The sequence below is a fragment of the Streptomyces sp. NPDC050674 genome (assembly GCF_040654575.1).
Classification (GTDB): domain Bacteria; phylum Actinomycetota; class Actinomycetes; order Streptomycetales; family Streptomycetaceae; genus Streptomyces.
Window position 1 is genome coordinate 346,030 of sequence record NZ_JBFAIG010000003.1, and the last position, 57,534, is coordinate 403,563.

Annotated in this window: 46 protein-coding genes and 3 pseudogenes (2 of these 49 cut by a window edge); 21 read left to right on the top strand and 28 right to left on the bottom strand. The window is 69.3% G+C overall.

What is annotated here, in order from left to right; translation table 11 throughout:
* A protein-coding gene (locus tag AB0I06_RS08485; protein ID WP_363117986.1) for a Tat pathway signal protein crosses the window boundary here: on the top strand, window positions 1-2,525 show its 3' portion. 706 nt of this gene lie to the left of the window's left edge; only the last 2,525 of its 3,231 coding nucleotides appear in the window; its start codon lies off the left edge, out of view; its stop codon occupies window positions 2,523-2,525.
* Window positions 2,526-3,038: 513 nt separating this feature from the next.
* On the opposite strand, the pseudogene AB0I06_RS08490 reads toward AB0I06_RS08485, so the two are convergent.
* Both AB0I06_RS08490 and AB0I06_RS08495 read right to left on the bottom strand, forming a co-directional pair.
* A pseudogene (locus AB0I06_RS08490) lies at window positions 3,039-3,304 on the bottom strand (VOC family protein); the annotation flags it as partial.
* A gap of 73 nt (window positions 3,305-3,377) precedes the next feature.
* Entirely contained in the window at window positions 3,378-5,975 is a 2,598-nt protein-coding gene (locus AB0I06_RS08495) for a phosphatidylinositol-specific phospholipase C domain-containing protein (protein ID WP_363117987.1), read from the bottom strand.
* A gap of 288 nt (window positions 5,976-6,263) precedes the next feature.
* Here AB0I06_RS08495 and AB0I06_RS08500 point away from each other — a divergent pair, with 288 nt between their 5' ends.
* Window positions 6,264-7,229: a helix-turn-helix transcriptional regulator gene (locus AB0I06_RS08500; RefSeq protein ID WP_363117988.1), complete on the top strand. Its 966-nt coding sequence runs from the start codon at window positions 6,264-6,266 to the stop codon at window positions 7,227-7,229.
* Between the two features lie 648 nt (window positions 7,230-7,877).
* On the opposite strand, the gene AB0I06_RS08505 is transcribed toward AB0I06_RS08500, so the two are convergent.
* Complete coding sequence (locus tag AB0I06_RS08505) at window positions 7,878-8,477, bottom strand: TetR/AcrR family transcriptional regulator (RefSeq protein WP_363118043.1); 600 nt, start codon at window positions 8,475-8,477, stop codon at window positions 7,878-7,880.
* Between the two features lie 55 nt (window positions 8,478-8,532).
* Here AB0I06_RS08505 and AB0I06_RS08510 point away from each other — a divergent pair, with 55 nt between their 5' ends.
* Window positions 8,533-8,997, top strand: a complete 465-nt coding sequence (locus AB0I06_RS08510; RefSeq protein WP_363117989.1) for an SRPBCC family protein — start codon at window positions 8,533-8,535, stop codon at window positions 8,995-8,997.
* A gap of 945 nt (window positions 8,998-9,942) precedes the next feature.
* Here AB0I06_RS08510 and AB0I06_RS08515 read toward each other — a convergent pair.
* Both AB0I06_RS08515 and AB0I06_RS08520 read right to left on the bottom strand, forming a co-directional pair.
* The gene (locus AB0I06_RS08515) at window positions 9,943-10,242 is read right to left on the bottom strand and encodes a hypothetical protein (RefSeq protein WP_363118048.1); all 300 of its coding nucleotides are present in this window, start codon (window positions 10,240-10,242) and stop codon (window positions 9,943-9,945) included.
* Window positions 10,215-10,931, bottom strand: coding sequence for a DUF6083 domain-containing protein (locus AB0I06_RS08520; RefSeq protein WP_363117990.1), 717 nt, complete (start codon window positions 10,929-10,931; stop codon window positions 10,215-10,217). Before AB0I06_RS08520 ends, AB0I06_RS08515 begins: the two co-directional genes overlap by 28 nt.
* A gap of 1,138 nt (window positions 10,932-12,069) precedes the next feature.
* Here AB0I06_RS08520 and AB0I06_RS08525 point away from each other — a divergent pair.
* The 3 genes from AB0I06_RS08525 (at window position 12,070) to AB0I06_RS08535 (ending at window position 16,394) form a co-directional block, all read left to right on the top strand.
* On the top strand, window positions 12,070-14,325 hold the full coding sequence (locus AB0I06_RS08525) for a hypothetical protein (RefSeq protein ID WP_363117991.1): 2,256 nt from the start codon (window positions 12,070-12,072) through the stop codon (window positions 14,323-14,325).
* A 1,233-nt stretch (window positions 14,326-15,558) separates the two neighbouring features.
* Complete coding sequence (locus AB0I06_RS08530; RefSeq protein ID WP_363117992.1) at window positions 15,559-15,813, top strand: HNH endonuclease signature motif containing protein; 255 nt, start codon at window positions 15,559-15,561, stop codon at window positions 15,811-15,813.
* Between the two features lie 56 nt (window positions 15,814-15,869).
* Window positions 15,870-16,394: a hypothetical protein gene (locus AB0I06_RS08535; protein WP_363117993.1), complete on the top strand. Its 525-nt coding sequence runs from the start codon at window positions 15,870-15,872 to the stop codon at window positions 16,392-16,394.
* Here the strand turns inward: AB0I06_RS08535 and AB0I06_RS08540 are convergent.
* The 5 genes and pseudogenes from AB0I06_RS08540 to AB0I06_RS08560 form a co-directional block, all read right to left on the bottom strand.
* Window positions 16,351-17,106, bottom strand: coding sequence for a DUF6585 family protein (locus AB0I06_RS08540; RefSeq protein WP_363117994.1), 756 nt, complete (start codon window positions 17,104-17,106; stop codon window positions 16,351-16,353). The genes AB0I06_RS08535 and AB0I06_RS08540 overlap by 44 nt on opposite strands.
* A gap of 194 nt (window positions 17,107-17,300) precedes the next feature.
* Window positions 17,301-18,710: a hypothetical protein gene (locus AB0I06_RS08545; RefSeq protein ID WP_363117995.1), complete on the bottom strand. Its 1,410-nt coding sequence runs from the start codon at window positions 18,708-18,710 to the stop codon at window positions 17,301-17,303.
* 488 nt (window positions 18,711-19,198) lie between these two features.
* Window positions 19,199-19,381 (bottom strand): annotated as a pseudogene (locus AB0I06_RS08550) (alpha/beta hydrolase); the annotation flags it as partial.
* Between the two features lie 296 nt (window positions 19,382-19,677).
* Window positions 19,678-20,538 carry an SGNH/GDSL hydrolase family protein gene (locus AB0I06_RS08555; RefSeq protein ID WP_363117996.1) on the bottom strand — a complete coding sequence of 287 codons (861 nt, stop codon included), beginning with the start codon at window positions 20,536-20,538 and terminating at the stop codon, window positions 19,678-19,680.
* 46 nt (window positions 20,539-20,584) lie between these two features.
* Window positions 20,585-21,163 carry a PadR family transcriptional regulator gene (locus tag AB0I06_RS08560; RefSeq protein ID WP_363117997.1) on the bottom strand — a complete coding sequence of 193 codons (579 nt, stop codon included), beginning with the start codon at window positions 21,161-21,163 and terminating at the stop codon, window positions 20,585-20,587.
* A 126-nt stretch (window positions 21,164-21,289) separates the two neighbouring features.
* Between AB0I06_RS08560 and AB0I06_RS08565 the strand changes: the two genes are divergently transcribed.
* Window positions 21,290-21,682 carry a nuclear transport factor 2 family protein gene (locus AB0I06_RS08565; protein WP_363117998.1) on the top strand — a complete coding sequence of 131 codons (393 nt, stop codon included), beginning with the start codon at window positions 21,290-21,292 and terminating at the stop codon, window positions 21,680-21,682.
* Window positions 21,683-22,031: 349 nt separating this feature from the next.
* On the opposite strand, the gene AB0I06_RS08570 is transcribed toward AB0I06_RS08565, so the two are convergent.
* Complete coding sequence (locus tag AB0I06_RS08570) at window positions 22,032-23,192, bottom strand: DUF418 domain-containing protein (protein WP_363117999.1); 1,161 nt, start codon at window positions 23,190-23,192, stop codon at window positions 22,032-22,034.
* Between the two features lie 631 nt (window positions 23,193-23,823).
* Here AB0I06_RS08570 and AB0I06_RS08575 point away from each other — a divergent pair.
* Window positions 23,824-25,737 (top strand): annotated as a pseudogene (locus AB0I06_RS08575) (ABC transporter transmembrane domain-containing protein).
* A gap of 436 nt (window positions 25,738-26,173) precedes the next feature.
* On the opposite strand, the gene AB0I06_RS08580 reads toward AB0I06_RS08575, so the two are convergent.
* The 3 genes from AB0I06_RS08580 to AB0I06_RS08590 form a co-directional block, all read right to left on the bottom strand.
* On the bottom strand, window positions 26,174-27,283 hold the full coding sequence (locus AB0I06_RS08580; RefSeq protein ID WP_363118000.1) for a histidine kinase: 1,110 nt from the start codon (window positions 27,281-27,283) through the stop codon (window positions 26,174-26,176).
* Entirely contained in the window at window positions 27,280-27,972 is a 693-nt protein-coding gene (locus tag AB0I06_RS08585; protein ID WP_363118001.1) for a response regulator transcription factor, read from the bottom strand. Before AB0I06_RS08585 ends, AB0I06_RS08580 begins: the two co-directional genes overlap by 4 nt.
* Before the next feature lie 946 nt (window positions 27,973-28,918).
* The gene (locus tag AB0I06_RS08590; RefSeq protein WP_363118002.1) at window positions 28,919-29,680 is read right to left on the bottom strand and encodes a DeoR/GlpR family DNA-binding transcription regulator; all 762 of its coding nucleotides are present in this window, start codon (window positions 29,678-29,680) and stop codon (window positions 28,919-28,921) included.
* Window positions 29,681-29,770: 90 nt separating this feature from the next.
* Between AB0I06_RS08590 and AB0I06_RS08595 the strand changes: the two genes are divergently transcribed.
* On the top strand, window positions 29,771-30,991 hold the full coding sequence (locus AB0I06_RS08595; RefSeq protein ID WP_363118003.1) for an MFS transporter: 1,221 nt from the start codon (window positions 29,771-29,773) through the stop codon (window positions 30,989-30,991).
* A gap of 530 nt (window positions 30,992-31,521) precedes the next feature.
* Here AB0I06_RS08595 and AB0I06_RS08600 read toward each other — a convergent pair.
* From AB0I06_RS08600 to AB0I06_RS08610, 3 genes are read right to left on the bottom strand one after another with little or no spacing between them, the layout of a single operon-like run.
* Window positions 31,522-32,727, bottom strand: a complete 1,206-nt coding sequence (locus AB0I06_RS08600; protein WP_363118004.1) for a cytochrome P450 — start codon at window positions 32,725-32,727, stop codon at window positions 31,522-31,524.
* Window positions 32,727-33,293 (bottom strand): cupin domain-containing protein, encoded by a 567-nt coding sequence (locus AB0I06_RS08605; RefSeq protein WP_363118005.1) that lies wholly within the window; start codon window positions 33,291-33,293, stop codon window positions 32,727-32,729. Before AB0I06_RS08605 ends, AB0I06_RS08600 begins: the two co-directional genes overlap by 1 nt.
* A complete protein-coding gene (locus AB0I06_RS08610) occupies window positions 33,290-34,366 on the bottom strand; it encodes a type III polyketide synthase (protein ID WP_363118006.1) in 1,077 nt (358 codons plus the stop codon). Before AB0I06_RS08610 ends, AB0I06_RS08605 begins: the two co-directional genes overlap by 4 nt.
* 663 nt (window positions 34,367-35,029) lie before the next feature.
* On the opposite strand from AB0I06_RS08610, the gene AB0I06_RS08615 reads away from it, so the two are divergent.
* Complete coding sequence (locus tag AB0I06_RS08615) at window positions 35,030-35,335, top strand: hypothetical protein (RefSeq protein ID WP_363118007.1); 306 nt, start codon at window positions 35,030-35,032, stop codon at window positions 35,333-35,335.
* A 146-nt stretch (window positions 35,336-35,481) separates the two neighbouring features.
* Window positions 35,482-35,817 (top strand): hypothetical protein, encoded by a 336-nt coding sequence (locus tag AB0I06_RS08620; protein WP_363118008.1) that lies wholly within the window; start codon window positions 35,482-35,484, stop codon window positions 35,815-35,817.
* A 212-nt stretch (window positions 35,818-36,029) separates the two neighbouring features.
* Here the strand turns inward: AB0I06_RS08620 and AB0I06_RS08625 are convergent, their stop codons facing one another.
* Window positions 36,030-36,440 (bottom strand): hypothetical protein, encoded by a 411-nt coding sequence (locus tag AB0I06_RS08625; RefSeq protein WP_363118009.1) that lies wholly within the window; start codon window positions 36,438-36,440, stop codon window positions 36,030-36,032.
* A gap of 59 nt (window positions 36,441-36,499) precedes the next feature.
* Window positions 36,500-38,074, bottom strand: coding sequence for a carboxylesterase family protein (locus tag AB0I06_RS08630; RefSeq protein WP_363118010.1), 1,575 nt, complete (start codon window positions 38,072-38,074; stop codon window positions 36,500-36,502).
* Between the two features lie 136 nt (window positions 38,075-38,210).
* Between AB0I06_RS08630 and AB0I06_RS08635 the strand changes: the two genes are divergently transcribed.
* Both AB0I06_RS08635 and AB0I06_RS08640 read left to right on the top strand, forming a co-directional pair.
* The gene (locus AB0I06_RS08635; protein WP_363118011.1) at window positions 38,211-38,804 is read left to right on the top strand and encodes a TetR/AcrR family transcriptional regulator; all 594 of its coding nucleotides are present in this window, start codon (window positions 38,211-38,213) and stop codon (window positions 38,802-38,804) included.
* A 206-nt stretch (window positions 38,805-39,010) separates the two neighbouring features.
* Entirely contained in the window at window positions 39,011-39,775 is a 765-nt protein-coding gene (locus AB0I06_RS08640; RefSeq protein ID WP_363118012.1) for a dienelactone hydrolase family protein, read from the top strand.
* Between the two features lie 129 nt (window positions 39,776-39,904).
* Here the strand turns inward: AB0I06_RS08640 and AB0I06_RS08645 are convergent, their stop codons facing one another.
* Entirely contained in the window at window positions 39,905-40,474 is a 570-nt protein-coding gene (locus tag AB0I06_RS08645) for a hypothetical protein (RefSeq protein ID WP_363118013.1), read from the bottom strand.
* 267 nt (window positions 40,475-40,741) lie between these two features.
* Window positions 40,742-40,942, bottom strand: a complete 201-nt coding sequence (locus tag AB0I06_RS08650) for a hypothetical protein (protein WP_363118014.1) — start codon at window positions 40,940-40,942, stop codon at window positions 40,742-40,744.
* 1,913 nt (window positions 40,943-42,855) lie between these two features.
* Here AB0I06_RS08650 and cdgB point away from each other — a divergent pair.
* Both cdgB and AB0I06_RS08660 read left to right on the top strand, forming a co-directional pair.
* Entirely contained in the window at window positions 42,856-44,397 is a 1,542-nt protein-coding gene (gene cdgB / locus AB0I06_RS08655; protein ID WP_363118044.1) for a diguanylate cyclase CdgB, read from the top strand.
* A 90-nt stretch (window positions 44,398-44,487) separates the two neighbouring features.
* On the top strand, window positions 44,488-44,742 hold the full coding sequence (locus AB0I06_RS08660) for a hypothetical protein (RefSeq protein WP_363118015.1): 255 nt from the start codon (window positions 44,488-44,490) through the stop codon (window positions 44,740-44,742).
* A 7-nt stretch (window positions 44,743-44,749) separates the two neighbouring features.
* Here AB0I06_RS08660 and AB0I06_RS08665 read toward each other — a convergent pair whose 3' ends face one another.
* Both AB0I06_RS08665 and AB0I06_RS08670 read right to left on the bottom strand, forming a co-directional pair.
* Complete coding sequence (locus AB0I06_RS08665) at window positions 44,750-45,592, bottom strand: NAD(P)H-binding protein (protein ID WP_363118016.1); 843 nt, start codon at window positions 45,590-45,592, stop codon at window positions 44,750-44,752.
* Complete coding sequence (locus AB0I06_RS08670) at window positions 45,589-46,128, bottom strand: nuclear transport factor 2 family protein (RefSeq protein WP_363118017.1); 540 nt, start codon at window positions 46,126-46,128, stop codon at window positions 45,589-45,591. The genes AB0I06_RS08665 and AB0I06_RS08670 overlap by 4 nt, the downstream gene beginning before the upstream one ends.
* A gap of 133 nt (window positions 46,129-46,261) precedes the next feature.
* Between AB0I06_RS08670 and AB0I06_RS08675 the strand changes: the two genes are divergently transcribed.
* Window positions 46,262-47,146 (top strand): LysR family transcriptional regulator, encoded by an 885-nt coding sequence (locus tag AB0I06_RS08675; RefSeq protein ID WP_363118018.1) that lies wholly within the window; start codon window positions 46,262-46,264, stop codon window positions 47,144-47,146.
* Between the two features lie 102 nt (window positions 47,147-47,248).
* Here AB0I06_RS08675 and AB0I06_RS08680 read toward each other — a convergent pair whose 3' ends face one another.
* Window positions 47,249-48,388: a helix-turn-helix domain-containing protein gene (locus AB0I06_RS08680; RefSeq protein WP_363118019.1), complete on the bottom strand. Its 1,140-nt coding sequence runs from the start codon at window positions 48,386-48,388 to the stop codon at window positions 47,249-47,251.
* An 86-nt stretch (window positions 48,389-48,474) separates the two neighbouring features.
* Here AB0I06_RS08680 and AB0I06_RS08685 point away from each other — a divergent pair, with 86 nt between their 5' ends.
* The 3 genes from AB0I06_RS08685 to AB0I06_RS08695 all read left to right on the top strand — a co-directional run bounded on the left by AB0I06_RS08685 (window position 48,475) and on the right by AB0I06_RS08695 (window position 51,787).
* Complete coding sequence (locus AB0I06_RS08685) at window positions 48,475-49,530, top strand: ferredoxin reductase (RefSeq protein WP_363118020.1); 1,056 nt, start codon at window positions 48,475-48,477, stop codon at window positions 49,528-49,530.
* Between the two features lie 7 nt (window positions 49,531-49,537).
* Window positions 49,538-50,659, top strand: a complete 1,122-nt coding sequence (locus AB0I06_RS08690; RefSeq protein WP_363118021.1) for an acyl-CoA desaturase — start codon at window positions 49,538-49,540, stop codon at window positions 50,657-50,659.
* A gap of 618 nt (window positions 50,660-51,277) precedes the next feature.
* Entirely contained in the window at window positions 51,278-51,787 is a 510-nt protein-coding gene (locus AB0I06_RS08695) for a DinB family protein (protein WP_363118022.1), read from the top strand.
* A 230-nt stretch (window positions 51,788-52,017) separates the two neighbouring features.
* On the opposite strand, the gene AB0I06_RS08700 is transcribed toward AB0I06_RS08695, so the two are convergent.
* The 4 genes from AB0I06_RS08700 to AB0I06_RS08715 all read right to left on the bottom strand — a co-directional run bounded on the left by AB0I06_RS08700 (window position 52,018) and on the right by AB0I06_RS08715 (window position 55,427).
* Entirely contained in the window at window positions 52,018-52,668 is a 651-nt protein-coding gene (locus AB0I06_RS08700) for an SMI1/KNR4 family protein (RefSeq protein WP_363118023.1), read from the bottom strand.
* Between the two features lie 710 nt (window positions 52,669-53,378).
* Window positions 53,379-54,560: an AAA family ATPase gene (locus AB0I06_RS08705; protein WP_363118024.1), complete on the bottom strand. Its 1,182-nt coding sequence runs from the start codon at window positions 54,558-54,560 to the stop codon at window positions 53,379-53,381.
* Window positions 54,561-54,720: 160 nt separating this feature from the next.
* Window positions 54,721-55,125 carry a hypothetical protein gene (locus AB0I06_RS08710; protein ID WP_363118025.1) on the bottom strand — a complete coding sequence of 135 codons (405 nt, stop codon included), beginning with the start codon at window positions 55,123-55,125 and terminating at the stop codon, window positions 54,721-54,723.
* Between the two features lie 116 nt (window positions 55,126-55,241).
* A complete protein-coding gene (locus AB0I06_RS08715) occupies window positions 55,242-55,427 on the bottom strand; it encodes a zinc ribbon domain-containing protein (RefSeq protein ID WP_363118026.1) in 186 nt (61 codons plus the stop codon).
* A gap of 765 nt (window positions 55,428-56,192) precedes the next feature.
* Here AB0I06_RS08715 and AB0I06_RS08720 point away from each other — a divergent pair.
* Together AB0I06_RS08720 and AB0I06_RS08725 are read left to right on the top strand one after the other, a co-directional pair.
* Window positions 56,193-56,678: a RidA family protein gene (locus tag AB0I06_RS08720; RefSeq protein ID WP_363118027.1), complete on the top strand. Its 486-nt coding sequence runs from the start codon at window positions 56,193-56,195 to the stop codon at window positions 56,676-56,678.
* A gap of 126 nt (window positions 56,679-56,804) precedes the next feature.
* Window positions 56,805-57,534, top strand: the 5' portion of a protein-coding gene (locus AB0I06_RS08725; protein WP_363118028.1) for an alanine racemase. The gene runs 377 nt beyond the window's last position; the window shows 730 of its 1,107 coding nt (coding positions 1-730); it begins with the start codon at window positions 56,805-56,807; its stop codon lies off the right edge, out of view.

Consider the following 57,534-nt stretch of genomic DNA (forward strand, 5'->3'; position numbering starts at 1 on the left):
CGCAGGTGACGTACGCGGAGAGGGGCTTCCCCGCCGAGTATGCGGTCAAGGTGCGGTCGCTGTCCGACCCGCAGGGCTGCCGTAGCGCGGTCGTGCGTCCGTTCGGCCTTCCCGAGGGGCTGGATTACGGCACCAACCCCTGCTTCACCTTCACCGTCGACAAGGCCGGCCGGTACCTGGTGCACTCCGTGGACACCTACTCCGCAAGCGCGCTCCGGGTGTTCGACACGGACGGGAAGATCGTCTGCCGGGAGAGCGACCCGTGCCGTCTGCCGGCCGCGGGCACTTACACCGCGGCGCTCGACGGCGCGTACCCCTTCCCCTACACGGAGAGCGACCCGGACGACCTGCTCCTGCTGGACCGTTCCTCCGACGCCGGGTGTGTGGCCACCGAGACCGGTTCACACAAGGGCGAGTTGAGCACGATCGGGCAGTACGACTGCCTGACGCTGGACGCCCCGCAGGGCTCCAGCATCGCCGCGCTCACCCCGATCGCCGCCACCGGTGTGGACACCGAGCTCGCGGTCTACGATCGGGACGGCGTCGCGCAGTGCACCGCAACGGAACTGTCGGACGGCGACTGCGCGCTGACCGGTCCGGCCCCCTACCGGGCACTGGTGCACACCGATGACGTCGGCGACGACGCGACAGGCCCCTACGCGATCGCTTTCCACCGAACCGACGCAGCGAACGACTGCCCGGTCCTGCCGGCCGGCAGCTTCACCGCCGACGGTCCCACGGCCACACTGGCCACCGGTGACGGCGTCTTCTCGCGATGTCTGAACATACCGGCCGACAGGCACACGAACGCAGAGGTCCTCCAACTGGTCAACACCTCCGGCGGCGTACCGGCGAAGTTCTCCGTGGTCGACGCCGCCGGCAAGAAGGTGTGCGATCGCACCGCCACGACCAACGGCTGGACGCTGTGCCCGCTGACCCCGGGCCAAGCCCACACCGTGCTGGTCACCGGCCGGGATCTGGCCGCCACGTATACCCTGGCCCGGCGTGACGTGACCGCGAGCGCCTCCTCGGCGGGCTGTCTGAAGGACGCCGCGACGAAGGTCGGCGGCCCCTCCCTGGCTGGCACGTACGGCCAACCCGGCACCCTGACCTGCCACCAGGTCACCGTCGACGCCGCGGCTGACGTCCTGCACCTGGACGTCCGGGACGCGCTGGGCACCGCCAACATCATCGCCTTCGGCGGTGACGGCACCACCGAGTGCTCCTTCCGCAACCGTTCCTGCGCGGTCACCGGGTCCACCACCCACCAGGTCCTCGTGCAGACTCCGGCCAACCTCAAGGCCGCGCCCGAGTACCGTCTGGACGCCCTGCGCATCGCGACCGCGGACGGGCCGGCACCGGAGTGCACCAAGGTGCCGTCGGTGTCGTACGGCTACGGGCCCATCACCGGCAGGCTCGACGAGCAGCGCACCGCGGTGTGCGCGGTCCTGCCCACGGCCGGGTACGACCGCTTCAACGCCGACATCACCGACACCAGCGGTGCCGCCACCACCCCCGTGCCCGCGCTGTACAACAGCGCCTGGAACAACGGCTGCACGCTGTCGACCTCCGGGTCCCAGTGCTCGGCCGGCGGTTCGTCCTCGGCCGCCAGCGCGAGCCTGTTCCTGCTCGCGCTGCCCGAGAAGGCGTCCAGCACGTCCTACAACGCCAAACTGACCTGCTTCTCGACGCTGTGCGGCACGGACAAAGTCGGCGTCACCGCCGTGAGCCCCGACACCGGGGCCGCCGGCGGCAAAGTCACGCTCACGGTCACCGGCACCGCACTGCCCGCGAACGCCACGGTACGGCTGGCCCAGAACGGCAAGACGCTGACCGCCACGACGAACTCGGTCTCCGCGGACAACAAGACGCTGACCGCGACCCTCGACCTGACGGGCGCGGCGCCGGGCACCTGGAATATCAGCGTGGTCACCAACTGCTGCGCGTACCCGCGCGGCACCTTCACCGTGACCCAGCCCCAATTGAAGAACACGACCGCCCCCAAGGTGACCGGCACGGCCAAGGTCGGCGCCAAGGTCACCGCCACGCCCGGCAGTTGGTCGTCGGCCCCCACCTCCTACACCTACCAGTGGAAGGCCGACGGCAAGACGATTCCAGGGGCCACCTCCGCCTCGTACACCGTCCCCGCATCGGTCGTCGGCAAGAAGCTCACTGCGACCGTCACCGCCCTCAAGAGCGGGTGGCAGAGCGAAACGGCCACCTCGGCGGCAGTCACCGTCGCCAAGGGGGACGCACCCAAGGCGACCAAGCTGCCGGTGATCAGCGGCACGGCCAAGGTCGGCAGGACGCTGAAGACGACCAATGGGACCTGGAGCCCGACGGCGACGTCGTACAAGTACCAGTGGTACGCGGGCGGCACGGCCATCACCGGCGCGACCACGTCGTCGCTGACGCTGAAGTCGGCACACAAAGGCAAGAAGATCACAGTGAAGGTGACGGCACTCCGCACCGGCCACAAGGACGGCTCGGCGCCGAGCAACCCGACCGTCACCGTCAGGAGCTGACAGCCGCGATCGACCGCGGAGTGAGCCAACGGGGGGCGGCCGGATGGCCGCCCCCCTCATCCGTTCGCGGTCCTGCAAGAGGGCCGCTGGCCACCTGTTCCGGCATGACTGTTGCCTCCTGGCAAACGGATGACCTATGCGCGTGGCGAGCTGTTCGAGGTCGCGCCTTCCGGGCCGCTCTGCGCGAGGGCCGGCCTCCTTCAGGGGGGCGGCTGGTCGATGTCCTCGATAAAACGTCGCTGTACCGCGTGCTGTGCAGTGACCGCGACCGGACCCCCTTGCCCGCCGCCGACGGACAGCAGCCCCGGGAGCCGCGGGCAGCGCGCAACGAGACAGCCAGAGCAGTCAGCCCGGCCAGACCCCCCAGAACGCTCGCCACGGGTCCGCGCTGCCCCACTCCCGCATGGTCGCACGGAGCTGCCCTTCCACGGGCGCCTGACCGCTCTCCAGGAGGTAGCCCCTACGGTCGAGCGGTGGTCCTGGCGGAGGCCAGTGGCCTTGTCATGGACGGCACATGACACGGTGGATGCCCAGGACGTCGTGCGGCCGGTCGCACGGCCCGCCGTAAATGACATCGAGGCTGCGGTACTTCGCCAGCCCCGGTCGGCTGTGCCCATCCGCAGTCCGGAGCATCGCGATGTCGCAGTGGACGCCGTCGAGCCCGGTGCACTGGTCGGCGAAGCCGCCCCGCGCGCTCTCCCCGGCCTCTGCTCCATGCCGAGCTCCTCGAAGAACGCGGCGGCGTCCATGTCCTCGACGACGATGCCGACATTGTCCATGCTTGTGGCCGAGCGCGCCACCCGGAACGTATCCCCCGAACGGAGCGCTCGGCACAGACAGCGCAACCGGTCGCTAGCCCGGGACCACCGTGTCGCTCATGCTGGGCTTCCCCTCACCCGACGCGTTCCAGGCGCAGACCATGATCACGTACTCGTGACCCGCCGTGACCCCCGTGACCCTTGCGGAGCGGGCGGAGGCCGGGTAGCCGATGATCCGGGAGTGATTCGTCGGGGTGCTCTTGTCGTACACCCACACCGCGTACCGGACGATCGACCCGCTGTGCGAGTCGGTCGGCGCCGACCAGCGCACGTCGATCGAGCCCGCGCCGGCCGTCGCGGCCAGCCCCGGCGGCCGCCCCGCCGTCGTCGGCGCCGCCTCGCCCCGGACCGCCGCGGACCACGAGGAACGGTTGGCCGCGCCGTCACCGGCGACCGCACGGACCCGCACCTCGTAGGTGTGGCCGTCGTAGGGCTGGTCGGTGAACTGCCGGTCTGTGGTGACGTCACGCCACTGAACGTCGTAGGTGTGCGCGCCGAAGACCTTGTCCCAGGTGGCGGTGACGCCCTGCTGGGTGCCGTCGAACTTCATGCCGGACGGCGTGGCGAGCGACCGGCCGGGTGCGCTGCCCGGTACGTCGGGTGCGGCGGCGCCGATGCCGAACTCCTTGTGCAGCACGGTACCGAACGCCTGGGCGATGCGGTACTCGCCGAGGGCGTTGGGGTGCAGCCCGTCGTAGGTGGTGGCGCAGGTCGTCGCCTTCGGGTCGCGGCCCATCGCCTTGTCCAGGTCGGCCAGCTCCACCGGCGAGGCGCTGGTGCTCCAGCCGGGGGCCGCCTTGGCGAGGGCGGTGTTGTAGTCGGTGATGCGCTGGGGGAGGTTGGGGTTGGCGTCGCCCAGGGTGGTCCGCTGGGGGACGTTTGCCAGCACGATCCGCACGTCCGGGTTGACCGCACGCGCGTTGTCCACGAACTTCTTCATGGTGCCGACCAGATCGGCGCCCGCCCCGTACCAGCCGATGTCGTTGAAGCCCAGCTCGACCAGGAGCAGGTCGGGCGTCCGGCCCTTGGCCTTCAGCTCCTGCATGACCGGCTTGATGGTCGGCACGGTCCGGGCCAGTGAACGGCCCCAGAGGGCGTAGTGAGCCGAGCCGCCGACGGAGAATCCGGCGTTCACGTCCCCGGCGTACTCGCCCTGGACGCGCGGGTCGCCCGGACCTGGTTCCGTGGGCTCGCCGTTGCCGCTCTCGCCCAGCACCGGCGGCCGCGGCGGCTGCGCGTCGGCTTGCTGCACGGTGCCCCGGTACGGTCCGACGAAGGTGACCGGCCACTTCTTGCTCCTGGCCCAGTCCCACAGCCGGTAGCGCCAGGTGTGGTCGCCCTCGTAGCCGTGGCTGATGGAATCGCCCACCACCATGACGTCGCGGATGTCGGTGTGCGTCACGGAGTTGCGGGCGATGATCTCGTCGATGAGCTTGCCGCCGGGGAAGTCCATCATCATGACGCCCATACGGTCCAGGTCGGACCGTCCGCCGAACCGGTCGTCGCGTCCGGCGTAGAACTCCGGGCACCGGTCCTTCTCGGCGCGCAGACACTGGATGAGGAAGTTGTTCACACCGGTCGCCGTCGGGGTGCCGCCCGCCACCGTGTAGGGGTGGACGCCGACTCCGAAGCCGCTGGTGTGGTTCAGATACAGCGCGTCCTGCTTGTACTCGTGGTCCTTCTCACCGGGGCGGCTGCCGTCCCAGGTGCCGTTGGTCCGGCGCAGGTGCGCGCGGACCTTCTCCCACTTGTCGTCGATGTCGCTGATGGTGGACAGTTCGAAGTCGTCCTGCACGTACTCCTCGTTGGAGCCGCCGGACGGGTAGGGCTGCTTGAGCCCGTAGCCGCCGAAGATGCCGCCGCCGGTGTTCCCGTAGCCGAGGAGCACGGCCTTGCCGCGTACCTCGCCGAGCGTCGGGACGCGGCTCGACTGGCTTTCGCCGGTGACCGAGGGGCGCCAGAACAGGTCACGCCAGGCGGTCGACGGGGTGCTCTCGTTACCGTCCCCGGTGTATGAGCGGCCGTTCAGGTAGGAGTCGAAGATCTTCTTGCGCCACTCGTCGGTCCCGAATCCGTCGGCGTCCTTGCAGGAGAAGGTGGAGCCGGTGCACTCCGCCTTCAGGTTCATCAGGACGGTTTCGCCGGGGTGGTCGCTCAGGAAGTCGCGGGTGGCCTTCAGTACGTCGGTGAAGTTGGCGTACTGATAGGTGGCGCCGTGGTGGATGGTGAACTTCAGCCCCTCGTCCCCCTTGTCGACCCGGACCCGGATGTCGAGCGCCCGGATGCCGGCGTCGAACTGGGTGGTCAGGGTCTTCGCGCTGAAGCCGTGGTTCTCCTGCGTCTGGGTGATGCTGGTGACGATGCCCGAGCACTGGCCGGTGTCCGGGTCCGGTGCGTCCCCGCAGAGCGCGAGGCTGTCATGGGTGCCGGGCACCGAGAGCCAGGCGAGGTTGGTCCCGTCCGGGACGCGTGACATCCAGTCGACGTTGGCCGCGGAGGCTTCGGTGATGCTGCTGTAGTAGTCGTTCGCCCGGGCGGGGGTGGCGGAGAGGAAGACGCCGGAGACGGACAGCAGCAGGGCGAGGAGCACACCGAGCACGGTGCTTCTCGCCACCATCGCCGGCCGGCGCATCAGGGATCTTCGGGGCGAACGGGTCTGGCGTATGACGGTGATCATTTCCATCCTGGGGCGGATCGGTCGGTCGACTGGAGGGCCGCGCTTGCGCGCGCGAGCCGTCCGGCGAGATGTGTGATGATCCCTTTGTCGGGCTCGCCGGTTGGTGATCGCAGCCTGCCCGGGCCAGCCGTCCCGGGCCAGCCCGGACGGCCGTCCCGGGACGCTGGGACGTTCCGCATCCCCTGACCAGGCGGGATGCGGCCGCAGGGGACACGGGGTGGGAGTGTGGGTGGGGTGGGGACGGTGAGGGACGCCGATACGGTGGCCGGGCTGGGCGAGATGCTGCGCTCGCTGAAGGAGCGCGCGGGCCTCAGCTACGGTGCTCTCGCGGGCCGGCTGCACCTGAGTACCTCGACGTTGCACCGCTATTGCACCGGTGACTCGGTGCCGGCCGAGTTCGCCCCGGTCGAACGCTTCGGCCGGATCTGCCGGGCGGACCCCGAGGAGCTGCTGGAGCTGCACCGGCGATGGGCGGTGGCGGACGAGGCGCGTCGCGGGAGGGGGGCGAGCCCGTCGGAGGGTGCAAAGGTGCCGCTGCCCGCGCCGGTACCGGTCGTCCAGAGTCAGCCGCCTACCGCGGAGCCGACGCCGCGAGCCCGCCAACTCGTCTCGCGGTACGTCCTGCTGGGGGCCGCAGTGGTCGCCCTCAGCACCTCCGGAGCGCTGGCCATCGACCGGTTCCGCGCCGAGTCGGTACCGGACCTGACGGTCCCGGCCATCACGGTGCCCGACCCGTCGACCGAGGTGGTCGAAGCGGCCGGAGGGAACGTCCCCCTCTCGGCGGCCGTCGTCCCGTCGGACAACGACGACTGCCCCCGGACGGACGGCACTCGGACCCGTCCCACGGCGTTCCGCCTGAAGGTGCGAAGCACGGCAGAGGGCCCCGTGATCATGACCGCCATGGACGTCCGGGTGCTGTCCACCGAAGCCCCGCCCGCCGAAGTCACCTACGCGGACTGCCAAGGCACGGACGCACAGCACACGTTCGCCGTGGACCTGGACGCCCCCGAGCCCCGGGCCTTGAGCCCGAGGGGCGGCTTCCCGTACCAGGCGTCCGCCGGGACCCCCCTGGTCCTGGACGTCACCGCGCACACGTCGAAGAGCGAGGTGCGCTGGTACCTGGAACTGAGATGGACCCAGGGCCCCCGCTCGGGCACGCTGCGGATCGACGACGGCGGTCACCCGTTCCGCACCGGAGCGGTGAAGTAGCGCCGCCCCCTCTCAGGTCCGCACCTCCAGGTACTGCCAGCCACCCCAAGTGCTCACGTCAGTCATGTCCTTGGAGCTGCGGACGTACTCCGAGCGGACGCGAGGCGGCGGGAGGCGCGTCCGCACCGTGGACGACGCTGCCTGTGCCCCGGCGTGGCCGTCGCCCACTCCGACGCCACCAGCGTCCTTTTACCTCGCCGGCCAGGACGCAGTGAGCCACAGCTTCGACGGTGCTGCGTATGTCTTGAGTCGCATTGCCCTGTTCCTCCCGTGATGAATGAGGAATCGTACTGACGTCTGTCAACCTCGGCGCAGCCCGCCGTCGGATAACCCCGCGGGCGCGGGGACGACGTGAAGACCGACGGCTACCTCGAGGTGTTCGGCGAGCTACCCCGCGGGCGCTGGGACGACGCGCTGCTCGGCGGTCGGCTCCACCAGCACCAGGATCGCCGCCCGCAGCAGCGACCACTGGCCGTAGATCTGCACGGAGGCACGCAGGAACCTCGAATAGCGCGGGCGCGGCGCCCGGGGCTGGCCGTCGACAGCCCTGCCCTGCCCGCCGGGTCTGCGGCGGAGCCGAAGTGGGACGGTTCTCCAGACGCTTCGTATGTGTCTCAGCAAACCTGGGAAACCTGATCGGTGGTCTCCTCACTCCGAGCCGTAGTACAGCCGGAGGAACTCCTCCATCGCCGCGTCGACGCCGGCGCGGTCACCGGTGGCGAGCAGGTCCAGCAGCAGGCCGCGGACGGTGGCGAGTCCCAGCCTGGCCCGATTCCGGGCCAGGGCAGGGTCCGCCCCCGCCCCGACCTCGGCGGCCACGAGCGGCTCCAGCCAGTCCGTCACCAGCCCTTCGAGGACCGGGGCGGCCTCGGGGCGGCCACGCAGCGCGTGCCCGCAGATTTCGAAGAAGAGCCGCTCCTGACCGGCCAGCCGAGGGGCCGTGAGCTGCCGCCACAGCAGCCGCGCGACATCGGCGGGCGAGAGACCGAGCTCCAGGCGGAGCCGGGACAGCACCTCGCGCTGGCGTCGCTCCGACGTCCGGACGATCTCAACGAGCAGCTGTTCCTTGGAGCCGAAGTAGTGGATCAGCATGCGGTGGCTGACGCCGATCGCGGCGCCCAGCCTGCGCAGGCTCAGGTCCGCGATGCCGTGTGCCACGACGTGGTCGACAGCCGCGTCCACCAGTTGTGCGCGCCGATCCCCGTGCGCGCCTTGCTCGGCCTCGCCCTCGGGATGAGAGTCGTCCATGGTCACCACGTCACGACTGTACCAATCGGTACATGGCGCATGTACCGTGTGGTACATGAAGTCTGTTACCGTGTCGATCGACGTACCTCAGACTCCCGAGCAGGTCTACGGCTTCCTCGACGTCATGGCGAACCACGAGCGGTTCACCGACCACTACCTGACCAACTGGCGCTACACCGGCCCCGCCAGGGGTATCGGGTCGTGCGCCACGGTCACCGCCGCGCTGGGCGGCACGAAGACCGACGTCACCATCGATGTCGTCGAGGCGGAGGCCCCTCGGCGCATCGTCGAACGCAACGTCAGCGCGGCCGGCCGGCGGCAGGGCCGCGGCACCTACACCATCGAACCGCTGCCCACTGGCGGGGCCCGCGTCTCGTTCACGTACACGTGGGTACGCGCCCCGCTCGCCGACCGGCTGCTGGCCCCCGTCGTACGGGCCACGATGCGGCACGCCAACCGCACGGTCATGCACCGCCTGGCCAGCGAGTTGGCTTGCCACGTGTCCGCTGCCGAATCCTGACGGCGGTAGGTGCCGCCCCTTCTCCCCGGCGCAGCCCCGGCACCCACCGGAGTCCGGCCCTCGGGCTTCGAGGCCCAGCGCGAGCCGGTCGGCAAACGCGTTACCGCACTCCTCGCTCTGGCCGACGACCCCGGCGCCCGTCGGGTGGGCGGCGGGACCGAAGTGGGACGGCTACCGCGCGCAGCTCGCCGTCCACACCGGCGGTCGGGTGCTTGCGCTCCTGCCAGGGAATGGACCCGACCGGCTCGGTCCCCGAGATCCGAGCCACCGCCCTCGCCCAACTGCCGAAGGCACCGGTCTGGACGGCGAGCTGGTGGTGTCAGAGTCGGACCGGCTGGCATTCAATCGCCCCGCCCACCACAAGAAAGGCACCAAGCCAGGCGCATCCGCACGCGCTGCCGGACGAGACACCTATGACCGAGTAGCTACGGCAGCGATGCCAGACGCCCGCAACTGACGGGCCAGCAGTTCCATCTCAGGAAGGGTCCCTGAGTAGTCACCACTCAGCACGCGGCGCGACACAGCCTTAGCGTTGACCAGGTCAACGCCGAGTTCAGCTCGCAGCACCCGCATTATCACGACACTCTTGGCCGCCGGACTGAGCACCTGCAGCCTCGCTGGCCCATGCTCGGACAGAATCTGATCCCGTCGTTCGCTCGGCAGGTCCCCACCACACACGGCGACCGCGAATCCACAGGCCAGGCACGTTGACTCGACATCCCACCGCAAGCGGCCGTCCACGAGAGCCTGGACACCGCAGCACTCCAGCTCCGCACCACAGCCCTGACACGTCGCGCAATACCTAACCGATTCGAAAACGCCCTGCTCCATCCCCCACCCCCAACGAGGACGAGGTTAACGACAAGTTCAGCTCTCCGATATGACCATTGCACTCACACGAGGGGCGCAACCACCGTCTCCGGCACATGCACCCCAGGTAGGCCGCTACCAACAGTCGAGGCGTTCGGTCTCGCGGTCGGCGTGGGCGGCAAGGGCTCGCTGGAGGGCTTCGCGTATGTAGCGGTCGGGGGTGAGGCCCGCGTGGCGGGCTTCGCGTGCGAGGGCGGTGTGGACGGCGGGTGGGAAGGCGAGGTTGAGCAGGACCTGTCCGTGCGCGTCCGGGCAGTGGGTGGTGATCACGTCGATGGGCAGCCGGACGGTGAGGCGCCGGCGCAGGCAGTGGGCAGCGCGTTCGGGTTTGGCACCCACGAGGGCCATCAGGAGAAGGGGGTGAAGGGCTGCCATTCGACCAGGGCGAGGTGGGCTGCGCCTGGGGCGGCGGCGTGTAGGGGGCAGCGCTGGGCGCGCCAGCGTAGTTGTTCGCTGTAGGGCAGGCGGCCCAGGTCTCCATCGGGCAGCGTCAGTTGCTCGCGATGGGGTCCGGTGGGCATCAGCCTCCAGGTACCGCCGGGTGCGGTGGGGGTCAGGACGGGATGGGTGCAGCGGTGGCGGTGGCGGGTCTGGGCCACGCATCGGATGACTTCGACTGTGGGCTCTGCGAGGTAGCGGCACAGCAGCAACTGCACGACGGGCCGGGCCGAGCTACCGGCCTCAAGGCCAGAGTCGGGGGCCTGCGTTCTGGCGGGAGCCGGTCTGGGGGCGAAGGAGCCGGTGTCGGTCAGGCGGCGGGTTCTGACGGCGAGCCGGCGGCGGAGCCTCGCGGTGAGGGCCATGCGGCACAGGGGGGTGCGGCGGGGGCAGAGCACCGCGTGCGGGATGCGGCACCACGTGGTGCCGTCACCGTGTGGGTAGGCGATGCCGCTGCCGAGGTGCCAGAGGCAGGCTTGGGGCACTTGCGTGGCAGCTAGTTCGGTGGGGTGCAGGGCGATGGGCCGCTGTTCGGCACGCTGGTAGAAGTCGACGCGGTTACCGCAGTGGCGGCAGCGGCCGCTTTGGCCGGCGCGCAGCAGGCGGCTAGGGCTGGTGCCAGCCACCTTTCGGTGCCTGCTCGCCGGTTCGGGTGATTCGCGGTGTGGCCCGAGGCGGGGGCGCCAGGGTGTCAGGAGGCGTGCTGGCCGGGCGGGATGTGGTTGCGGCAGAGGGTGCCGACGAGGTGTTCGAGAGGCGCGTACCCGGCTGGTGTTCGCTCCCGACGGGACGGACGCACCCGGCGGCTGCTACCTCCAGGCTGTCGTAAACAATGGCAGTGATCGTCCCATCACCGATGTCGACGTCGCATTCGGTGATCTCACTGCGGAAACAGGGCCAGGCGACCCGAGTACCGGATCACCGCATCGTCGATGTGCCGTGTTGTATGGGCCCCGGCAGGCCTACCAGTTCTCCTCCGAGGCTTCCTCCATGGATCCCGTCGAGGAGATCGCCGTCACCACCGTCTTCACCGACGCATCCGGCCTGGCCTGGCTGCTGACCGACGACAACTTCTTGACGGAAGTCTGACGCCCACCCGCCGGCTCACGGCAGGGGCGCACACGGGCCCCTATCCGCGTCAACGGGAGACTTGCCGACGTGATCTTGCTGTGTGAGCGGGGCATGCTTTCGAGACCGCCATATCCTGGTACTTTCCTGACCCGGTTTCGTGTCGCCTTCAAGCGGAGACGGCTGATCGCCGACGTCTCCGGCCGGGCAGGCCACGTTCTGCCGTTAAGGCAGAGGGGTTCACGGGCCGCTGTGTTCCGCCCACTGCTGGGCGCTGTTGTCGTGACCGGACTCGCCACAGTGGCCTGGTGACTTTCGCGTACGAATCGGTGGGCAGCGCTGCCAGCTGGGCCGGTTGCCGTCTCTGTCGGGCTGTCCGTGGATCCTCCCCACCTGAAGGTGCTCGTGGCATGCGCCGGTACGATCTCCGAACCGAGTGAAGTACGCGATCGCCGGGACAGCTTGGGACTGCGCAGCCGTCGCTCGTGCTCAGCCGGAAACTCCGAACAGTGTTGGGCATCTTCGCCTCGCTACCAGCCGAGCGAGGTAGGCCGTTCCTGCCAACCTCGAACCGCAATTCTTGTCGTTCACCGGCCGAAGGCTACGGGTACGTTCTCAGGCCGGTCAGCAGGCATTCGCGGACCGGTGTCAGTGGCCACGGCTAGGCTCAAGTACCACCACTATGGGGGAGGTTGTATGACATATGGTCTACTGACGCCTGATGTGCCGCTCGGTCCGTTCGAGGGCGTCGCCGTCACCGTGTGGTCGGCGCGGGGCAAGCAATCGAAGCTGCACACCAAATCCTCATGCTCCTATCTGCGTTCGGCGCGTGTCACCGAGCGGGAGGTACGACTGGACGCTACGACGGTCGGCCGGCTCTGTCCCCAGTGCACGGCGTATGGCTCCTGGGCACGTCCCGGCTCGGCTCTGGCCATTTTCATGAATGCGGTGACCGGTCTGGGGCTGCTGTATGAACTGGGCCGCTGTCACGAGGTGGACGAGGACTCATACAGCGACGAAGAAGTAGGCCAGGCGGCATCCGTGCTCTTCCGGACCGCTTCGGGCAGCGAGGAGAATGCCCCTGCCGACGGTGAGGAGGAAGTTGAAGACGAGGCGGAGGGCCAACGCTGGGAGGAGCTGCAGGAAGCCCGCCACGTGCGTGGGACCGTCTTCACTGAATGGCTCGACGCCCTGACCAGTCTGACCCGCGTGTACCAGGTCTTGGACCTGTTCCCCTGGCTGAGGTCCTGGGCCGAGGCAGGAGTTCAGCGCAAGGCCGACCATCTGGAGGCGCTGCGTGCACAGGCCGCACGGCTGGTCGCCCGGGACTCGCTCGTGCTGGCAGCAGCGGTATCGGCTATGGAGGAGCCTGGCGTCCCGGCCGATGATCCGGTATTTGCCCCGCTGGGGACCCCTGCCGAGGCGGCAGCGAAGTTGAAGTCCTTGTGGCGGCGGTGGCACAGCAAGGTGGAGGACAGTTGGGATTATCCGCGCGAGCAGGAGTACCTCGTCCACGAGCTGGCGAGCGGAATGAGCGCCCGCCGCAAGGGATATCACCCCATGCTGGAGCGAGCCCGGGTGCTGCTGAGCACGTGGGAGGAGGCTGCGCGGTCGATCATGGCCGGCCAGGGCGGCGAGCGTGTACTCGTCGGGCGCGTTCCCGGTGCTGCTCTGGCGGAGCGCGGCAGCCGTGGGGCGTTGACGGACCGGCTGAGTGAGTGGGAGCAGGGAGTGCTCGCCTCGTTCACGGTCGCCGTGGACTGGGGGGCGCGGCTGGCGGTCACGGTGCGGGTCCCAGAGCCGGTGGCCGCGTGCCTGCTGTCGCGGCAGTCCGTGTTCGACTACGAAGTGCTGGACCAGGACACGTCGACATGCGTGGCCATGGCGGAGCCGTCGCCTGGCGCGGATGAGGGGCTGTTGCCCGGGGTGTTCGACGACACGCCGGTGCACGGCCGCCGCCTGGTGACCGCGGAGCATCTGCGCGCACTGCGCAGCACGATGCCCGACGCGGAACAGTTGTATGCGGTGGTCGGTGTCGGCACCGGCGTAGAGGTAGTGGCGCTGAGTGTTCTGGAACAGCGGTGCGCCGCCGGATGGCAGGGCGTCATCCTCGCCGGCGCAAGGGACCTGCCCGAAGCTCTGCTCGAGACCCGCCTACAGGCCCTGTCCGCAGGCGAGCCTGATAGCGCAAGTGTGTGGACTGCCCGTGTGTACGACCCGCACGATGAGGCATTCGGCCGCAGCCTGAGCGCAGCAGAGGGCGAACGGGTGCTCGTGCGGTTGTGCGAAGGGCGCCGGGACGTCGGCCAGGCGCTGAAATCCTTGGCCCTGGCCCGCTCAGTGCCAGACCTGCGCGATCTTGAGGCTGGCGGATACGACGACCGGGGACATCCGCTCAGTCCTTTCACGCCGGACGTCTGGAACGGCCTGCTGGCGATGGAGCAGTTGGACCTGGAACCCTTTGAATCCGACTCGGACGACGACTGGCCCGGCTCGGGCCTTCCCCTGGGTGTCCTGGCTTCGGTACAGGCCTACACCACGGACGCGGCCGGTCGCTACCAGGGCCGGGCCCACTCCCCCGGCTGCGCACACCGGCGCCCCTATGGCGGGGTCGACCACCACGACGAGATGGTGATCATCGAGCAACTGCTGGACAACAAGGAGTTCGACCCGTGCAGCAAGTGCGGCGGGTACGCGGTGCGCCGCCTCACCGACCCCCAGGTCGCCTACTACCGGGCCGCGCATCAGCTGCACTGCCTCGCGCAGCGTGTCCGTGCCAGGGTGCGGCACCGGACAACGAACCGCGAACACCTCGCCACCACGCTGGAGAGGCTCAGCGATCTCGATACGCGAAGTGTCCAGGCGTGGTTCTCGTCCCGCGCCCAGGCTCGCCAGTGGCGGCGGACCGTGGCCAGTCTGTCCCGCGAGCTGCGTGACTCCTCAGCCGGGTGACTGGCCTCGCGTCTCGTCACCACTGATCATTGCCGTCCTCAGGTGATCTCCACGGGGTAGGGCCGCAGAGGGCTGGTCATCGCCCGGGCTGCGGTCGTGCCCTGTGCCGTGAAAGGGGTGAACCGCACGATGCGGGCATGCACCGTGTGTGGCATGGACATCAGCCACCGGCACGGACTGGCGAAGTACTGCTCGGACGCCTGCGTTCGAGAGGCCCGCCGACCGACCATGCTGGTATGCCAGGAATGCGATGTTCAGTTCACTCGTCCAGACCGTGTTGGGGCTCCGCCCCGCTTCTGCTGCGAGGAACATCGCGTCGCCGCCAAGACCCGCACAGCCGCTGTCCACCATTCAGCGCAGCGCGAGAAGCTGCGCGTGGTCCGCGGCGACAGACGGTGCCTGGAGTGCGGCGCTGATATCACTCAACGCAATGCCAACGCCCGCTACTGCAGTACGAAATGCAACTATGCATCTCTCGGTCATGTGCCTCGCCACTTGGACGTCATACCGCATGAGGAGCGGTTGCGCAGGCGTCGAGCGCGTCGAGCCGCCCTCAGGCCTGCCTCGATAACGCTGTGGTGCGACGCCTGCGGGGGCAGCTTCGACGTTGCTGGCAACAAGCCTGGACGCAAGCCGACGCGCTGTCCGAACTGCCGAAAGCCCTCGCGCCGCCCAGGGGCGGTGTCCTGCAAGGGTTGCGAACGCCCTGTCCCGTCGCACAGAGGTGCCCTGGCGCTCTACTGCTCGATCGAGTGCCAGGTCGACACCAATAACCAGGCTCAGGCGGAACATCGCAAACTTCAACGCGCCGCGGCCAAACAGGGACGGGAGTGTGCCGTCTGCGGCGCGGCACTCGAAGCCGGTGCCCACGCTCTGCGCAAGTACTGCGGTCACGGCTGTTGGTATCGCGCCAACTACACGCCGGTCCTGAGGGACCAGGCTTGCGGATGGTGCGGCGGTCATCTGTCGCATCGTCGAGCCACCGCCAAGTACTGCGGGCAGGAGTGTTATCTGAAAGCCCAGTACAAACGAAAAGTCGGGACGGCCCTGCGGTCGCGTCCGTGCGTGCAGTGCGGCACGCGGATGCCCCTCAGTACGGCGCACCGGATGTTCTGCTCAGGCCGCTGTTCGCGGCGTGCCTACTTCGAGGCCGATCCGGAAAGGGTGCGCGCTGCGAAGCGACGAGGGAATCATCAGCGGCGGGCGATGCTGGCCGCCGTCCGCCGGCACCTCGTGACTGAACGTGATCTGGCCCGGCTGTGGGGCCGGTATGTGGATGCGTGCGCCTACTGCGGCGAGTCCTCGGCGTCCCTGCACCAGGAGCACGTCCTGCCCATTTCCCGGGGCGGGGCGGACGGGATCGGCAACCTGGTGCCCGCATGTCCGGAGTGCAACTTGGCCAAGGGGGACCGGACCGTCATGGAATGGCGGCTCGGAAAGAAGGCACCGCGCTACCGCAAGCCGTCTGCCGCGCTCACCGGCCTGTGATCTCAGGGGTTCCAACTCGTGGCGGGCGCAGCAAGCACACCAAGCTGGAGGTGACCATGGGGTTGCGCTCGATGCACCTCGGTTACGCCTACCAGGATCTGCTCACCGCGCTGCGTCTGATGGACCTGGCGGTGGGACATGCCGGTGACCGTGGACACGAAGATGTTCGCCGGGGACCGGTCGATGACATCACGTGCGAGTGGGGCACCGGCAGCCACGAGCGACTGCAGATCAAGCACACGGATCACGACCGCGCGTTGTCCGCAGAGAGTTTCATCAAGGACAGCCGGGGCCTGTGCCTGGAGCTGCCTTTCTCATCCATCGATCGTGACCTCACCTCACAGCCCGCTGCCTCGCACCGTCTCGTGGTCCGCGACACGGAGCCGGACGATGCTGATCTGATGCGCGTGCTGCGGCCGGCCGGTACGGCCATCGACCCGGGGCCGGCGCTGGTGCTGGGCAGTGGCCGCCGGCCGTCGGCGTGGGATGCGGGTGACTTGGGTGGCGTTTGTGTTCCGGTGCTCGGGTGGCTAGCGGTCAGGTGGTCGGGTGTGGGTTGCCGTGTCGGAGCCAGTCGATGAGGGCGACGAAGAGGAAGAGGTTGGGGATGTTCTTGACCGGGATCCTGGCCCAGGGCAGCTTCTTACCGGCCTTGCGCAGGACCAGCACTCCCTGCGAGAACTCGACCTTCTCGATCTCCGGCCAGGTCAGGCTGCCCCTTGTGGTGGCCACCCCGGCCGGGTTGACCGAGAGTTCCCCGCAGGTCAGGGTTTCGCCCTGTCCCAGCCTGGCGAGGAGTGCGGGCAGTTGGGCCCGGGTGATCTCCTGCTGCAACGCTGGGCCCCAGCATTCGGGCTGGTCGTAGAAGCCGGTCACCTTGAGTGTCGTGCCGTCCTGGCGGTGGAGGGTGTAGACGTAGGTGGTTCCGACGTAGACGCCGTTGGCGTAACGTTCGGTGATCTGCTGTAGCACCGTCAGGGAGTCCCAGCGGAAAGTGGAGATGTCGCCGTTCTTGCCCACTTCGGCCAGGCCATGCTCGAACAGGTGCAGTCGGCGGGCGGCCTGTTTGCGCGAGAGATTGGGCGTCTGGGCGGCGAGCCAGAGGAAGTAGGCGCCCAGGGGAGGAAGGATCAGGGAGACGGTACCCATGAGCAACAGGGCGGCGAGCCGCACGGTGCCTACGCGCTTGGGCAGGAACGTCTGGCGCAGCTGTCCGAGGCTTTCGGTTCCCGGGGGTGTCGTCTGAGGGGCCGTTGTCTGTCCGGGGTCCTGCTGGACGGTTGATTCCGCCATGGGTCGTGCTCCTTGCTGTGGTGGTGGAGGGATACGGCGACCGTTGTGTGAGCCACCGCCCCGGTGCCTTCATGGACTGGGGCGGCTCACACAGGTGAGTCCCCGCCGGTGTCGGTCGCCGGGGGAGCACCGGGTGTCTGCGCCGTCGGTGCGCCGGGTGGGCCGGCGGACGGTGGACGGCGGGTGAAGGCAGGTCAGCCTGCCAGCATGCGGCCGAAGTCGGGGGATCCGGTGGTGGAGACGCCGGTGCCTGCAGGGGTGATGCCGGGAGTGCCACTGGGGGCGATGCCCCCGTCCGAGCGGAGGTAGGCGACGGTGCCGTCGCCGGAGTTCTCGCCGGGGACGCCGACGACGAGGTCTTCGTTGCGGTCGTTGTCGGTGTCCGCGATGTGGAGGGCACCACCGAAGCGGTCGCCGGTCTCGTCGTTGCCCGCGACCCCCGGGCTGTTCTGTGAGAAGAACTGGGGGTCCGTCCCGGCCATGGGCCTCGCGCCGATGAGCCCTTCGGGCCCGCCGTAGAGGAAGGTGACGGCACCCGTCGCGGTGGCGTCACCCAGGCTCTCACCGGGGACGCCGATGGCGAGGTTCTGGTAACCGTAGCCGGCGCGGCTGACCGCCAGTGAGGCGCCGAAGCGGTCTCCTGCCTCGCTGGCGCCGGGGACGCCGGGTGTGTCCTGCGTGATGGTGTACGAGGGGGTGGCCGAGGGTGCGCTCTCGGACCCGTTGTACACGCGGACCACGCCCCCGTCCTGGTCGGGTGAGCCGATGGCGACGTCTTGACGCCCGTTGTTGTCGAAGTCGCCGATCGCAGCGGAGCCGCCCGAGGGCAGCCTGGTGGCGCCGGCGCTGTTCAGGCCGAGGGAGGAGCCGAGGACGTAGTACGTGGCGGGCCCGGTGACGACCAGGTCGGCGATCACGTCGCCGCCGCCGATATTGCCGGAGGTCATCGACACCGGAGCCGTCGTGACCCAGGACGGCGGAACGAAGCGGTAGCTGCCGCCCGTCGCCCCCGACTTGCTGAAACCTCCCCGGTAGACGTCGATGGTGGGGGTGGTCGAGCCGATGGCCAGGTCCGGCTTCCCGTCGCTGTCGGCGAGCGCGCTGAGCACGCGCCCGAACCTGTCGTGCGACGAGGGGGCCGGGTCGTTGATCGTCGTGCCGCTGGTGAGGCCGGTCTCGGAACCCCACAGGATGGCGACGGTCCCGCCGTCGGTGTCGGTGCCGACGTCCTCGCCGGGGGCCCCGACGGCGAGGTCACCGTAGCCGTCGCCGTTGAAGTCCTCGACCGCTATCGCCTCGCCGAAGCCGTCCCCGCTCTCGGCGGTGCCGGGGACACCGGGGCTGTTCTGGCTGATGGTGATACTCCTGGCAGACGACAGGTCGCCGACACCGCCGTAGACGATGACGACCTGGCCGGCGCCCGAGCGTTCACCCACGCGGGCGCTGGCAGCGGCGACGGCGATGTCGCGGTAACCGTCACCGTTGAAGTCGCCGTGCGCTCCCGGGACGAGCGCTGTGGCGCTGCCCGCCGTCATGGTGAGAAGCCCGCCGGCCAGCGCCGCTGCCACGGCACTGGCCAGGAAGGTACGAAAGTGCTGGTGCACGCAGAGTCTCCTGCTGCTGGTCGTTCACCCGCATGCTCCGGAGTCGCCTCCCTGGCATGCGGTTTTGGCGAAGAGGAGACAACCGAACGCGATCAATGGTTGTAGGGGCGGGCGGGGGTATGTGGGGTGCAAGCACGACCCGGTGGACGGCTTTCCCCTCGATGACGGTGGACGGCGGGCTATGGAGGCGGGCGCCACCCGCGCGGTGCTGCCCACCATGCGGGACGCCGGCGTGGGCACCCTGCTGTGTTCTCCACCGGCGCGCCGGCTCCGTCGACCCCGTGCCGCAGGTCGCCAACGTCAACGCTGGCGCAGCGGCTCTGCGCAACTGGGTGATCAACCTGCATAAGGAGCTCAACGGCACCGACATCCAGGCGGCGCGTCGCCATCAACGTGTCCATCGGCAACGCCGGCGATCCCCGGATTCCCGACCGCCCAGACCGAGGAGAGCCACCGGGCTGGGAAGAGCCAGTCGGTCAGAGGCTGGCTTACGAGGCGCCGTCAAGGACCTGGCACAGCCGATGCGTGAACTCGTCCGGCTTCCCCGCATAGCCGAACTCCCCGTCCATGAACCCGCCGTGATGGCTCGGGAACACGGTCACCTGCTGTCCGGGCAGTTCAGTGGTGGCGACGGCGGTGCGACCGGTCAGTACGTCCTCGGACTCCTCGCCACAGCGATATCACAACGCGGGTCGGCGCAGCCCGGCCTCCATCATCAACGGCCCTATCGCCCAGGCGTTGGCAGCGGCCAAGAACCGACTGGAGAAGACGCAGTCCCCCACCGACCTGTACGAGGCGATCGCGGAACTCCCGGACCGGCAGCTCGAGGTGATCGTCCTGCACTACCCGCCGGGCCACCCCACCTCGACGCTCGCATGGTCCACGAGGATCGACGAGCGAACCCCCGGCCATCACATTCGCCCCGGCAAGGAGCGTCTACGCATGAAGCCGGGACAAACGGATCTCGCTACTCCGAGGCGTCGGCCAGGTCGACGGAGGGCTCTGGTGCACGCTGGAAGGCACGGCCGAGGTCTTGGCCGGAGCTGCCGATGGAGAGGAGGTCCGGGCGTTTGGCCGCGCGACCGTCTCCGGAGGAACGCCCACGCGCGCGCCTGCCGATCCACGGACCCAGGAACCCGGCGGCCCAGCGCACCTCGGCTGACGCGGCACGCAAGAATCGTGCCCGGCCAGCAGGCAGGACGGGCAACGGATGCGTCCAGGAGTCGTCGGTGTCCGGCAGGTTGAGCGAGTGGGCGAGCGCCGCCGCGATCCGCTGGTGGCCGAGTGGGCTCGAGTGGAGGCGGTCCTGACTCCACAGGCGTGGATCGGTGGCCACCGGATACAGGGTGACGTCGGCGACGACGACACCGTGTCGGTGCGCCGCCGCGCGGACGCGGCGGTTCAGCGCCTCAAGACGCGGCCGGAGCGGACGGGCCAGTGGAGTGACGCGCGTGATGTCGGGAATGGTGAGCGTCGCCACGCGCGCACCCTGGCCGGTGAGCGCGGCGAACATCGCCTCCAGATGCGCGGCCACCTCATCAGGATCGAAGCGGGGGCGCAGCATGTCGTTGACTCCGGCCACGACCGTGGCGAAGTCCGGCCGCAGTGCAAGCGCCGCGGGCAACTGCTCCGCGTGGACCTGCCCGGCCAGACGGCCCCGTACTGCGAGATTGGCGTACCGGAGCTGCGGGTTGTGGCGAGCCAGGTGCTCGGCGAGCCGGTCGGCCCACCCGCGCAGGCCTGTCACATCGTCGCCGTCGCCGACCCCTTCGGTGTGGCTGTCGCCCAGGGCGACGAAGCGCAGGTAGCGGGTCTCAGTGCCTGACATGTGCGGCTGGCTCCTTATTGCGATCACCGGACGAGAGGCCGCCATTCTAGTCAATTTTTTGAGTAATGGCCTTGGCGCGCTGGTCGAGTCTGCGCAATGCAATGTCGCCCCACTGGAGGTTCTCCCGCTCGAACGACATCCCGCGCAGCAGAGTGAGGTACGGGCCGATACGCTCGGCTTCGGCGAAGTACGCCTCCTCCGAGCGGCCGCCCAGCAGTCGTTGCCTGATTCTCTCGTAGCGGGCCAGCTTGGCCGTGGCCCATTCCATGCGTTCGACGACGGCGGCTCGCACCGCCTCGACGTCGCCGGCGTCCGCGCATTGCACCTTGACCAGCAGCTCGTCCCTGATGACCGCGGGCCGACCCGGCGGCTCGGCCGTGTATGCGCGCACCGCCTCCCGCCCAGCCTCCGTCAGGGAGAACAGCCGTTTGTTCGGGCGATGTCGCTGCTCGACGAGGCGAGCGGTGACCAGCCCTTCGGCCTCCATGCGCTCCAGCTCCCGATAGAGCTGCTGAGGTGTCGCCGTCCAGAAGTTCGCGACCGTCGCGTCGAAGCCTTTCGCGAGGTCGTAACCGGACGCCTCGCCCTCCAGCAGCGCGGCCATCACCGCGTTCCTCAATGCCATGGGAGCAAGGTACGGCCCAGGGAGTGTTCAGTGATGAGCACTCCCGAGGCGCCGCACCCTCGACAAGCAACGGAGTCGCCTCTAGTCTCCTTTACACCTATGCAACTTGTTGAATAGAGGTCGATCATGCACCCCTTCCGCAAGGCCGTCGAGAACGGTGACCTGGACGCCGTGGCCGCCCTTCTGGCCGACGACGTCGTCTTCACCAGCCCGGTCGCCTTCAAGCCGTACCCGGGCAAGGCGATCACCACCGCGATCCTGCGCGCCGTGACACAGGTCTTCGAAGACTTCACCTACGTCCGGGAGATCGCGAACCCCGACGGCCGCGACCACGCGTTCGTCTTCACTGCGAGCGTCGCCGGAAAGAAGCTCCAAGGCTGCGACTTCCTGCACTTCGACGAGGACGGCAAGATCGACGACTTCACGGTGATGGTGCGCCCGCTGTCGGCCGCCCACGCGCTGTCCGAGGCCATGGGTGCCCAGTTCGAGAAGATCGCCCGAGAGGCCGCCGAGCAGTGAGCCCGACGACCGACGCCGTGGTCATCGGTGCGCGAACGCCTGACTGACCGCCGGCACCCTCAGCATGCGGGACGACGCACCTCCTGGTGGAGCGTCACAACACATCCCCGGCGGCTGTGCCACGTCCTTCGACGCGGGCGCTTCGAGTTCGAGACGGCGCTGCACCAGTTGTCCGTAACGGAGCCGTCCTGCACACGCTCACGGCATCGGGGTAGGCCGAAGACCGCGACCGCGAAGCCCTCATCCGCTCGTCCGCCAGCTGCCCCTGGAAACCGGGACTATGAGTTGTGCCGGATCCGTGAGCGGCCCAGGCCGGGTGGGGCGTGGAGGCGTCCCACCCGGCCGGGTGTCATCGGATGTGCTTCGCCGGCTTGGTGGCGGCGTTGAGCAGGTACTCCAGAGGGCCGCGGCGGAAGAAGCGGGACCAGATCGTGGCGAACACGATTGCCCCGAGGACGTACATGATCAGCGGCAGCCATGACTGCTGAGTGCTGGTTCCGGCGGGCGTGGACAGCACGGACTGTGCGACGAAGTGGCCGACGTAGGCGGTCAGGGACATGGTGCCCACGGCGATGACCGGCTTCGCCAGACGGCGCAGTCGCGGCAGGCGGTCCATCAGCACCGTCGCGCCCACGATCACGAGGATCGCGACTCCGAGGCTGCCGATGATGTCGAACGTGGTGCCGCTGTGCGGCCCGGCCGACAGCAGCGACGACGCCGGCATATCGGGGAACGACCCGCCGTCGGGGGGCATCGAACCGCTGCCGGAGGGCATCGAACCGGAGCCGGAGGACGACGACCCGTCTTCCGCCATGCTCCTCAGCGCGTTCTTGCCGGCAACCAGCAAGGACATGCCGTACGCGGCCACGGTGAGGCAGGCTCCGAGCGCGGCCAGGCGCCGCCGGACCGTGCCCAAGGACAGGTCGAGGCGGCCCAGCGCCATACCCGCGATCACGTACGACATCCAGGTGAGCGCCGGGTAGAAGCCGGTGAGCAGCAGATCGAGCACTCCCACCTCGCTGAGGCGGCGGAGCGGGTCGTAGGCGTTGATGCTCTCCTGGACCGACGGAGTCAGCAACGAGGTCAGGACGAACGCCAGCTGTGGTGCGACGAGGGCGAACGCGGCCGCGATGATCGCGAGCGTCCTGGCGCTCAGCCGCACCAGGGGCAGGGCGAGGAGGAAGTAGACCCCGTAGAAGCCGAGGATGATCACTCCCCCGTACTCCATCGCCATCACGGTGCCCAGCGCCAGCAGGACTACTGCGCGGATCGCGATCCGGGCCTTCGCCTGCCGGCCCGCCAGGCCGGTCTTGGGCTCGCGGCGGCCGGCGAGCAGCATCAGTGAGAACCCGGCGAGGGTGGCGAACAGGACCGAGGAGTGACCGTCCGCCATGTACCGGATCCAGCTGCCGACACCGGTCGTGGCGGACAGCGGGGGGCCGATGTGCACGACGTACATGCCGAACACCGCCAGGGCGCGGGCCAGGTCCACCCCGACGAGGCGTCCCATCGAGGGACCGGGCGGGGCCGGCTCAGCGGGCACGGGGGAGGTCCGGGGTAGCGGAGGCGAGTTCTCCTGCGGGGCCGACGTGCCCTGCGGTGTTGTTGATGTCTGTGGCATGTGGAGACTCTCGCGTCGCCGCCGGGCGGGAGGCCATCCGGCAGGCTTCGGTAACGGCCCCGCCGGTCGGCGGGTACCGCCCCGCCGACCGGCGGAGTCCTGCTTCCGACCTGTCCGGTGCGAACCGGTGCGACTCGACAACGATCTTCTTCAGTCACTCGGCGGGGGTGGACCCGACGGTTGCCGGATGGGCGCAGGCAGGCCGGGATTCCAGGCTGGAGGCATGACACACCGTGCGGGACACGAGGACGCGACGCCCCTGTCGTGTCATGGGCCGACATGCCGGGCCGTGACGCCGTCCACAGGGGCGGGTTTGCGGAGTTCCTCGGCCTGATGCCGGCGGCGGGCGAACCTCGTCCTGCTCGTCGTGCGACCTGAGGTCCCCGAAGCGTTGGCGCGCGCCTTCGCTACCAGCACAGCCGGACTCGTCCGCTGAGCGGCACACGATCACGCCCGGTCCGTCCGGTCCGCCCGGCGCCGCCGGCGCGGTGCCGGGCCGACAGCAGAAGAAAGGAATTTCGTGAACACCGCATCCGCCCCGACGACGGATGAGCCCCATGAGACCTCCCTGTCCGCCCGGGAGACGGCCAGGGCGCTGTACGCGTATGTGCGGCCGCACCGGTGGGCCGTCGTCCTCGGTCTGCTGTGTGCCCTGGTCGGGGCCGCCGGGGGACTGCTGCAGCCGCTGGCCACGAAGGTGCTGGTGGACCGGCTCGCCTCGGGTGAGACCATCGCCGGGATCCTGATCGCGCTCACCGTGCTGGTGGTGGCGGGCACGGCGGTCGAGGCGTTCGGCGCGTATGTGCTGGAGCGGACGGCGGAGTCGGTGGTCCTGGCCGCGCGGCGCACCCTGGTGGGGCGGTTGCTGCGGCTGCGGATCGCGGAGTTCGAGCGGATCCCGCCGGGTGATCTGATGTCCCGGGTCACTTCCGACACGACGCTGCTGCGGGCGGTCAGTACCCAGGCGGTCGTCTCCGCGGCTTCTGGCGCGGTGGCCTTCGTGGCGGCGATCGTGATGATGGCGTTCCTGGACGTCGTGCTGCTGGGTGTGACGCTCGGGGTCATCGTGCTGGTCGGCGGGGCCGTCACGCTGGTGATGCCGAAGATCGCGCGGGCCACGGAGCGGGCATAGAAGGCGGTCGGGGAGGTCTTCGTCGCACTGGAGCGGGCTCTCGGGGCGTTTCGCACCGTGAAGGCGTCCGGCGCCGAGGCGCGGGAGAGCGCCCGGGTGGAGGCGGCGGCACGGCGGGCGTGGCGGCACGGCGTGAAGAGCGCGAAGTGGGAGGCCGTGGCGGGCTCGGCCGACGAACTCGCCGTCCAGCTGTCCTTCCTGGCGGTGCTCGCGGTCGGCGGGGCGCGGGTGGCGTCCGGGGAGATCCCCATGTCCACCCTCATCGCCTTCCTGCTGTACCTCTTCTACCTGATCGAGCCGGTGTCCACGCTGATCGAAGCCGGGTCCTCCTATCAGGAGGGGGCGGCCGCGCTGTCGCGGATCGCTCAGGTGGAACGCCTGGCGACGGAGTCGGCCGACCGGCCGGCGGGCGCCCTGCCCAGGCAGGGAGCAACACCGGTCCCGGGTCCGGCGTCGGTCGGGCAGGGAGCAGCACCGGTCCCGGGTCCGGCGTCGGTCGGGCAGGGAGCAGCACCGGTCCCGGGTCCGGCGTCGGTCGGGCAGAGGGCAGCGGTCCCGGGTCCGGCGTCGGTCCGCTTCGAGGACGTGTCCTTCCGCTTCCAACCTGGCCGGCCGTACGTCCATCAGCAGGTGAGCTTCGAGGTACCGGGCACCGGGATGACGGCCTTCGTGGGTCCCTCCGGTGCGGGCAAGTCGACCGTGTTCGCACTCATCGAGCGGTTCCACGAGACCACCGGCGGCCGGGTCCTGGTCGACGGCAAGGACGTACAGGACTGGTCCCTGTCCGCGCTACGGTCCGCCATCGGGTACGTAGAGCACGACGCCCCGGTGCTGGCCGGCACGCTGCGGGAGAACCTCGTCTTCGCCGCGCCCGGCGCGACGGACGACGACATCCGCGACGTCCTGGCCCGCACGAAACTCGACACCCTCGTCGAGCGCCTGCCCCACGGCCTGGACACCCCGGTCGGACACCGCGGCTCGAAGCTGTCGGGCGGTGAGCGGCAGCGCGTCGCCATCGCTCGCGCCCTGTTGCGCAGGCCACGCCTGCTGTTGCTGGACGAGGCGACCTCGCAGCTCGATGCCGTCAACGAGCTGGCGCTGCGGGACGTCGTCACGCAGGTGGCCCGCGAGACCACCGTGCTGGTGGTGGCCCACCGTCTGTCGACGGTGACCGGTGCGGACCGGATCGTCGTCATGGACGGCGGACAGGTCCGGGCCGTGGGCACCCACGAGGAACTGGTGGCCCAGGACCGGCTGTACGCGCAACTGGCGGCCACTCAGTTCCTGGCCCCCGCCCGATGACGCACCCCACGCAGGGTTGGTCCGGTCGTCCGGGGACGAGCCGTCAGGATCGGCTGTGTCGACGCGCTAGAGGGAATGGCCGTCGCCTTGGTCAGCACCCTGCTGAAGTGACGCAGCGATGTCGCGGATGCCGCTGAGGGGGGCGGGGCCGATGCCGTCGGCCGCGTATCGGCCCCTCTCCGGCCCCTCTCCGGCCCCTCTCCGGTCTCCGTCAGGCGCTGACGCCGGCCGGGGCGTCGGCGAGCGTACGAGATCCACGCGGATCAGCCGACGGACCGAGGACTCGACACCGGTCTGAAGGGGCCCGCGACAGGGAGACATCCCGCCGCCGGGCGGCGGACGAGCGGGTCACCGCCACGGCACAGCAGGAGCCGGCGTGCCGTGGCAGGTGGGCGGGTGGGCGTCGGCTGTGCCCCTCCCCCGGCCTCCTGGTCGGTCAGTCCGCGCTGAGGGGAATGCGCAGCCGCACCCGGTAGCCGCCCTCCGCGGTCGGGCCCGCCTCCAGGGTGCCGTGCAGAATGTCGGCCCGTTCCCGCAGACCGACCAAGCCCTGCTGTGAACCGGGCAGGGACAGCGAAGGCCGGGTGGACGGGGTGTTGGTGATGGTCACTCCGATGCCGTCGCCGGCCTGCCACAGCTCGACACGCGCTCTGGCGCCGGGGGCGTGCTTGCGGACGTTGGTCAGCGCTTCCTGAACCGTGCGGTAGAGGGCCCGTTGGGCGGGTGTGCTCACGGTGGGCGGCAGTTCGCCCGTCAGCTGTGCGTGCGTTCCGCTTGATTCCACGAGTTTGCGCAGGTCGGCCAGGGTCGGCTGCGGGGTGAGCTCGGTGGCGTCGCCGCCAGAGGCGCGCAGCAGCGTGACCATGGTGCGCAGTTCGTCGAGCGTGGTGACGCTCAGCGAACGGATCGTGCGGGCGGCTTCCTTGGCGTCCGCGTCCTTGGCAGCGACCTGAAGCGCCCCGGCCCGCACGGCGATCAGGCTGACCTGGTGGGAGACGACGTCGTGCATCTCGCGGGCCAGCTGGGCGCGTTCGCGGGCGAGCACTGCCTGGGCATGCAGGGCCCGCTCGTGCTCCCTGGCCTCCTCGATCTCGGCCAGCCGCCGCGCCAGGTCCCGTTGCGCCTGGAGAAGCTGGCCGAAGAGGACCGGGGCCGCGGCGGTCGCCAGGCCGTACACGAAGAAGACCAGTGTCATGGTCCGGTCGACCTCGGCCAGGGGCCACGCAGTACTGCTCGCGACGGCGGCCAAGGCGACGCACAGGGCGAGGAGACGGCGGTTACGGGAGCGTTCGGTCAGAGTGAACAGCGCCGCGAGCACAGCGACGGCGACATCCTGCATCAGCGCGATGGGCAGGGTCAGCAGGAACACGCCGAGCGGGAAGCGGCGCCTGAAGGCCAGCGCGGTGCAGCCGACAGCGGCCAGCGCGAGCTCGAGGGGCGTGGGCTCCTCCATGTTGAGCCATACATCCACGGCCGCCACCGCCACCAGGGCGAGGTCGGTGACCGGCGTGGGAAGCCGCTGCCACATGGCGCGTGCGCGGCTCATCGGCCTGCCTCCCGCGCGTGCTCCTCGAGCAGTCCGGCCCGCTGTGCCAGCAGCGCGGCCTGCACCCGGCTCGACACCCGCAGCTTGGAGAGGATGGCGCTGACATGGTCCTTGACCGTGCCGGCACCCAGATGGATGCGCGCGCCGATGTCGGCGTTCGACAGGCCCTCCGCCACCAGGACGAGGACGTCGCGTTCACGTGCGGTGAGCAGCCGGACCCGTGCCGCGTCCTCGTCGACGGCCGCCTCGGCGCGGGGGTGGCTGTGCAGCAGTGTCCGCGACGCCTTGGGCGAGAGCACCACACCGCCCGCGGCCAGGGTGCGCACCAGGTGGGCGAGTTGCTCCGGCTCGGTGTCCTTGAGCAGGAAACCGGCCGCGCCGCAGTGCAGCGCGGTCAGGATGTACTCGTCGGCGTCGAAGGTGGTCAGCATCGCCACGACCGGGGCGTCCGGCGCCTTCCGCAGCTCGCGCAGGACGGTGAGCCCGTCGACGTCCGGCATCCGGATGTCCAGCAGCACCACGTCGGGCCGCTCCCGGCGGACCGTCTCGACGGCTTCGCCGCCGCGCGCGGTCGCGACGACCTCGATGTCCTCGGACGCGTTCAGAATGAGTTCGAAGCCCGAGCGGACCAGTGCCTCGTCGTCGACCACCACTACCCGGATCACGTGCTCCGCCTCACCTTCGTTCATGCCGTCCGGCCCATGCCGACTCGACCCTAAAGCCCCGATCGGTCCCGGTGGCCCGTCGAGCGGCAGCTCCAGCCACACGGCGGGGTAGCACCCACCAGTCGGCAGGGGCACGATTTGGCAGAAGTTGGATGAGGACTCTGGATGGCGGATGTACTACCACCAAGGCACCGTCGTTCCGGCCGATCAGAGCCAGTAGTTCATGATCGACTGGCCCCTCGGCGCGTAGGCGGTCCTGACAGCCCCGGCCGACCAGCGTTCGGCAGCCGATGGGCTGATCGATGACCGCGTGGCCGCCGCTGTTGTACTGCGTCTTCGGGATGGTGAGCTGGACGGCGGCGTTGCGGCCGGTGCGCAGCCGGAGGCGGCTGACGCCGGTGCCCGGGTCGGGCTGCAGAAGCGCGCGGCGGGCAAGCCGCATCTCGTCGCGCTTCTTGAAAGGCCCATGACGGTACCCGGGTCATCGTGGCCGGGGAACTCGTAGCCATGATCCGGACGATCTCGGCGCGGCGCCGGCCCTTCTCGGCCCAGGTCTTGAGCATGCCGACGGCGCCGTGGCCGAGGCCGTTCTGGTCGATCTTGACCATGAGCTCCCCCATCCACCACTACCTGCGCAAGGGGCAGAAAGCCCGGTCCTGCGTCGTGGCGATCGCACGCACCAACAGCGGGCCGCCCTACCGCGCGTGCGGGAAAGACGGGAGCCTGTGGCCCGCAGACGTGCGTCCGCCGAGCATGAACAGGCCCCACCACGCATAGCCCACGCGGCGCCCCGGGTGACCGTGCCGTTCCATACCGGTCCGCTCGTGGGCAGCGTCGGCCGCGGTCGGCGCATGAGGCGCTGACCCATTCAAACGGCCGGACTGAACGGATCTTGCGCGGCCTCTGGTCCGCGCCACGATCGACGCCATCCTCACTGAGCGATGGACTTAGATGATCCGAGACCGCCTCGTCAGACGCTCTGTACGACGGTGCCGAGGCTTTCGAGTGCGGTGACTTCTGCAGCAGGTGCAGTGCTGTCTGTCACGAGGGTGTGCACAAGGGTGCATGGGCCGACATAGGCGTAGGCGGTGTGGCCGAACTTGCTGCCGTCTGCGGCGACGATCACGCGGCGGGCGGAGGCGATGGCCGCCTTTTTCACCGCGGCGTCGTCGAGATCGTAGGCGGTCAAGCCGTCGGCCGCGTTCAGCCCGCAGCAGCCGATCACTGCGGTGTCAAAGCGCAGAGCCGCCAGGGATGCCAGGGTGAGGGGGCCGGTGAGGGCTCCCTCTGCGGCACGAGGTTGCCCACCGGGCACCACCAGCGTGGCCGGGCCCGGTGTCTCGCCGAGCAGGTGGATGGCCTGCAGGGACAGGGGCATCACGGTGACAGGCCGCTCGCGCAGGAGGCGGGCGACCTCCAAGCAGGTGGTGCCGCTGTCCAGCAGAACGCTCTCGCCATCGGCGATGAGCGCGGAGATCCCGCCCGCGATCCGGAGCTTGGCGTCGACCGATTCATGGGCGCGCAGTGCGAAGGGGGGCTCCTCGCCCCTGAGGAGCAAAGTGCGTGCCCCGCCACGGACGCGTTCGAGTACGCCCTGCGCGGCCAGGATGTCGAGGTCGCGTCGGATCGTCATCTCTGAGGCGCCTGTCAGCCCCGCGAGCTCCTGCACCGTGGCACCACCGGAGTCCCTGACGGTCTTCGTGATCAGCCGGTGCCGATCTGCGTTGCTCATGCCGCGATTGAACACCACCAGAGAATGAACAATCAAGTTGTTCGTTGAGCCGCCTTTCGAACATTGGACTTGTTCGTTATGGTGGGCGCCATGGAACGTTCGCTTCGAGCCGCCCGCGTGGCGACCTACGTCTACTTCGTCCTGTGCGGCACCCTCATGGGCGCCTGGGTGGTGCACATCCCCGCGATCGAGGAGCGCGTGGGTATCAGCCACGCGACGCTGGGCGGCTTGCTGGTCATCTTGGGCGTCGGGGCCTTCACCGGGATGCAGGTCGCCGGGCGGTTGACCGACAGCCTCGGCGTGCGTGTCGTGGTGCCCGCCAGCGGGGTGCTGTGCGGCGCGGCCCTGGCACTGCCCGGTCTTGCCCGGGATCCGTGGACGCTGGCGGCCTCCCTGCTGGTCTTCGGCTTCTGCAACGGCTGCCTGGACGTGAGCATGAACGTCCACGCCGTGCACGTGGAAAAGGCGTACGGCCGACCCGTCATGTCGGGCTTCCACGCGACGTTCTCCGTTGGCGGTGTCGTCGCCGCGCTCGTCGGAGCGGGTGCCGCGAGTGCCGGCCTGGATCCAGCCGCCGGCATGACCGTAATGGGAGCCGTGAGCGTTGCGATCGCCCTGGCGTCGGCACGTGCCCTGCTGCCGGCCGCTCCCCCGTCAGCCTGCACCGCCTCTGCGGAACAGGAGCAGGAACAGACCAAGGCACCGTCGGCCGCCAAGCGTCACGGCGTCGGCGGGCGCGTCTGGCTCCTCGCCGTCCTGGCTCTGATGGTCATGCTCTGCGAGGGCGCCGCCAATGACTGGAGCGCCCTGCACCTCAAGGACGTTCTCGGCGCGTCCGCCAGCACGGCCGCTTTCGCCTACGGCACCTTCGCAGCGGCCATGACCACCGGCCGGCTGCTGGCCGACCGCCTCGCCGCGCGGTTCGGATCCATGGCGGTCCTGCGCCACGGCGCAGCCACGGCCGCCGTCGGCATCACGCTGGTGGCCCTCGGCCCCTGGCTGTGGGCCGCGTTCGCGGGCTGGGCCCTGTTCGGCCTGGGCCTGTCCGGCTGTGTCCCGCAGCTGTTCAGCGCGGCCGGGCACGCCGACCCCGCGGCCGCCGGCGCCAACGTTTCCCGCGTCGCCGGACTCGGCTACGTCGGCATGCTCGCCGGCCCCGCCGTCATCGGCTGGTTGACCCACCTCGTCGCCCTCAACCACGCCTTTGTCCTGCTGACCCTGCTGTGTGTCACCACTGCTGTCGCCGCCGGGACCCTGCGCACCGGACACGACACCACCCGCGAGAGCGAGCTGGTACCCAGCGACAACTGACCGCTTGTGCGGCACGCGCCCTGACTCCGTGCCGCACAAGCCCCATGCACTCAGGCCCCCGACAGAGGCCAAAGAGGTGGGAGGTTGCATGGGCAAGGCCCCCGAGGCCGACACTCTGCGGCTTGTGTTGTGGCCTACGTAGGTCCCGGGCGTGAACCACTGGGTGTTCCACAGTGAAGACACCAGCCACATCGAGAAGTACCGGGGACCGGCCAACAAGGCAGCGAACTCCGCATGAATGGGGCCACTCGTGTGCTTTTGTGCTCGGCTGGTGCTCACGCATGTGGCGCACGGGCATGGTGCGGCTGCACCGCTGTGAGAACGGTGCAGCCGGGTGGGCGGCCCCAGACTGCGCAAATCCGCAGGCTGCAAGGGTGCCGCTGAGGAATCGGGCCCGCCACTGCGCCCGCCCGGGCGATCGCGGTCTGGAACGTCCACCACAACGACCAACGGCCTGACATCGCCGCCGATGGCCGTCCTCCAGCCTCGTTCCTCCGCACGAGCGTCGCCACCGTCATGGTCAGCAATCTCTACCAGGCGACCGGCAGGCTCAGTGGCCCTCGGATGAGGACGTCTTTCTGCCAGACCACATCTTGGGGATCCGTGGCCAGTCGCAGGCTGGGAAGACGTGCGATGAGGGTGGTGAGCAGCAGTTCGGCCTGGAGGCGCGCCAGCAGTGGGGCCAGGCAGTGGTGGGGCCCGTGGCCGAAGGCCAGGTGGGGTGGGCCCTCGCGGTCGATGTCGATCAGGTGCGGGTCGGGATAGATCCGCTCGTCCCAGTTCGCCGCCACGTAGGAGACGTATACGGCCTCGCCTTTGCGTACCAGGACTCCTCCCACTTCGACGTTCTCGGTGGCGACGCGGGCTTGTCCCACCCCGTGCTTGTGCGGGATCCAGCGCAACAGTTCTTCCACGGAAGCCGGGACGGCGTGCGGCTCACCGAGCAGCCGGGTTCTCAGGCTCTGGTCGGTCAGGAAGAGGTAGACCATATTCGAGGTGTGGTTGCGTACGGCGTGCCAGCCGTTGAGGGCCATCAGCGTGACCAGGGCGAGCAGTTCTTCTTCCTCGATCCTTCCGCTGTCGACGTGTGCTGCCATCTCGCTGATGAGGTCGTTCCGTGGTTCGAGTCGGCGCCGGCGGGCCAGTTCGGCGAAGAAGGCGCGTGCCTCTTCCTTGGCCTGCCGGGCGTGCGCGACCTCGGCTTCGTCCTTGGCTCGAGTCAGAACTGCGTTCGCCCAGGTGCGCAGGCGTGGACGGTCGGTTTCCGGTACCCCCAGCAGAGCTCCGGTGACATGCAAAGGGAAAGGGGAGGTCACGTGGTGCACGAGGTCGGCGGGCGGGCCGGCCGTGATCATGGCGTCGATGTGCTGGTGAAGTACGGCTTGGGCGCAAGGACGCAGAGCCGTCACGGCGGAACGGTTGAACGCTGAGGAGACCACCGAGCGGACACGGGTGTGGTCGGGCGGGTCGACGAAGCTGACCGCCCGGTCCAAGGGGATGAGGTATTTGTTCATGGTGGGCAGCGGCCGGCCGACGATGTTCCGGCTGAAGCGGGGATCGGTGGTGACGAATCGGACAGATTCGTACCGTGTCGCCAGCCAGCACTCCTCCGGAGCTCCGTGCGGCAGTCGGATACGGACAAGCGGTCCGGCTTGCAGTGCCTCGCGAAGGAATGGGTCGAAGTCGAGGGCAGTCAAGTCCGACACCTCGTACAGCGGGGCGATTTCGTCCGGCATCACACGCTCCTGGTCGGGTGATCGTGGCGCAGCGGCGTGAGCTGTTCGATGTCGTAGCGGCGGCGCAGGGCGGCGACGGCGTCGTGATCGACCGGTCCGTCGGCGGAGAGCACTTCCAGGAGTTCCTCGAAGTAGCGTTCGTGGTCGGGAGGCGGGGATGACTGGAAGAACATCCGGGCCGGATCGCCGGTGGGGTTGGCGAAAGCGTGCGGGCAGCCGGGTGGCACCAGAATCACCGTGCCGGGTGTGGCACGAACCACGCGTTCGCCTCTCGGCGACTGCCACCCCCGCCAGCCCTGCGCCGTACGCACGCGCGGTTCGAAGGCGAGGACATCGAGTTCGCCTTCGAGAACGTAGAAGAGTTCCTCGCTGTACGCGTGGACATGGGCGCCGACGTCGAAGCCGGGGGGTACGACCACCTCGAAGCTCGACGAGAAACGCGATCGCGCACCGGTCACCTTGAACGTCACGTGCTGGGCCGCGGCTTGGAGAACCCGGCCTTCACCGGGCGGCACGATCAGGCCGCGGTCCGAGGGTGTTGTCGTCCCGGGGTGGACGGCGGTCATCGGACATCCTCCGCAACAGGGCTCGGGATACGGTTCCAACGGCCCAGCGCCATCTCGGCGGTGATGCCGGGGCCGAAGCCGGCCAGCAGGCCGCGCGCCTGGTCGTCGGCGCCGCCCTCGTCGAACAGGCGGCGCAGGGCGTCCAGTACGACAGCGCTGGCGATGTTGCCGTATTCGGTGAGCGTGGCCCGGCTGTGCCGGAAGGCGTCTGGCCTGACGTGCAGGAATGTGCTCAAGTCATCGAGGATCCGCGGCCCACCGGCATGCACGATGTAGAAGTCGAGATCCGAAATGTCCCAGCCGTGCCGGTCAGCGAGGCTCCGCAGCACGGGGGCGAGGGGCTCCATGGTGCCCGGCACCCGCTTGTCCAGCAGGAAGTGGAAGCCGGTCGCCCGTACATCGTACGCGATCCATTCCTCCGTGCCGGGGATGAGATAGGAGCCGTTGCGTTCCAGGTTGATGCCGTGGCCGCCCCTTCCACGGACGACGGCGGCGGCCACACCGTCACCGAACAGGCCGTTCGACAGCAGTGATCCGACGCCGAGGTCGGTGGGCTGATAGCACAGAGAGCAGAATTCGCATGCCACGATCAGAGCGTTCGCCCCGGGATGGGCTGTGCAGAAGTCGTGCGCCCGGTTGATCGCGGCTCCGCCCGCCGCGCAACCCAGCTGAGCGATCGGCAGCTGCCGGGTGTCCGGGGGAAAGCCCATCGTATTGATCAGCCACGCCGTGAGCGAAGGCATCATGAAGCCGGTGCAGGAAACGTAGATGATCAGGTCGATATCCGCGGCCCGCACGTCGCCGTCCTCCAGCGCACGCTCGACGACCAGGGGCACGCGGGATTTCGCTTCCCGCGCATACACCCGGTTGCGTTCCCCGAAACCCGGATGGGCGAGTGTCCGGGTGACCGGCTGCACGAGGTGTCGAGTCCGCACTCCGGTGTTCTCAATCAGTCGCAGCGCAAGGTCCAGCCGGGGATGATCTGCGTGCCGCGCGCGTGCCAGCTCGAGCGTTTCTTCCATGGTGATGACGTACTCCGGAACCGACACCGCCGGTCGACACAAGATCGCCACGCAATACCCCTGCCCTACGGGAATGACATGAGCTCCCGTTCCCATACTGAAAGCCGGCAGAGCCCCGACTGCATACATAAAGAGCAAACCCCTCTTATCGGCGAATCAGCGGCACAGGGCCACCGAACCGGCACATACGAGCACCGGGGTGCGCTGGCCTTGTGGCATACGAGTCATGCGCGCCGTCGAGCCGCCTTCTGTCCCGCCGTGCGGCCATGGAGGCATCGGCCGTTCCGCAACCGGAAGCACGGTTCGGCCGTCGTCCGAGACCCCGGCCGCCGCACCGGCAACTACCACCGACCCAAACGTCTTGCCGCCGCGCCGGGCGATGATCTGGTCCGGCATGCCGGTGGGCGCGACCCCGCTCGGGCTGCTCAGCCGACGGAGGTCCCTCGGCCTCAACACGTAAACCCTGGCAGGGAATCCGCCGGGCGGGGCAGCCGGAAGACGCTGGTGGAAGCGATGCTGCTGGCGGAAGTCGGCGTGGACGTCCCCCGCGATGCCTCCGGCCGGTGGCGCCACCCCGCACGCCTGCACCCCGCCCGCCCCGACCTCTCCCCCGCAGGCCCCGCCTGACGTCACCGCCACGCTGACGGCGGCACGGGCGCGGCGGCACCTCATCCTGGCGGTGGGAGAGAAGCCGGTGGAGCACTGGTCCACGGCTTGGGGAAACACCACCGCATCCACGGCCTGCACTTCCTCGCCCTGACCGACGAGAATGGCCGCCTGATCTGGAGATTAGCCGACCGGCCCGGCCGCACCCGCGACATCACCGCCGCCCGCCACGACCACGTCTTGGCCCACCTGCGCACCGCCGGCCTCGGAGCCCTCGCGGACCTCGGCCTCCGCGGACGGATGGTGCCGGCGCCACTGGCGAGTTTTGCCGTTGACCACCCCGTCTCCTCGTGCGATTTTCGGACCGCCCCCGCGATCGCGGGTGGTCACTCGACGGAAGGGTGGACGCGGTGACAACCAGCAAAAGAAGCATGAGGTACAGACATGCCGTGGCCGCGGTTGCGTTACTGGCCTCGGGAGTCGTGACGGCCATCGCCGGACCGGCCAAGGCAGCGACCCCCGCCGAACCGGCACACAAATCTGTGACCGTCACACCCGGCATGCTGAATGACCCGACCGCGGAGGAGCAGGAGAAGCTGCGGGCAGTGGCCGGTGCGATATGGAACCCGGAACTCGCGGCCGGCTGGAACATGAACGCCGAGGTGGCGGACATCCTGTCCACCGCTACCGGCGAGATCCTCCAGTGCAGCCAGGCGTTCGCCCTGGTCCCCCGCCCGCCCGGTTTCGTCCCCGGCCTCGGTTACCTGGTCAGTTACTGGCAGAACCTGCGTGACTACTTCCGCGCCGTCCACTCGAACCGGACGTACCGGGCCTGTGCAGTCACCGCCGCCGCCTCATACCGCTCACCCATCGAGATCGCCTCCATGGGCATCTGAGTTTCAGGACATCCAGGATCGCAAGCCCAGGCGGGCCGGGCACGGCCTGCCGTTCTCGGCCTGGAGCCTTGCCATGCCGGCGACCTGGGCCATCTGGCTCTGACGGAGCGCCGGCCGACCTGGTGGAAGGCGAGCAGGACCGGCGGATGCACCCGCTCGTACTCACCGGAGGCGGGTACGGACCCGAGGGTGCGCCACAGCGGCCTCTCGGTTCAGCCGTGGCGCCACCGCTCGATGCGCTTCTGCCAGGCCCGATCGTCCGTGGTCTCCAGGAAGCCGCGGTGGTTGATGAGCAGGTACACCTCGTCGGCCGATGCATTGGTGGTGTTGAGGATGAGGGGCTGGCCTGCGTTCAGCAGGCCGCCGAGGAAGCGGCCGTAGAGGTGGGTGAAGCGGGTTTCTGCCGTGGTGATGTCCGCGCGGGTGAGCGTGAGATCGCCGTTGTCGGACCAGCCGGTGAGGACGAGCAGGTCGGAGTGCAGGATGATGCGGCCGCGACGCCGGAAGAGAGTCCTTTGGCTCATGCCAGCGGCGATCTTCGCCGCTGCTCGCTTCTCGCTCAACTCGTGGGCGGTGGCGCCGATGTAGTCGGCCTCGGCGAGCGGGGTGCCGATTTCGTTCACGGGAATCCTCCGGAGGGGTACGTTCGTACGGTCCGCGGGAGATGTGCGGATGACGGGCGTCAGGAGTTGCGCGACCAGAAGGCGCATCGGTGTTCGGCCGCCGCGTCCACGCCGGAGAACGTGCTGCGAGCCAGCTGCTGGGTGCGCGGGAAGGGCGGCCAGTCGTCGCCGGGCGTGCCGGTTCTGGCGAACGTCGTCCACGCGGCGATCATGCGTCGGGAGAGGGCGGACTGTCCGTCGTCGAGGCGGAGGTCGCCCATGCCGAACAGGTAGGGCAGCTCCGCGCTGTGATAGGCGCCCAGCGGGAAGTCGGGGCGGAGGTCGGGCGCGGGTGGGTGGCGGTCGGCGAACTCGTAGCTGTAGACCGGAACATGCCGGGCCAGCAGCCGGTCGGCGGCCAGCGTGGGGCACACCCAGCTACGGTCGGTGCCGACCTTGGCCCAGGTCAGAGGGGGCGTGGCGCCGGGCGGGTACGCGCGGGCGATGCGGGCCGCTTGCCGCCGGCCGTAGGTCTCGGTGAGCAGGCGGCGGTAGTCCGCTGCCGTCATCGGCCCGTCCAGGGTGAACAGGGCGGCGAACAGTCGGTGTTCGTCACGGGTGTTGCCCTGCAGCACGGGCACGCGGTGGACGTGGCCGGCCTTGAGCGCGCGGGCCGGCGACTGGGGCAGGACACTCGTCCCGTAGGCGGGCTGGTGGAAGCGCCCGTTGAGGGACAACACGTCCTTGACGGGCTTGGCACGCAGGCACTTCAGGTCGCGGCAGCCCAGAGCGCCGCGGCCCTTGGCGGCCAGCTCGTCCTGGTGGACGAAATAGGTGGCGGCGGGGTCGCCGGGCGCGAGCGTGTTCTTGGGCCAGTTCTGCAGGCAGGAGCCGCTCTGGATGACCGCGCGGTGGAAGAGCCCGGCGGCCTTGGGCGAGGCAAGCTGAGCGCACACGCTCGCGCCTCCTGAGGACTCGCCCATGAGCGTGACATTGCCGGGATCACCGCCGAACGCGGCAGCGTTGTCCCGTACCCAGCGCAGCGCCGCCTGCTGATCCTGAAGCCCGAAAGCCCCGGAATCAGGCAGGTCCGGGTGGGCGAAGAAGCCCAGGGCGCCCAGGCGCGAGTTGACCGTCACGACCGTGACGTCGCCCTGCCGGGCCATCCGGGTGGCGTCGTACTGGTCCCCGGAGCCCGAGCTGAAGGCCCCGCCGTGCAACCAGACCACGACCGGCCGCTTGGCCGGGCGGTCCGCTCCCTCAGCGGGCGTGGTGACGTTGAGGTATAAGCAGTCCTCCGCGGAGTCCGCCACCTCGGGCTGCGCGCATGCCGGTCCGGGCTCGGCCGCCGTGCGTGTGCCGGCCCAGATGGGTGGCGCGGCCGGGGGTTGCCAGCGCCGCGGGCCGACCGGAGGCGCCGCATAGGGGATGCCCCGAAAGGTAGTGACGCCGCCGGCGGATACCCCCTTCAGGCGGCCCTGGCGAGTACGGACGGTGTCCGACCGCGCCTCAGGGCGCTGACCCTGGGCACGCTGCCGGTGCGGGTGCTGCCCGGCCGTCACCGGCGAGGCCCGCACCGCATCCGCTGTGCCCATCACCGCCACGAGGAGGGCCGCGCCCAGTAAGGCGCCGGCAGTGGAGCGTCGCTCCCGCATGGTCCGGTCCTCTCCCTCTTGCCGCTGCGAAGTGCAGGCGGCCCAGCTTTTTGCAATACGTTCGTATTGCAAAAAGCGACATTAGGCTGATTCGCCCAGGAGGGCAAGCACGAGGAAGAGAGAGGTGCCCGTCGACGTGCCGCGACAGGTAGACCACAAGGCCCGCCGGGACCAGATCGCCGAGGCGTTGCTGGACATCGTCGCCGACCATGGGCTGGAAGCGATCTCCATGCGGACCGTGGCGGCGCGGGCGGGCGTCTCAACCGGCCGCATCCAGCACTACTTCGCCAACAAGGACGAACTGCTCGCCTATGCGATCGAGTACCAGGACTGGCTGGTCCAGCAGCGGTGGAACGAGCAGGCATGGCCCGAGGGCGAGCCCACCCCCCGGGAGGCGCTGCGCTGGGTGCTGCTGGAGACGATCCCCAGGGACGACCGGCGTCGCCGCGAGTGGCTCGTCGGCGTCGCCTACCTCATCCGCATGCTTGCGAACCCCAAACTGCGAGCCCTCTACGTCGACGGGTTGCCCCGCCTCTACCGGCTCCTCGCCGACCTCGTCCGCATGGCCCAGGAAGCCGGTGACATCGCGCCGGACCGCGACCCCGACGTGGAAGCGGAACTGCTCTTCGGCCTCGCCGACTCGCAGGGTCCACCCGTCGTCCTGGGCCTGCGTACCCCCGAACAAGCCACCGCCGCCATCGACTATTACCTTGACCATCTCTTCCAGTAACCGCCGACGGCGGGGCATCGGCTGAACAGAACTTCGCCGTATGACGTCCAGGTCGGTGACCTCGCGCCATGGCGGTGTCTGCTGCCCGGGCGTGCGCGGTCGACCGGGGCTGGGTCCGCTTTTGGCCGGAATACGCCAGAGACCTGCCTTCTGCCAGCAGCAGAACACCGGCCCGACCGGGCCGGCGATCACTACAGTCCGGGCTCATGAAGCCGGTTACCACGCGCACGGTCGAATACGCGGCAGACGGCCTGACGATGATCGGGCACCTCGCACTCCCGGCCGGTGTCGACCGCCGGCCCGCGGTCCTGGTCGGGCCCGAGGGGATGGGGCTCAGCGACGTCGAGCGCCGCCGGGCCGATGCGCTCGCCGAACTGGGATACGTGGCGCTGGCCTTCGACCTCCACGGCGGGCGCTATCTGGGCGACCCCGAGGAGATGCTGGCCCATTGCATGCCGCTGCTCGCCGACCCCGACCGGATGCGGGACATCGGCCACGCGGCGCTCGACGTGCTCCGCGCCGAGCCGCGGACCGACCCCGACCGGATCGCCGCCGTCGGCTACGGCACCGGGGGCGCGATCGCGCTGGCACTCGGGCGCGACGGCGTCGACCTGCGGGCGATCGGGACGATCAACGGCCTGACCACGGGCCGACCGGGCGAGGCGGCGCGCATCCGCTGCCCGGTGTGGGCCGGGGTCGGGTCGGAAGACCCGATCATGCCGCCCGCGCAACGGGACGCGTTCACAGCGGAGATGCAAGCCGCGGACGTCGACTGGCGCCTCGTGGTCTACGGCGGCGCCTTGCACGCCTTCCACCACCCACCGGTCGACCACACCGTGGTCCCCGCCGTCGGCTACCACCCACGGCACGCGCAGCGAGCGTGGCGTGACGTCGTCGACCTGCTCGCCGAGTGCCTGCCTCGGTTTACGACACCTGTCGCTCACCCACCGACCGCGGACACAGGGACGTGATGGCCGCAGGCGAGCCGACCGGCCCGCCCTGGGCGGCGGAAAGGGCACCCGGGAAGACCGTGTCGGCCGGCCGCTGCTCGGCCGACGCCACGCCGCACTCCGCTTCCACGGGACGGGACCTGAACGGCTCTACGACATCAGGTGGGTGGCGGAGCGGGCCCGTTCCCACATGCCGGGAATCTGCTCGGTCGGGCGCTGCTGTTCGCCGTGCAGAGCGTTGAGCACGACCAGGCATCCGGTCAGGGCCGGTACCGCCCACTGGGCAGTGGCCAGCTGTCGCCGCGCCTTGTCGAGGTCGATCGGGTGCTTGTCCGCCTTCTCGGTGTCAGCGGGGTCGGTGGAGGACGCCAGCTCGACCTTCTTGCCCAGGACGCGGGCGTAGGCCGTGGCGGCCAGAGCCGCGGCGGTGATGACGGTCTTGGCCGCTGTAGATGCGCCCACGCCCTGCTGCGTGGCGACCCGGTGTGCGTTCACGGCGAGCAGCCCGCCGCCACCGAACAGGTGCGCTCCGATCGCGGCGGCGTTGACCGGTGCCCACTTCGCCCAGCCCGACGAAGAGATCCGGTCACGGTTCGTCTCCATGCCGCCTTCGCTCTGGGCCGCCCCGTTGAGGCCGACCGCCCCCATCAGCGAGCCCCCGAACCAGGCGGCCAGACCAAGATCATGCAGGCTGCGGATGGCGGTGTTGCGTTCAGACATGGCCGAGCTCCTTGAGGTTCGTTCGGTCGGAAGCGCCTGGCCGACATGGACGGCGAGGCCCACCCCACCCTTGCCGGACTGCGTTTGCCTTGCCATCACGGCAGGCCAGATGGGTGACAGCGGGGCAGAAGTTGTTTCGCAATCCGGCACGCCTCTTGGCTGGGAGCGGCGCCTCAACAAGACCCCTACCGGCGGAGTAACCGCAGACAGGGGCCTTGCTCGGCTCTGCATGCTTCTCCCCCGTGTCCCCTGCCCCCGCCCCCTCCACTACGTCCCGTCGAACGCCGCGAACACGGCCAGGCACAGGGTGAGGCTCGCGGCGAAGGCGATGCCACCGCGGGACAGGGCCGTCGGCACCGCCGCTCCCTCCCAGCGGGCGAGGGCGAAGGCGATCGCCGCGGCGACGACGGAGAAGAGGACGGCCACCGCCAGCGCGAGGAGCAGGAACGCCGGGAAGGTGTTGTTCATGAAGGCACCGCCTGGGTCGTGTGGTGTGGATGACGGATGGCGTGTCGTCGTGTTCGATGACGGATTACGACGATCCCCGGGCAGAACCGCAGGTGGGACGGTTGGATGTTTCTCCGGTGACAACAGGGGGTTGTCCGGCGAACAAACCATGGGGAGAGAAAGTGGCCGGCGAGAGGAAGCGGGCGGGGCGGCCGTGGGGACCGGCCCGGGGCTCGTGCGTCGAGATCAACCGGCTGGTCGCGATGGTGCGGTCCTGGCTCGACGAAACGGGCGTCTCCGTCAAGGAATTGCACGTACGACTCACTCCCGAGCACTTCATCGCCGGTGCCGTGCCCGAGTTACGCCGGCTGCGGGACCGGCTCGCCGGGGAATCGCTGGAGTGGGACCTCGTCGAGGCTGTGGCCGACGTGTGTTTTCCCCACGAACAGGCCGACCTCGCCCGACGGCGGCTCGGGGAGGCGAGGACGTGGTGGGACCGGGCGCGCACGAACCCCACGGCGATCACGGAGTCGCAGGAGATGGTGCCCGCCCGGGAGTTGCTGGAGGCCAAGGACCGCACCATCGAGGTCCTCCAGGAGATGCAGCGCGCCCGGCAGGCCTACGAGGCCGGCGAGCACGGACGTCAACAGGCCCTCTCCATCGCCACGTTGCTGTTCGTCATGCTCGGACAGGCCCAGGCGAAGGTAGCCGAACTGCGACGTCGGCTCGACGCGCTGGAGTCGCTGCGGGTCGACCTCCCCGAGGGCCAGGGGGTGCTGGAGCTCCTCTCACGGGTGCAGCGGCAGGAGACGGACCTGCGTGAACAGTTGGTCCGCGCCGAGCGGGAGCGGAGCATCGCCCAGCAGGTCGCCGACCACGCGGCCCGCCGCATCCAGGAACTGGAGGCCGAACTGTCCGAGTTGCGGCTGCGCATGGGAGAGGACGAACCCTCCCGTACGGAGCAGCCTGCGCCGCTGCCGTCCGGGCCCGATCTGGACGCGCTCGGCCCCGACGCCGCCGCACTCAACGACGTGGACCGTGCCCTGGAGAAGGCGCGCGCCGTCCTCGACGAGGAGCACGAGGCCGTCCAGCAGGCCGCCGACGAGGTGGGCTACTGGTCGTCCTCGGCTCCGCCGTTCTCGACCTCGTCATCCTCGACCCTGTCGCCTTCGGCTCCGTCGCCCTCGACCCCGTCGTCGGTTCCTTCGTCGTCGGTTCCTTCGTCGTCGGTTAGGCCCTCGTCGGTTTCGTCGTCCTCGTTCCGGTCGTCCTCGATGCCCTCGGCTTCTCCGGCGGAAGCCGGGCCCTCCGTGCCCGGGCAGGCTCGGCACGCTCCGGAAGGACAACCCGCCGGGTTGTCCGGAACAACCCCGGACAACCCGCCGACCAGCCAGGAGACGTCCGTCCCCGCGCTGGAATCCCCACGGTCCCCGTCCGTCGACCCCGAAGGCGACATCTCCGAGGCGGCCCGCCGGATCACCCGGGGAAGGGACCCGGAGGACATCGTGACGCGGTTGTGCCGGGCCGTCGTACCCGCCGTCGCCGACGCCGTCATGGTCTATCTGCGGGACCCGATCCCGGTGGGCGACGAGGAGCACGCGGGCCCGCTGGTGCTGCGGCTGCAACAGGTCCACCCGCTCCGCGCCGCAGGGGGTGCCGCGCGCTGCGAGGTACGACCCGGCAGTGCGCTCTTCGACGTACTCAACGGGGCGACGCCGGTCGGTGGCGACTCGCCGGTCGGGGCGGCCGCGCTGCCCGAACTGCTCGGCGAGGGGCATCAGGCACCCGGCGGAGGCCACACCGTCCTCGTGCCCCTACAGGGCCGCAGACGGATCATCGGCACGGCCGTCCTCCTGCGGCACCCCGCCGAGCAGTCCTTCCAGGACGCCGATCTGTCGGTCGCCGCCGAGTTCGCCACGCACAGCGCGCTCGCCATCGACAGGAGTCACAATCTCCAGGCCGTGGTCCAGGACCTCCATCTCGCCCGCAGCCTCGCGGACACCGTGCAGATCGTCGCCGACCGAGTCGTGACCGGACTCGGGTACGAGCTGGCGTGCGTGAACCTCGTCCGGCCGGACGGCGACCTCGTCGTCGCAGCCTTCGCCGGGGACCGCGCCGCCGAGGCCCTCATCACCGGCCGGGCCGGCTCGCGCGAGTCCTGGGAGCGCCGTCTCGGCATGGGCGAGCACTGGGGCGACCTGGTGTTCATACCGCACACCGAGGGCTGGGTCCTGGACAACGACGACGTCCCGCAGTGGTACACCGACGGCCCCGCCCCCCGCTTCGAGGACGAGTGGCACCCCGCCGACCGCCTCTTCGCCCCCATGTACGCCCGGAGCGCTTCGGGAGCCTCCCACGGTGAGCTGATCGGCGTGATCTCCGTGGACCGGCCTCTCACCCGCCGCCGCCCCAGGTCGGACGAGCGCCGAGACCTGGAGGAGTACGCCTTCCAGGCCGCCATCGCGATCAGCAACGCGCGGCTGCGCACGAACATGCAACGCGCCCTGGTCAGACTGGAGCGCGAGCAGCAGACGCTGCGGGCGAGCGAGGAATCCTTCCGACACGCCTTCGAGTACGCGCCCAGCGGCATGGCGATCTCCGAGATGGGTGGAGGCAACCACGGCCGCATCCTCCGGGCGAACGACGCGCTGTGCCGCTTGCTGGGCCGCCCGGCCACCGCCCTGCGCCGCTACTCGCTCTCAGACCTCGTCCACCCCGAGGACATAGGCACCCTGCTCCGCACCAGCGCGGACGGCGGGCGTGTGGAACTGCGCCTCGGGCGCCGCGACGGCACGTACCTGTGGGTCTCACTGCGCAACAGTGTTTTCGCCGACGCCGCCGACGGCCCGCGCTTCCTGCTCACCCATGTCGAGGACATCGAGGAGCGCAAACGACGCGAGCTCGATCTCGCCCACCGCGCCTCGCACGACGACCTCACCGGCCTGCCGAACTCCGCCGAGCTGCACGCCCGTATCGCCGCCCGGCTCTGCCCACTCCCGGAGCAGGGGCCCGACGCCGCGAAGGAGGCCGACAACCTCTACGACGACGCCCACCCCGGCCGCGCCGCTCAGGTCGCGGTCCCCCACACCCATGTCCGGGCCCCCGTGGGCGACGGCATCACGCACGGCCTGGCCGTGTTGTTCTTCGCCCTCCGCGAGTTCAAGGCGATCAACACCCGTTTCGGGTACGACGCGGGGGACGGCGTCCTCGTCGAGGTCGCTCAACGGCTCGGTCAGGCCGTGCGAGACGGCGACACGGTCGCCCGCTACGGCGGTGACGAGTTCGTCGTCCTCGCCGACGGCTTCGACCCCGCCGACGCGCACGCCGCCGCGGTGTGGATGCAGTCCCGGATCCACCTGCCGATCCCCCTGGGCGACGAGATCGTGCGCATGCACGCGGGTGTGGGTATCGCGTGGGCCCAGTGCGGAACGGCTCCCGCCGACATCCTCCGAGCCGCCCGCGGATTCGCGTCCTGAGGGGGCATGGCATCCGGATGCTCCCGTGCCCGGCCTGGGCGACAATCGAAAGAGACACACAGCTTCTCTACTGTGAAAGGAGGGAAGACGGTGGGCCTCAATACGCAGGTGAACGAAGCGCAGGAGCAAGCGTTCAAAGAGAACGCGGCCGATTTCGCACAGCTGGAGTCTCAACTGGACGAGGTGCGCAGGAGGGCCCTGTCCCGCCTCGAGAGCGTGGGGCTGACAGGGGGAACGGACATCCTGAACTGCCTGGTCTGCACGGTGTGCCAGGGGTGGACCCCGGGCGACGACAACAAGTGCGGCAACTGTTCCCACGACTGGTTCGCGCACAACGTGAAGTAGCGGTTGATCACCCGCGGAAGGCGAGTGCGTTGTCGCGTGCCCAGTCGGCGAAGGTGAGTGCGGGCCGGCCCAGCAGGTCGTGGACCGTGCTGGTGGTGGGGCCCGGCCGGACGGCGTAGTCGGCGAGGGAGCCCAGCAGCCGGGCGGGCACTTCTTCGGGCAGCCCCTGGGCGAGCATGCCCTGCCGTACCTGCTCGGGCGGCAGTTCCTGGAAGGACAGAGTCCGGCCGATGGCGGCGCCGATGAGCCGTACCTTCTCGCTCTGGTCGAGTGACTGGGGGCCGGTCAGCGTGTGGACCGACTCGCCCTGAAGGGTCCCCCGCAGGGCGCGTTGGGCGACCGCTGCGATGTCGGTTTCGTGGAGGGGGGAGGTGGCGGCCCGTCCGTACGCGCCGCGCACCACGTCACCGGTCTTGATCTGGGGTGCCCAAGCCAGTGCGTTGGCGGCGAAGTCGGCCAGGCGGAGGATCGTCCAGTCCAGGCCCGAGTTCATGACGGCCTTCTCGGCGTGCTCGAACTGGGCGGCGAAGCGGGCCTCCCCGGCCGGGTACTCCACGGTGGTGGCCGACAGCAGCACCGTACGCCGTACGCCTCGCTCGGCGGCGAGCCTCAGCAGTTGACCGAGGCCGGGCCCGACGGCGCGCGGGCTGATTTGCAGCGCTTCCACTCCGTGCAGCGCCGTCTCGATCCACTCGGGGTGGAACAGGTCTCCGCGGAGGACCCTCACGCCGTCGGGGAACCGGGTCTCGCCGCTCCCGCGCGTGACCGCGGTGACGGCCGTGCCCTCCCCCAGCAGTTGGCTGATCACCTGACGTCCAACGACGCCGTTGGCTCCCGTGATGAGGATCATGACAGTTGCTCCTTCGCTCGATGCGTGGATGTGGAGAGGTGGCGGGCCGACACCGCTCGCGCGGAGGGAGACGTCGAAGGGGTGTCCCGCGCCTGGGGTGGCGGTGAGCCCGCGAGCGGTGACGCGTCCGTGTACCTGACCTCGTAGACGCGTTCGCTGAACTTCCAGCCGTCGGGCGTGCGCTGGTAACGGTCGTGGTACAGGGCGTGGTTCAGGTGTGAACTGCCGTCGCGCATCCGCCCGAACTCCTGGATGTACGCCCGGCCGGTCGCGGTGTCGCCGTCGGTGTCCAGCCGGATGACGCCCGGATGGACGTGCTGCACGAAGAACTCCCAGAGTCCCTGCCCCCATGCGACCCCCGCGCGGATCTCCTCCCGGCCGGCGAACTCCTTGCCGATGTGCGGCCACCGCATGGTGCCCTCTGCGGTGAACAGCGAGGCGACACGGTCGTAGTCACGCATCATCACCGCGTCGGTGCACTCGGCGCGCAGCGCCTCGATCTCGAAGCGGTCGACGATGGCCTGCATGTCACTCATCGATGCTCTGCCTTTTCGATCGGTGGATCGGGCGTGCCCCGCCTGTCCGGTGGGGTTGTGTACCAGCATCGATGCAGGTCAGTGACCGAACAAGATAAGATCGGCGGGGCTATCCATAACGCGGGGGTTATGTATGGAGCTGCGCGACATAGAGATCTTCCTGACGTTGGCCGAGGAACTGCACTTCGGCCGTACCGCCGAGCGGCTTCGGGTGTCCCAGGCCCGCGTCAGTCAGGTGATCCGCAGGCAGGAACGCCGCCTCGGCGTCGCCCTGTTCGACCGCACCAGCCGGCGGGTGGCCCTGACGCCCGTCGGCCGGCGCCTGCGCGAAGACCTCCAGCAGGCTGTCGACCTCCTCCAGGCAGGTCTCGCCCGGGCCCGGGCGGCCGGCACGAGCCAGACGTTACGGCTGGGTGTGTTCGGCCACGCCGGACACGAACTGCGCCCGCTTGTCGACGCGTTCCGCACCCGCTGTCCCGGCAGCGACATCCAGTTCGGCGAGATCAACGGCAGCGATCCGTTCACCGGCCTGCGCACCGGCGAGCATGACGTGCATGTGGTGTGGCTGCCCGTGGCCGAGCCGGATCTCACGGTGGGGCCGACGGTACTGACCGGGGCCCGTGTCCTGGCCGTGGCGGAGGACCATCCGCTGGTCGCACGCGGCTCCGCGTCCTTGGAGGACCTCGCCGACAACCGCGTGGTCGACCTGGGCCCCGACGCCCCCGACTATTGGGTGGCGTCCATGATCCCCATGCGCACCCCGCTCGGCCGGCGCGTCCCGCGGGGGCCGGTCGCGCGGACCTTCCACGAGGTGCTGTCGCTGGTCGCCTCCGGGGAATGCGTCCAGCCACTGGGAGAGGTCGCCGCCCGCTACAACAACCCCCCGGGCATCGTCTTCCTGCCCCTCCCCGACGCCCCCGCCCTCCCATGGGCCCTGACCTGGCGCTCCTCGTCCGACAACCCGGCGATCCGCGCGCTGGCCGAAACAGCGGCGGAACTCGGACCGATCGTGTTGTGACACGGCCGGATCGGAGACAACGCCAGCCGGCTGATGGCACCGAGGACGAGGCACGGTTCCTGGACCGCTCGCAGATGTGGTGGTGGACGGCCGAAGTACGTGTCAGCTGGCCCGAAGCCCGACCGCCAGCGTCAGTTCAAGGACCCGGTCCGGCGAGGCGAGATCCGGAAACAGCTCCCGCAGCTGCGACATCCGGTACCGGACGGTCTGGGGATGGACGAACAACGCCGCCGCCACCTCCTCCCGCCTGCCCTGGTGAAGCAGCCACGCCCGCAACGTCTCCTCCAGGCGCCGCGCGGTCGCGACAGGCAAGGTCCGCAATGGTGCGAGGGCTCGGGCACGCAGGTCTGCGAACGCGTCCGCGTCGGCGCTCAGCACCAGCTCGGGCAGGTGGTCCTCGGTGTCGCGAATATCGGAGGAGAGGGAGCGCGCGCGTACGGCTCGGGCGTACGAGGCGGACACACGCGTCCATGGCCGGGCCGGGCCGACCACGGCGGTGCGGCCGGTCAGCTGCCGCAAGAGATGCGATCGGTCCGCATCGGGAACGAGCAGCACTCCGGTGGCATCCGGTAGATCGTCGAGGACGAGGGTGCTCGGGTCGAGCACGCGGTAGGCAGGCCGGGCCTGGGCGGCGGGCAGCAGCACCGCGGTCAGCGCAACCGGGGGCTGCCACCCGGCCCGTTGAGCGGAGACGAGCAGGACGTCCGGGCTCGCGCCGGCGAGGAGGTCGCGGGCAAGCTGTTCCAGGTGGCGCTCGTGTGCCCTGCCCTGGGCGGCTAGTTCGTCGGCGTGGCCCGCGGCGCTCGCGGCGGAGAGCTCGTCGATGTAGGCGAAGGTCAGCTCGGCGAACTTGGCGACCTCGGCGGCGGGCAGACCTGCGGATACGGCGCCGGCGGCCAGGCAGCGCCAGGCTACGCGGGCGCCGACGCGGTAGGCGCTGAGCAGGGCGTCCATCGAACGGCCGTCGCGCACCTCGCCGCGGCCCAGCTCGTAGGCCGCGTCACCGCCGTCGCCGCCCGTGGCGCTGCCACTCGCGAGGTCCAGGTAGTGTCCCAGGGCGGTGCGGACGGCTCGGCGGATGGTGCCGCCCATGCTGCCCGAAAGGGCATTGGCGTAGGAAGGGACCTCGTCGATGATCGCCTGGACGACCTCGTCGGCGGTGGTTTTCAGCGCGGCCCGCAGTGCGGTGACCGTCCTCTCATCCAGGGCCAGCTCGCTGGCCCTCTGGATTGCATGACTCATGGTTTGTTCCCTGCGAACAATTCAGACGACCTGATTCACATCCTGCGGTCAGGACTTTACGCCCTGAGGCACAGCAAGCTGGAGTCATGACGAGTACAGCCCTCCGCAGCAGGGCGTGGAAACTGCTGGAGATGGTCACGACGCCGCTCCTGCCGTCGGACTACCTCGACCTGGTCAGCCCGCTGCGTGCGGGTGCCGACCTGCGTGGGCGCATCGAGGCCGTGCACCCCGAGACGGGTGACGCCGCGACCATCGTGATCAGGCCGGGCCGGGGCTGGCGCGGTCACACGGCCGGTCAGTACGTGCGGATCGGCGTCGATGTCGACGGGGTGCGCCTGTGGCGTGCCTACTCCATCACCTCGCCGACGCACCGCAGGGACGGCCGCGTCACGATCACCGTGAAGGCGATCCCGGGCGGCAAGGTCAGCAACCACCTGGTCCGCAGAGCGAAGCCGGGCACGCTGATCCAGCTCGACCAGGCGACCGGTGACTTCGTGCTGCCGCAGGCCAAGCCCGCCAAGGTGCTCTTCCTGACGGCCGGCAGCGGCATCACGCCCGTGATGGGCATGCTCCGGGACACCGAGTTCGACGACGTCGTCATGGTCCACTGCGCGCCGCGGCCGCAGGACGTGATCTTCCGTAACGAACTGCACGATCTGGTCGCAGACAAGAGGCTGCGCCTCACCGAGGTGCACACCGACATCGACGGCATGCTCGACATCGCCCGTCTCGACGAGCTCGTGCCCGACTGGGCCGAGCGCGAGACCTGGGCCTGCGGACCCGCGGGCCTGCTCGACGCCGCCGAGAAGCACTGGAGCGATCACGGCGTACCGGAGCGCCTGCACACCGAACGCTTCCGTCCCAGCGTCGTCGCCACCGGCGACGGCGGCGAGGTCACGTTCAGCACCACCGGCAAGACCGTCGGCGCGGACGGCGCCACGCCGTTGCTGGACGTCGGCGAGGAGGCCGGCGTGCTCATGCCGTCGGGGTGCCGCATGGGCATCTGCTTCGGCTGCGTCACCCCGCTCAAGGCGGGCGCCGTACGCGACCTGCGCACCGGTGAGCTCACCGAGGCCGAGCCGGGCGTCCTCATCCAGACCTGTGTGTCCGCCGCGGCGGGCCCCTGTGACATCGAACGGTAGGAGCACTTTGACCGCCATTGACCCCACCGCCCACCTGACCGCGGAGCAGATCGAGGAGCTCGGCCGCGAGCTGGACGCGATCCGCGACGAGGTGATCGCCGGCCGAGGCGAGAAAGACGCCGCCTACATCCGCAAGGTGATCTCGGCGCAGCGCAAGCTCGAACTGGTCAGCAGGGGTGTGCTGCTGTTCTCGATCTTCCCGCCCGCGTGGCTGATCGGCACCGCCGGTCTGTCCGTGGCGAAGATCATGGACAACATGGAGATCGGCCACAACATCCTGCACGGCCAGTGGGACTGGATGCGGGACCCGAAGATCCACTCCACGACCTGGGAGTGGGACCACGTCTCGCCGGCCGACCAGTGGAAGCACTCGCACAACGAGCTGCACCACACGTACACCAACGTGATCGGCAAGGACAACGACCTCGGCTACGGCATCATGCGCGTCGACGAGGACCAGAAGTGGCATCCCTTCCACCTCGGCCAGCCGCTGTGGAACTTCATCAACGCCTGCTTCTTCGAGTACGGCATCGCGGCGTACGACCTGGAGCTCGGCAAGAACCTGCACAAGCGCCGCCGCAAGAACCCGGAGTTCCGCGCGCGGGCCAAGGCCGTGGGCCGCAAGATCCGCAAGCAGGTGCTCAAGGACTACGTGATCCACCCGCTGCTGTCGGGGCCGTCGTTCCTCCCCACGCTCGCCGCCACGTTCACCGCGAACCTGGTCCGCAACGTCTGGTCCCACTCGGTGATCATGTGTGGGCACTTCCCCGAGGGTGTACAGGTCTTCGAGCGCCGGTCGATCAAGGGCGAGACGCGCGGCCAGTGGTACCTGCGCCAGATGATGGGCTCGGCGAACATCAGCGGCAGCAAGGCCATGCACTTCATGACCGGCAACCTGTCGCACCAGATCGAGCACCACCTGTTCCCGGACCTGCCGAGCAACCGGTACGCCGAGGTCGCGGTGAAGGTGCGCGCACTGTTCGAAAAGTACGAGCTGGAGTACGTCACCGGGCCTCTGCCCAAGCAGGTGTTCTCCGCGTGGCGCAAGGTCTTCCGGCTCTCGCTGCCGAACAAGAAGAAGCCCCAGGTCAAAACTCCGGACCGCGAGCAGGAGCTCGTCGCGGCCTGATTGCCGGGATTGGTTCAGATCCTCCGGCCCTACCGGCGGCCGGCCCCGGGGTCACCGCCGGCTTGCCGCTGTTCGGCGAAGGCGCCCGGTCTGAGCCAGGGCCGGCCGTGGTCGGCTCCATGGTCGGGCCGAGCAGGCCGGCTGCGGTGAGCTGCTGGCGCAGGTTCAGGTGGCAGTGCAGCCGTACGCCGGGCTGACCGGCGCTCAGCGTCGTCTGCTCGGCTGTGGCATCGCCCACCGGTTGGCGAGCAGTTACTGGAAGGCGAGCGCGGTGGCGTCGTGTCTCGTTGAGAGGGCGCTGAACTGGTTGGTGGGGCTGCTGCGCCACTCCTTCCCACTGCGGGTTGTCCAGGACGGCCCGGGAGTCGGCGATGCCCGCGCCCTCGAGGGACACGGCCGGGTCGCGGTCGCTGTAGGCAGCGCCAAGGATTTCGTTCCGGCCGCAGCTGTTTCCCTTCGGCCAGCGGCACGGCAACTGAAGCGCCGTCATCAACGGAGGGAACAAGCCTTGCCGGCCCCAGTGATGACAGTCGGGTCCGGCAGACGGCCATCGTCAGGGGACAGCCGGCGCAGTGGATACTGGCCTCGGATGCGGGAACGACACGAGGAGCACGACCGGTGACCAGCGACAATCGCATAGGACCGCCTAGTTTTGGCAGCGAACGCGACATGCTGCGGGCTTTCCTCGACTATCACCGTGCGACCCTTGCCATGAAGTGCGAAGGGCTTACCGACGAGGAGCTTCGGCAGCAGTCGATGCCGCCATCGACGCTTTCGTTGCTCGGTCTGGTGCGGCACATGGCGGAGGTGGAGCGTGCCTGGTTCCGTCGAGTGTTCGAGGACAATGACGCACCCATGGTCTGGTCCGACAAGATCGACTTCCAGGCGGCGTACGACGCGAGCGCCTCGACCAGGGACGAGGCGTTCGTAGCCTGGGAGGCCGAGGTGGAGAACTCGCGTCGCATCGAGCGGGAGGCTGAATCCCTGGACCTGGCCGGGTACCAGCCAAGATGGGGCGAGGAGGTATCACTGCGGATGGTGATGATGCACGTGCTCCTTGAGTACGGCCGCCACAACGGGCACGCGGACTTTCTGCGTGAGGGTGTCGACGGGACCGTGGGCGCCTGAGTCCGCACGGGCCCCGAGCTTCACCTGCTGATCTGTTCAAGGCCGGGTGGGCGATGCCACCCGCGAGCACGTGTGCCGACGGACCAGACGCCGCCGAGTTGGCGGGAACTGTTCATGAGGCCGGAGACCATGCCGGCGTCACGCCGAGCGACGCCGGTGGTCGAGGCGGGGGCGACCGGGGCCAGGACCAGGACGGTCCGAGGCTGTATCTGGTGGTGGCCGCGCCGCACTCAGACTCGAATCTCCCACTCAAGGTAGCTACGGCCCAACTCGTCCTTGGAGTTCCCGGGCCAGTAATGCAGGAAGGGAGTGCCTGTCTCCAGTGCGTCGCTCAGAGCTCGGAAGAGCTCAGTCAGACCTGTCGCCCAGAATGTTCCGTCCAGGTCTCCCGATCCGATGCCCATCTCATACACATGCCCGTACGAAGGACCGGGGCGGTGATCGATAAGGGCGACACCGCCGTCGTCGGGCAGAGCGAACGGCACGCATCGATGCAGGTTCGCAGCCAGCTCCTCTTCGTCCGCCGATCCCGCTTCGACGAAGTCCTCGCTGATCTCGATGAGCACGCCGTGCATCATCGCCATGTCGTCCACACTGCACAGCCGATGTTGCAACGGTAGGAACGACCCAGCGGGCCGAACCGTTCGGGGGACTGTGCGGGGGCTCGGGTCGGCTACAGGCTCAGCGGCTCCATCGTGCAGGTCCAAGAGTGCCTTCAGCTCCGGGTGCAGGGCGAAGCCCAGCCGTGATTCCAGCTCAGCCTGCCGCTCGCGTCCCACCGGCCTCCGCAAGGCTGCCTGATCGGAGGGCGAGTGCGTCATAAGCCACGACTCGAAGCGAGTCCATTCACGATTGAGCGCGCCAAGATCTATCTGTGTCATGAGGCGACGATAGACGGCTGCACCGACAACGAGACCTCACACGCTGCTTGCAGTCCCGAGGCTGACTTCGTGGTTCGCCAGGACAAGCGGAGCGGCGCTAGGTGTGCGGTGGAATCCACCGTGCGCACTGGGGGCTGAGCACGGACATCCGGCTCCGGCGTCACCTGCCGGAGACACTGTCCCCATGAGACGGAGTGTTGGGGGCGTCTTTCCCGGCGTTCCCCGCTTATGGCTTGAGCCAAGTGGCCCAGGTCGGCATGGCTTTGAGCATCACCGCCATCTCCTGCACCGACTCCCTGAGTGTCTGAGCGAAGCCGGCCTGGTACGCCGGACTCCCGCCCCGGTGACCGCAGGCCATCCACAGCTGCCAAGCCGAGGCTCCCACGCGTCCGGTGAACATTCCGGTGAACGCCGACTCATCGACCGCCCCAACTGTCCCTCCCCCAGCGACATACCCGGAGAGGCAGGCTTCGACGACACGGCGCTCCGGCACTTCAAACCGGCGACCTGAAGCGCGATGTGTCGGGTGACAAGCGGAGGGATTAGCTGATCGACTGCTCCCGGGCATCCGGAATCGCCTGCGTGGCGGTTGGTCAGAGCGACGGCAAGCACAGCATCTTCCACCTGTTCAAATGCGAGCTCCGGAGGCCCGCCGGCTCGCCGAGGCGCACGGTGAGCCGACGGCTGGTCCGGCCCCGCTTCAAGTCCCGTCAACTCGAGCGCCGCACCTGCGTGCACAGCTGTGACAAGACGGCATCGGCTACCTGCTCGACAGTACGTCCGTCGGTGTCGATGCGCAGGTCACCGATCCCGGCATCCTCCAAGCTGGCTGCGGATGCCACCGCCTGGTCGACGACGTGGAGCAGGCGTGTGACGGACTGCCCCCGCAACGGGTCGCCCGGTTGGGCCCAACTGCCACCCTGCCCACGGGACATGATGCGTTCCGTCAGGTGCTGTCGTCCGGCGTGCAGTCGGCACAGCGTGAGCTCGGCCGCAGGCATCGCGTCGGAGTATGCCTTGACCGTGGCCTCGTCCTCGACCGGGCCGGCCATGATCAAGCATTGGGCCCCAGCCGCACGATAAGTCCGCCATACGGCAGCCAGGTTGCGGGCCTTGACCCGGTGGTTGGCGGGATCATCCGGAACCGGGCGACAGAAACCGAGCTGGTCGAGATCGAGGTACGCGGCGGTGGCACCAGCGCCTAGGACTCTTTGGAAAACCTCGAAGCCGACCGTCGACTTCCCGACGCCGGTCGCGCCGCACAGCCACAGAACCGGAAGATCAGCGGAACGTTCCGCCTGCGCCAAGGTTGGGCTTCTGCCCGAAGCGGTGACCGCCGACGTCTCGGGCGCGTCAGCTGACCGGCCAAGCGCCGAGGTCGGCCATCCGCCGGTTCGCTCCCCGACACGCCGCGCAACCTCGTCCACCGGTAATCCGCTGGTGTCGACGCAGGCATCCGCGAAGGTGCTCGCGTCCAGGGCATCGGCTTCCCGCAGCACCTCGTCGACCGACTCGGCGGGACCTCCGCGACCGGTGAACCGCTGCCGAAGCACCTCCCGGTCGGCACGCAGGCGGCAGACCGTCACAGCGGCCTTCGGAATCTGGTCGACGTGCACTCCGCAGGCGGGATCGACGACACCCGAGACGATGAGACACCGGGCGCCGGCTGCCCGGAAGCCGGCGACCACCGCATCAACGTTGCGTGCCTTCATACGGTGCCGCCCTGGATCCCCCACAGGCTCGGGGTAGCAGATCCCCAACTGGTCGATGTCAACGAAACCGCTCTCGATACCGGCCCCTATGAAGCGGGAGTACATCTCCCAGGCGACCGTGGTCTTGCCGACTCCTGGCGGACCACAGAGCCACAGCACGGGGAACCCAGCGACGCTCACCGACTTGCCGCCAGATCGGGGCCACGCGTCGTGAGCTCCGCAAGCGCGGGTTCGATGACATAGACCATGGCCCCGGATTCTCTCCATCGCGCACGTGCTTGTCGACAGATTTGAGCGCGCTCGGGGGCGGGCTGGCAGCGAGGGGCGGGGCGCTGTCACATCACCGCGGGTCGCTGCTCCCAGTAGGGAACGCCGCGTACAGAGCATCGGCATGCACCGCGTCCCATTGACTGATCAGCAGGCGCTCCACCCCACCGTCCCGCGTGCGCAGTTCGATCTCCTGCCCTTTGTCGAACTCCACCCGCACCTGCGGGTTTCTGCAGACCGCCTCGGCCTCACCCCGCATCACCTCGAACCAGATACCGCGTATGGCATACCGGAGGTCATTGCCTCGGTGGCGCAGAACTCGTACCCGACGGTCGGTCAACAGAAGTGAAGCGCGTCGCGGTATCAGGCCCCACAGTGTGCGTCCGTACATCACCGCGCAGCCGGCTGTCATCCGCTCGCCCTCAGGAACCCACTGGGTCAGGCGTTCTCTATCCACCGACCACTTGGCCGCTTCCATCGCCATCCCCCTCGTCTTCCGCACGGCAGCGTCACTGTTCGGTGCTCATCTAGTTTGGGGGCGCTGTGCTCTTATCGTCCGATGGCATTGCCTGCCACGGAGGCTGGTCCGTGCATTCAGCCTTCTTGCTGACGGGTGCGCCCCTCGAAGTCCCGGCGCACCGCCGCGCCCTCGTCCACAATCAGCCCACCGTCATCAGGGAAGTCCAAAACCGTGCCGCAGTGGCTGCACAACTTCCCGTCCTCCGCCGGCGTACCACATGCCTTACAGAACCGGTTTCCGTTCTTGATCTCCTGCGTCATGACTCTCCGATAGCAGCTCAAAGTGTTGGAGTTGGATGCGGAGTACCCGTGGTGCCGTCGTTGATTCACGAACATGATGTGGTGCACATTTTTGGCAGGGATGTGGTGCGCGCGCTGCTTCAAGTTGGAGGCGATGACGAACTCAAGGCCAAAGCCCTGGCACACACATCAGTTGGTCGGGGGGACGGCCTGACGCAATGGTTGAGGAAGGGGTCAGTGGTTGAGCAGGGGTGCCGGTCCGGGCGCGGCGCTGAGCGGCGCCTGGCACTCACGACACTCCCCCATCGCTGGCCGGGCGTGCGGCCACCCCGGCAGGGGCTGCTTGCAGGTCCGGTAGGTGCATGCCAGGGCATCGCGGGCCCTCTCGGCGTCGGCCTTGGCGATCCGGCGGTGCTGAGCGAGACGACAGCGGCCGATGCGCGTCATGCCGTCTGTGGTACCCGGCCGCCACCTCGACGGCGGGGATCAACCCTAGACGGCGCCCACGCCTGGTCCGGCGTCTTGGCCCGCCTGTAGTGAGCGTCCCGCGAAATGGTCGACAAACGACCACCTGAGGGCTATCTTGGGCCACCATGCGGAAACGAGCGATGTTCGTCAGATGGTCGACAAACGACAATCTGGGGTTTCGCTGAGCCGTTATGCGGCATTCCGCCCACCCCTTGCTCGGAAGGAGAACCAGGCACAGATGATCGAGATACATACGGAGTGGGTTCTCGAGGCCAGCTGCGGTAGCCCCTGTCCTGCGTCGGCTACGGCGGTGGCACAGTGAGCCGGCCTGCGACGTCGGCCGCTGCGACCGGCTCGGCTGCGGGTCGGCTCCAAGCCCTCGGCCTGGAGCTTCCAAGCCTCGGCAACAACCCGTACTACGTGGACCAGCGGACGGTGGGGTCCAGCATCCACATCTCGGGCCAACTGCCCTACAAAGACGGTGAACTGCTAGGTCAGGGCATTGTCGGCCGGGACGTCGAGCTGGAGACGGCGCGGGAGCTCGCGCGCCATGCCGCACTCAATGCGCTCGCCGCCGCCGCGCAAGCGGTGGGAGATCTGGACCGGGTCCGCATGGTGCAGATGCTGGTCTTCGTGGCCAGTACGCCGGACTTCGGTCTGCAGTCGCGGGTCGCCAACGCGGCCAGTGAACTGCTCATCGAGGTGCTGGGCGAAAACGGACGGCACGCACGCACCGCGATCGGTGTCGCCGGGTTGCCGCTCAACAGTCCGGTCGAGATCCAGATGGTCTGCACTGCGGTGTAGGGCCGGGCGCGACGGCGGTGCAGCGCGAGCGCGCGTGATGTCGCGGACCACGCACGTGCGACATTCGAGGGAGTCCGTATCTGCGCCCCTCGCTCAATTCCCAGACACAAGCAAGAGGAGTGCAGCATGAACCGGCTCCAGCGAGCACTCGACGCTCTGGTCGAGCAGGTCGACACCCCCGCGCCGATCGTGCTGGTCGACGTCGTACAGGACAACATCGACCGCATGCAGAGCTTCGCCGCTCAGCACGGCCTTGATGTCAGGCCGCACGTCAAGACGCACAAGTGTGTGGAGATCGGCCGACGGCAGATCGAGGCCGGGGCGGCCGGAATCACCGCGGGCAATGTCGGTGAGGCCGAGGTCTTCGCCGCGGCCGGATTCGACGACGTCTTCCTCGCCTACCCGGTCTGGCCCGCGGGAACGAAGGGGACACGGATCCGCCGGCTCGCCGAGTCCGTCCGGCTGCGGGTCGGCGTCGACAACGCCGCGGCGATCGAGGCCCTCGCCGACGCGATGGGAGACGAACCGGACCGACTGCAAGTCGTGGTCGAGGTCGACTGCGGCGCCCGTCGTTCCGGGGCACCGCCCGAGGCCGCGGGCGACCTCGCACTCGCCGCCCGCAAGCGCGGCCTCGTGCCAGTGGGCGTCTTCACCTATCCAGGCCACGGCAGCTCCGGCCCGGACGCTCGCGAACGCGCAGCGCAGGACCAGGACGCCGCGCTGACCACCGCAGTACGCAGCCTCGACAGCGTCGGAATCACCGCACAGGTGGTCAGCGCCGGCTCCACCCCCACCGTCGAGTTCTCCACCAGCAGCGTGATCACCGAGATTCGTCCCGGCGAGTACGTCTTCGGGG

Excerpts from the sequence above, each read along its gene's own strand:
- AB0I06_RS08495 (WP_363117987.1), bottom strand. The coding sequence starts at position 5,975 with ATGCGCCGGCCGGCGATGGTGGCGAGAAGCACCGTGCTCGGTGTGCTC.
- AB0I06_RS08505 (WP_363118043.1), bottom strand. The coding sequence starts at position 8,477 with ATGGACGACTCTCATCCCGAGGGCGAGGCCGAGCAAGGCGCGCACGGG.
- AB0I06_RS08510 (WP_363117989.1), top strand. The coding sequence starts at position 8,533 with ATGAAGTCTGTTACCGTGTCGATCGACGTACCTCAGACTCCCGAGCAG.
- AB0I06_RS08515 (WP_363118048.1), bottom strand. The coding sequence starts at position 10,242 with ATGGCAGCCCTTCACCCCCTTCTCCTGATGGCCCTCGTGGGTGCCAAA.
- AB0I06_RS08525 (WP_363117991.1), top strand. The coding sequence starts at position 12,070 with ATGACATATGGTCTACTGACGCCTGATGTGCCGCTCGGTCCGTTCGAG.
- AB0I06_RS08535 (WP_363117993.1), top strand. The coding sequence starts at position 15,870 with ATGGGGTTGCGCTCGATGCACCTCGGTTACGCCTACCAGGATCTGCTC.
- AB0I06_RS08540 (WP_363117994.1), bottom strand. The coding sequence starts at position 17,106 with ATGGCGGAATCAACCGTCCAGCAGGACCCCGGACAGACAACGGCCCCT.
- AB0I06_RS08555 (WP_363117996.1), bottom strand. The coding sequence starts at position 20,538 with ATGTCAGGCACTGAGACCCGCTACCTGCGCTTCGTCGCCCTGGGCGAC.
- AB0I06_RS08560 (WP_363117997.1), bottom strand. The coding sequence starts at position 21,163 with ATGGCATTGAGGAACGCGGTGATGGCCGCGCTGCTGGAGGGCGAGGCG.
- AB0I06_RS08565 (WP_363117998.1), top strand. The coding sequence starts at position 21,290 with ATGCACCCCTTCCGCAAGGCCGTCGAGAACGGTGACCTGGACGCCGTG.
- AB0I06_RS08570 (WP_363117999.1), bottom strand. The coding sequence starts at position 23,192 with ATGGGACGCCTCGTCGGGGTGGACCTGGCCCGCGCCCTGGCGGTGTTC.
- AB0I06_RS08580 (WP_363118000.1), bottom strand. The coding sequence starts at position 27,283 with ATGAGCCGCGCACGCGCCATGTGGCAGCGGCTTCCCACGCCGGTCACC.
- AB0I06_RS08585 (WP_363118001.1), bottom strand. The coding sequence starts at position 27,972 with ATGAACGAAGGTGAGGCGGAGCACGTGATCCGGGTAGTGGTGGTCGAC.
- AB0I06_RS08590 (WP_363118002.1), bottom strand. The coding sequence starts at position 29,680 with ATGAGCAACGCAGATCGGCACCGGCTGATCACGAAGACCGTCAGGGAC.
- AB0I06_RS08595 (WP_363118003.1), top strand. The coding sequence starts at position 29,771 with ATGGAACGTTCGCTTCGAGCCGCCCGCGTGGCGACCTACGTCTACTTC.
- AB0I06_RS08600 (WP_363118004.1), bottom strand. The coding sequence starts at position 32,727 with ATGCCGGACGAAATCGCCCCGCTGTACGAGGTGTCGGACTTGACTGCC.
- AB0I06_RS08605 (WP_363118005.1), bottom strand. The coding sequence starts at position 33,293 with ATGACCGCCGTCCACCCCGGGACGACAACACCCTCGGACCGCGGCCTG.
- AB0I06_RS08620 (WP_363118008.1), top strand. The coding sequence starts at position 35,482 with ATGCTGAATGACCCGACCGCGGAGGAGCAGGAGAAGCTGCGGGCAGTG.
- AB0I06_RS08630 (WP_363118010.1), bottom strand. The coding sequence starts at position 38,074 with ATGCGGGAGCGACGCTCCACTGCCGGCGCCTTACTGGGCGCGGCCCTC.
- AB0I06_RS08640 (WP_363118012.1), top strand. The coding sequence starts at position 39,011 with ATGAAGCCGGTTACCACGCGCACGGTCGAATACGCGGCAGACGGCCTG.
- AB0I06_RS08645 (WP_363118013.1), bottom strand. The coding sequence starts at position 40,474 with ATGTCTGAACGCAACACCGCCATCCGCAGCCTGCATGATCTTGGTCTG.
- AB0I06_RS08650 (WP_363118014.1), bottom strand. The coding sequence starts at position 40,942 with ATGAACAACACCTTCCCGGCGTTCCTGCTCCTCGCGCTGGCGGTGGCC.
- AB0I06_RS08665 (WP_363118016.1), bottom strand. The coding sequence starts at position 45,592 with ATGATCCTCATCACGGGAGCCAACGGCGTCGTTGGACGTCAGGTGATC.
- AB0I06_RS08670 (WP_363118017.1), bottom strand. The coding sequence starts at position 46,128 with ATGAGTGACATGCAGGCCATCGTCGACCGCTTCGAGATCGAGGCGCTG.
- AB0I06_RS08675 (WP_363118018.1), top strand. The coding sequence starts at position 46,262 with ATGGAGCTGCGCGACATAGAGATCTTCCTGACGTTGGCCGAGGAACTG.
- AB0I06_RS08680 (WP_363118019.1), bottom strand. The coding sequence starts at position 48,388 with ATGAGTCATGCAATCCAGAGGGCCAGCGAGCTGGCCCTGGATGAGAGG.
- AB0I06_RS08685 (WP_363118020.1), top strand. The coding sequence starts at position 48,475 with ATGACGAGTACAGCCCTCCGCAGCAGGGCGTGGAAACTGCTGGAGATG.
- AB0I06_RS08700 (WP_363118023.1), bottom strand. The coding sequence starts at position 52,668 with ATGACACAGATAGATCTTGGCGCGCTCAATCGTGAATGGACTCGCTTC.
- AB0I06_RS08710 (WP_363118025.1), bottom strand. The coding sequence starts at position 55,125 with ATGGAAGCGGCCAAGTGGTCGGTGGATAGAGAACGCCTGACCCAGTGG.
- AB0I06_RS08715 (WP_363118026.1), bottom strand. The coding sequence starts at position 55,427 with ATGACGCAGGAGATCAAGAACGGAAACCGGTTCTGTAAGGCATGTGGT.